This is a genomic window from Arthrobacter sp. 05N429, assembly GCF_056397045.1.
Window position 1 is genome coordinate 54,931 of sequence record NZ_JBFTMQ010000011.1, and the last position, 57,170, is coordinate 112,100.

46 protein-coding genes and 1 pseudogene (1 of these 47 running past the window's edge) are annotated in these 57,170 nt (G+C 66.2%); 15 read left to right on the forward strand and 32 right to left on the reverse strand.

Annotation, left to right across the window (positions count from 1 at the left end; genetic code table 11):
• Positions 1 to 242, forward strand: partial view of a LytR C-terminal domain-containing protein gene (locus AC1DF4_RS15890; RefSeq protein WP_476913780.1) — the 3' portion only. The gene continues 439 nt to the left of window position 1, outside the view; the window shows 242 of its 681 coding nt (coding positions 440–681); its start codon lies off the left edge, out of view; its stop codon occupies positions 240 to 242.
• Positions 243 to 276: 34 nt separating this feature from the next.
• Here the strand turns inward: AC1DF4_RS15890 and AC1DF4_RS15895 are convergent, their stop codons facing one another.
• From AC1DF4_RS15895 to AC1DF4_RS15940, 10 genes are all read right to left on the reverse strand, one after another.
• Complete coding sequence (locus AC1DF4_RS15895) at positions 277 to 915, reverse strand: TetR/AcrR family transcriptional regulator (protein WP_476913781.1); 639 nt, start codon at positions 913 to 915, stop codon at positions 277 to 279.
• 54 nt (positions 916 to 969) lie between these two features.
• The gene (locus AC1DF4_RS15900) at positions 970 to 1,701 is read right to left on the reverse strand and encodes a DsbA family oxidoreductase (RefSeq protein ID WP_476913782.1); all 732 of its coding nucleotides are present in this window, start codon (positions 1,699 to 1,701) and stop codon (positions 970 to 972) included.
• A 74-nt stretch (positions 1,702 to 1,775) separates the two neighbouring features.
• Positions 1,776 to 2,312, reverse strand: coding sequence for an N-acetyltransferase family protein (locus tag AC1DF4_RS15905; protein ID WP_476913783.1), 537 nt, complete (start codon positions 2,310 to 2,312; stop codon positions 1,776 to 1,778).
• Positions 2,309 to 3,175 carry a sugar phosphate isomerase/epimerase family protein gene (locus tag AC1DF4_RS15910; RefSeq protein ID WP_476913784.1) on the reverse strand — a complete coding sequence of 289 codons (867 nt, stop codon included), beginning with the start codon at positions 3,173 to 3,175 and terminating at the stop codon, positions 2,309 to 2,311. Before AC1DF4_RS15910 ends, AC1DF4_RS15905 begins: the two co-directional genes overlap by 4 nt.
• Before the next feature lie 85 nt (positions 3,176 to 3,260).
• Positions 3,261 to 4,484 (reverse strand): substrate-binding domain-containing protein, encoded by a 1,224-nt coding sequence (locus AC1DF4_RS15915; protein ID WP_476913785.1) that lies wholly within the window; start codon positions 4,482 to 4,484, stop codon positions 3,261 to 3,263.
• A complete protein-coding gene (locus AC1DF4_RS15920; protein WP_476913786.1) occupies positions 4,484 to 5,596 on the reverse strand; it encodes an ABC transporter permease in 1,113 nt (370 codons plus the stop codon). The genes AC1DF4_RS15915 and AC1DF4_RS15920 overlap by 1 nt, the downstream gene beginning before the upstream one ends.
• On the reverse strand, positions 5,593 to 6,630 hold the full coding sequence (locus AC1DF4_RS15925; RefSeq protein WP_476913787.1) for an ABC transporter permease: 1,038 nt from the start codon (positions 6,628 to 6,630) through the stop codon (positions 5,593 to 5,595). The genes AC1DF4_RS15920 and AC1DF4_RS15925 overlap by 4 nt, the downstream gene beginning before the upstream one ends.
• Positions 6,627 to 8,168 (reverse strand): sugar ABC transporter ATP-binding protein, encoded by a 1,542-nt coding sequence (locus tag AC1DF4_RS15930; protein ID WP_476913788.1) that lies wholly within the window; start codon positions 8,166 to 8,168, stop codon positions 6,627 to 6,629. Before AC1DF4_RS15930 ends, AC1DF4_RS15925 begins: the two co-directional genes overlap by 4 nt.
• A gap of 68 nt (positions 8,169 to 8,236) precedes the next feature.
• Positions 8,237 to 9,256, reverse strand: a complete 1,020-nt coding sequence (locus tag AC1DF4_RS15935; protein WP_476913789.1) for a sugar phosphate isomerase/epimerase family protein — start codon at positions 9,254 to 9,256, stop codon at positions 8,237 to 8,239.
• 1 nt (position 9,257) lies between these two features.
• Positions 9,258 to 10,472 (reverse strand): Gfo/Idh/MocA family protein, encoded by a 1,215-nt coding sequence (locus tag AC1DF4_RS15940; protein ID WP_476913790.1) that lies wholly within the window; start codon positions 10,470 to 10,472, stop codon positions 9,258 to 9,260.
• 250 nt (positions 10,473 to 10,722) lie between these two features.
• Here AC1DF4_RS15940 and AC1DF4_RS15945 point away from each other — a divergent pair, with 250 nt between their 5' ends.
• Both AC1DF4_RS15945 and AC1DF4_RS15950 read left to right on the forward strand, forming a co-directional pair.
• Positions 10,723 to 11,934 carry an ROK family transcriptional regulator gene (locus AC1DF4_RS15945; RefSeq protein ID WP_476913791.1) on the forward strand — a complete coding sequence of 404 codons (1,212 nt, stop codon included), beginning with the start codon at positions 10,723 to 10,725 and terminating at the stop codon, positions 11,932 to 11,934.
• A gap of 110 nt (positions 11,935 to 12,044) precedes the next feature.
• On the forward strand, positions 12,045 to 13,238 hold the full coding sequence (locus tag AC1DF4_RS15950) for an MFS transporter (RefSeq protein WP_476913792.1): 1,194 nt from the start codon (positions 12,045 to 12,047) through the stop codon (positions 13,236 to 13,238).
• A 6-nt stretch (positions 13,239 to 13,244) separates the two neighbouring features.
• Here AC1DF4_RS15950 and AC1DF4_RS15955 read toward each other — a convergent pair whose 3' ends face one another.
• The 5 genes from AC1DF4_RS15955 to aceA form a co-directional block, all read right to left on the reverse strand.
• The gene (locus AC1DF4_RS15955) at positions 13,245 to 13,877 is read right to left on the reverse strand and encodes a hypothetical protein (protein WP_476913793.1); all 633 of its coding nucleotides are present in this window, start codon (positions 13,875 to 13,877) and stop codon (positions 13,245 to 13,247) included.
• Positions 13,878 to 13,954: 77 nt separating this feature from the next.
• Positions 13,955 to 15,280: an O-antigen ligase family protein gene (locus AC1DF4_RS15960; protein WP_476913827.1), complete on the reverse strand. Its 1,326-nt coding sequence runs from the start codon at positions 15,278 to 15,280 to the stop codon at positions 13,955 to 13,957.
• A gap of 11 nt (positions 15,281 to 15,291) precedes the next feature.
• Positions 15,292 to 16,098, reverse strand: coding sequence for a hypothetical protein (locus AC1DF4_RS15965; protein WP_476913794.1), 807 nt, complete (start codon positions 16,096 to 16,098; stop codon positions 15,292 to 15,294).
• Between the two features lie 432 nt (positions 16,099 to 16,530).
• A complete protein-coding gene (aceB, locus tag AC1DF4_RS15970) occupies positions 16,531 to 18,195 on the reverse strand; it encodes a malate synthase A (RefSeq protein ID WP_476913795.1) in 1,665 nt (554 codons plus the stop codon).
• 158 nt (positions 18,196 to 18,353) lie between these two features.
• Positions 18,354 to 19,670, reverse strand: a complete 1,317-nt coding sequence (gene aceA / locus AC1DF4_RS15975; RefSeq protein ID WP_476913796.1) for an isocitrate lyase — start codon at positions 19,668 to 19,670, stop codon at positions 18,354 to 18,356.
• A 140-nt stretch (positions 19,671 to 19,810) separates the two neighbouring features.
• Here aceA and AC1DF4_RS15980 point away from each other — a divergent pair, with 140 nt between their 5' ends.
• From AC1DF4_RS15980 to AC1DF4_RS15990, 3 genes are all read left to right on the forward strand, one after another.
• Positions 19,811 to 21,319: a helix-turn-helix domain-containing protein gene (locus tag AC1DF4_RS15980; protein ID WP_476913797.1), complete on the forward strand. Its 1,509-nt coding sequence runs from the start codon at positions 19,811 to 19,813 to the stop codon at positions 21,317 to 21,319.
• 242 nt (positions 21,320 to 21,561) lie between these two features.
• On the forward strand, positions 21,562 to 23,310 hold the full coding sequence (locus tag AC1DF4_RS15985; RefSeq protein WP_476913798.1) for a pyruvate dehydrogenase: 1,749 nt from the start codon (positions 21,562 to 21,564) through the stop codon (positions 23,308 to 23,310).
• Between the two features lie 217 nt (positions 23,311 to 23,527).
• Positions 23,528 to 24,802, forward strand: a complete 1,275-nt coding sequence (locus tag AC1DF4_RS15990; RefSeq protein WP_476913799.1) for a serpin family protein — start codon at positions 23,528 to 23,530, stop codon at positions 24,800 to 24,802.
• A gap of 139 nt (positions 24,803 to 24,941) precedes the next feature.
• Here the strand turns inward: AC1DF4_RS15990 and AC1DF4_RS15995 are convergent, their stop codons facing one another.
• Positions 24,942 to 25,823 carry a hydroxymethylpyrimidine/phosphomethylpyrimidine kinase gene (locus AC1DF4_RS15995; RefSeq protein ID WP_476913800.1) on the reverse strand — a complete coding sequence of 294 codons (882 nt, stop codon included), beginning with the start codon at positions 25,821 to 25,823 and terminating at the stop codon, positions 24,942 to 24,944.
• Positions 25,824 to 25,965: 142 nt separating this feature from the next.
• On the opposite strand from AC1DF4_RS15995, the gene AC1DF4_RS16000 reads away from it, so the two are divergent.
• A complete protein-coding gene (locus tag AC1DF4_RS16000) occupies positions 25,966 to 27,378 on the forward strand; it encodes an MFS transporter (RefSeq protein ID WP_476913801.1) in 1,413 nt (470 codons plus the stop codon).
• Between the two features lie 164 nt (positions 27,379 to 27,542).
• On the opposite strand, the gene AC1DF4_RS16005 is transcribed toward AC1DF4_RS16000, so the two are convergent.
• Both AC1DF4_RS16005 and AC1DF4_RS16010 read right to left on the reverse strand, forming a co-directional pair.
• A complete protein-coding gene (locus AC1DF4_RS16005; RefSeq protein WP_476913802.1) occupies positions 27,543 to 28,325 on the reverse strand; it encodes an ABC transporter permease in 783 nt (260 codons plus the stop codon).
• A complete protein-coding gene (locus AC1DF4_RS16010) occupies positions 28,325 to 29,128 on the reverse strand; it encodes an ABC transporter ATP-binding protein (protein ID WP_476913803.1) in 804 nt (267 codons plus the stop codon). Before AC1DF4_RS16010 ends, AC1DF4_RS16005 begins: the two co-directional genes overlap by 1 nt.
• A 233-nt stretch (positions 29,129 to 29,361) precedes the next feature.
• Here AC1DF4_RS16010 and AC1DF4_RS16015 point away from each other — a divergent pair, with 233 nt between their 5' ends.
• Positions 29,362 to 30,057, forward strand: coding sequence for a queuosine precursor transporter (locus AC1DF4_RS16015; RefSeq protein ID WP_476913804.1), 696 nt, complete (start codon positions 29,362 to 29,364; stop codon positions 30,055 to 30,057).
• A 59-nt stretch (positions 30,058 to 30,116) separates the two neighbouring features.
• Here AC1DF4_RS16015 and AC1DF4_RS16020 read toward each other — a convergent pair whose 3' ends face one another.
• The 9 genes from AC1DF4_RS16020 to AC1DF4_RS16060 all read right to left on the reverse strand — a co-directional run bounded on the left by AC1DF4_RS16020 (position 30,117) and on the right by AC1DF4_RS16060 (position 38,814).
• Positions 30,117 to 31,079: a type IV toxin-antitoxin system AbiEi family antitoxin domain-containing protein gene (locus AC1DF4_RS16020; RefSeq protein WP_476913805.1), complete on the reverse strand. Its 963-nt coding sequence runs from the start codon at positions 31,077 to 31,079 to the stop codon at positions 30,117 to 30,119.
• A 157-nt stretch (positions 31,080 to 31,236) separates the two neighbouring features.
• Positions 31,237 to 32,535, reverse strand: a complete 1,299-nt coding sequence (gene tgt / locus AC1DF4_RS16025; protein WP_476913806.1) for a tRNA guanosine(34) transglycosylase Tgt — start codon at positions 32,533 to 32,535, stop codon at positions 31,237 to 31,239.
• Positions 32,536 to 32,568: 33 nt separating this feature from the next.
• Positions 32,569 to 33,294, reverse strand: a complete 726-nt coding sequence (locus AC1DF4_RS16030; protein ID WP_476913807.1) for an SRPBCC family protein — start codon at positions 33,292 to 33,294, stop codon at positions 32,569 to 32,571.
• A 48-nt stretch (positions 33,295 to 33,342) separates the two neighbouring features.
• Entirely contained in the window at positions 33,343 to 34,374 is a 1,032-nt protein-coding gene (locus tag AC1DF4_RS16035; protein ID WP_476913808.1) for a DUF6707 family protein, read from the reverse strand.
• A 96-nt stretch (positions 34,375 to 34,470) separates the two neighbouring features.
• The gene (locus AC1DF4_RS16040; protein ID WP_476913809.1) at positions 34,471 to 35,010 is read right to left on the reverse strand and encodes an NUDIX hydrolase family protein; all 540 of its coding nucleotides are present in this window, start codon (positions 35,008 to 35,010) and stop codon (positions 34,471 to 34,473) included.
• Between the two features lie 44 nt (positions 35,011 to 35,054).
• On the reverse strand, positions 35,055 to 35,708 hold the full coding sequence (locus AC1DF4_RS16045; protein ID WP_476913810.1) for an RraA family protein: 654 nt from the start codon (positions 35,706 to 35,708) through the stop codon (positions 35,055 to 35,057).
• Entirely contained in the window at positions 35,705 to 36,136 is a 432-nt protein-coding gene (locus tag AC1DF4_RS16050) for a RidA family protein (RefSeq protein WP_476913811.1), read from the reverse strand. The genes AC1DF4_RS16045 and AC1DF4_RS16050 overlap by 4 nt, the downstream gene beginning before the upstream one ends.
• Entirely contained in the window at positions 36,133 to 37,497 is a 1,365-nt protein-coding gene (locus AC1DF4_RS16055) for an MFS transporter (RefSeq protein WP_476913812.1), read from the reverse strand. The genes AC1DF4_RS16050 and AC1DF4_RS16055 overlap by 4 nt, the downstream gene beginning before the upstream one ends.
• Positions 37,498 to 37,629: 132 nt before the next feature.
• Positions 37,630 to 38,814 (reverse strand): PucR family transcriptional regulator, encoded by a 1,185-nt coding sequence (locus AC1DF4_RS16060; protein WP_476913813.1) that lies wholly within the window; start codon positions 38,812 to 38,814, stop codon positions 37,630 to 37,632.
• Between the two features lie 205 nt (positions 38,815 to 39,019).
• Here AC1DF4_RS16060 and AC1DF4_RS16065 point away from each other — a divergent pair, with 205 nt between their 5' ends.
• From AC1DF4_RS16065 to AC1DF4_RS16085, 5 genes are read left to right on the forward strand one after another with little or no spacing between them, the layout of a single operon-like run.
• Positions 39,020 to 40,357, forward strand: coding sequence for an MFS transporter (locus AC1DF4_RS16065; protein ID WP_476913814.1), 1,338 nt, complete (start codon positions 39,020 to 39,022; stop codon positions 40,355 to 40,357).
• Complete coding sequence (locus AC1DF4_RS16070) at positions 40,354 to 41,979, forward strand: thiamine pyrophosphate-dependent enzyme (RefSeq protein ID WP_476913815.1); 1,626 nt, start codon at positions 40,354 to 40,356, stop codon at positions 41,977 to 41,979. The genes AC1DF4_RS16065 and AC1DF4_RS16070 overlap by 4 nt, the downstream gene beginning before the upstream one ends.
• 12 nt (positions 41,980 to 41,991) lie before the next feature.
• Positions 41,992 to 43,434: a gamma-aminobutyraldehyde dehydrogenase gene (locus AC1DF4_RS16075; RefSeq protein WP_476913816.1), complete on the forward strand. Its 1,443-nt coding sequence runs from the start codon at positions 41,992 to 41,994 to the stop codon at positions 43,432 to 43,434.
• A 19-nt stretch (positions 43,435 to 43,453) separates the two neighbouring features.
• Complete coding sequence (locus tag AC1DF4_RS16080) at positions 43,454 to 45,199, forward strand: amidohydrolase (RefSeq protein WP_476913817.1); 1,746 nt, start codon at positions 43,454 to 43,456, stop codon at positions 45,197 to 45,199.
• Between the two features lie 9 nt (positions 45,200 to 45,208).
• Positions 45,209 to 46,471, forward strand: a complete 1,263-nt coding sequence (locus tag AC1DF4_RS16085) for a M20 family metallo-hydrolase (protein ID WP_476913818.1) — start codon at positions 45,209 to 45,211, stop codon at positions 46,469 to 46,471.
• Between the two features lie 27 nt (positions 46,472 to 46,498).
• Here the strand turns inward: AC1DF4_RS16085 and AC1DF4_RS16090 are convergent, their stop codons facing one another.
• Positions 46,499 to 47,275 (reverse strand): VOC family protein, encoded by a 777-nt coding sequence (locus AC1DF4_RS16090; protein WP_476913819.1) that lies wholly within the window; start codon positions 47,273 to 47,275, stop codon positions 46,499 to 46,501.
• Between the two features lie 93 nt (positions 47,276 to 47,368).
• Here AC1DF4_RS16090 and AC1DF4_RS16095 point away from each other — a divergent pair, with 93 nt between their 5' ends.
• The gene (locus AC1DF4_RS16095) at positions 47,369 to 47,968 is read left to right on the forward strand and encodes a YdeI/OmpD-associated family protein (RefSeq protein WP_476913820.1); all 600 of its coding nucleotides are present in this window, start codon (positions 47,369 to 47,371) and stop codon (positions 47,966 to 47,968) included.
• A gap of 33 nt (positions 47,969 to 48,001) precedes the next feature.
• Here AC1DF4_RS16095 and AC1DF4_RS16100 read toward each other — a convergent pair whose 3' ends face one another.
• The 3 genes and pseudogenes from AC1DF4_RS16100 to AC1DF4_RS16110 form a co-directional block, all read right to left on the reverse strand.
• Positions 48,002 to 49,909, reverse strand: coding sequence for a glycogen debranching N-terminal domain-containing protein (locus AC1DF4_RS16100; RefSeq protein WP_476913821.1), 1,908 nt, complete (start codon positions 49,907 to 49,909; stop codon positions 48,002 to 48,004).
• 206 nt (positions 49,910 to 50,115) lie between these two features.
• Positions 50,116 to 50,298: pseudogene (locus AC1DF4_RS16105) on the reverse strand (recombinase family protein); the annotation flags it as partial.
• A gap of 294 nt (positions 50,299 to 50,592) precedes the next feature.
• Positions 50,593 to 51,897, reverse strand: a complete 1,305-nt coding sequence (locus tag AC1DF4_RS16110; protein ID WP_476913822.1) for an ApeA N-terminal domain 1-containing protein — start codon at positions 51,895 to 51,897, stop codon at positions 50,593 to 50,595.
• Between the two features lie 171 nt (positions 51,898 to 52,068).
• Here AC1DF4_RS16110 and AC1DF4_RS16115 point away from each other — a divergent pair, with 171 nt between their 5' ends.
• Positions 52,069 to 52,782: a hypothetical protein gene (locus AC1DF4_RS16115; RefSeq protein ID WP_476913823.1), complete on the forward strand. Its 714-nt coding sequence runs from the start codon at positions 52,069 to 52,071 to the stop codon at positions 52,780 to 52,782.
• A gap of 1,503 nt (positions 52,783 to 54,285) precedes the next feature.
• Here the strand turns inward: AC1DF4_RS16115 and AC1DF4_RS16120 are convergent.
• Positions 54,286 to 56,523, reverse strand: coding sequence for an Ig-like domain-containing protein (locus AC1DF4_RS16120; protein WP_476913824.1), 2,238 nt, complete (start codon positions 56,521 to 56,523; stop codon positions 54,286 to 54,288).
• Positions 56,524 to 57,170 lie beyond the last annotated feature (647 nt).

Consider the following 57,170-nt stretch of genomic DNA (forward strand, 5'->3'; position numbering starts at 1 on the left):
CCGCAGGCCAGTCTGCGGCGTTCAGTGTCCAGCGCAACCTGCCCGGCTCGGACTACTTCCAGGACGCCCGGACGGACCCGAGCGTGGACGTCATTCTCACGGGAGACTTCAAGGAATTGGCCAAACCGGAACTGGTCGACCAGACGCCGGGCCAACTCACCTGCCCGCGCGAGGACCGGCGGATTGTGGACGAATCGGAGTGGCCCGTTCTGCCGACGGCGACGCCGGCTCCCGGCAGCTAGCTTTGTCCGCCCGGCACTCCGGGCCCACGCGGCGTCAGGAGTGCAGGCGGAGGGGACGGCCGTCGTCGTCGAACCGGGCGCCGGCGCCGAGCTGGACGAACTGCACGGTGCGGGCCAGCCGGGCTTCCGCCTCCGCGTCCTGGCCCGCACCGTCACCACGGGCGGCGCTGGAGGACAGGGTTCCGTGGATGAGCTGCGCGAGCTGGGTAATGTCCGCCTTCGGCAGGAAACCCTGGGCGACGCCGTCCCGCAGGATGCCCTGCAGGAGCACACTGAGTTCCCCGACGTGGTCGGCCAGCTTCGCGAACGACGCCGGGGACAGCACGGCGCCCATCGCGGGTCCTGGCGGCAGGTGGCGCCGGCTGAGGTCCTCGACCTGGGCCCTTACGTACAGGGCCAGGCGGTCCACCGGGTTCTCCAGCGAGTCCAGGGATTCGCGCAGGTCAACCAGGAACCGCTCGGTCTCGTCCAGCGCATAGGCGATCAGGAGCTCTTCGATGTCCGCGTAGTAGTTGTAGACCGCGGTGCGGCCGATCCGGGCGTGACGGGCGACGTCGGTCATGGTCAGCCCCGGCAGCCCATGGGTGAAGAGGAGCTCTCCGAATGCCGTCAGGATGCGGTGCTGGGTCTCGGCGCGTTGGGCGGCGTTGCTCGCGGCCGAAATCCTGGGCATACAGACACTTTAGCGCGATCTGTCAGCAAATCCGGTTGCGACGTCGGCGGGGCCTCAGACGGCGCAGCCGTCCGGACCGCAGGCTTCGCCGGTGGCGGCAGGTGCGGTACCGGCTTCGCCGCTGCCGGCCGCCCCCACCATCACCAGCGGCTGGCCTTCCTGCCACGCCTGCTCGAGGGCTGCGGTGAACGTCTCGGCCGGCTGGGCGCCGGAGAGCCCGAACTTCCGGTCGATCACGAAGAACGGGACACCGTTGATGCCAAGGGCCCGGCCCTCCTCGAAGTCCAGCCGGACGTCGTCGGCGTACTTGTCGGTGGTGAACAGTTCGTCCAGTTCGACGGCGTCGATCCCGAGGTCCAGGCCAAGCGAGGTGAGGTACTCCCGGCTGCCGATGTCCTTACCGTTCTCAAAGTGGTCGCTGAGCAGGCGTTCCTTCGCGGCGTCCTGTTTCCCGTGGGCCGCGGCCAGATGGATCAACCGGTGGGCGGTGAAGCTGTTGGCCACGACGACGTCGTCGAAGCGGTAGTTGAGCCCCTCGCCCCTGGCCTGCTCCGCCACGTGCGCGAACATTCCGGCGACCTGGGCCGGGGCCATGCCCTTGCGGGTGCTCAGGTAGTCCAGTTCGGTGCCGTCGTAGTGCTCCGGCAGCGACGGATCCAGCTGGTAGCTGCGCCACTGGACCTCGACGGAATCCCGGTGCGGGAAGGCAGCGAGGGCGGTTTCAAAGCGGCGCTTGCCGATGTAGCACCAGGGGCAGGCCACGTCGGACCAGATCTCAATCTTCATGCTGGTGTCAACCCCGCCGGGTGCGGCCCCATTCCCGGGCGGCCTGTCGGCTTGGTCACGGCGCGGCGGCTTGGTCACGGCGTAGCCGGGCGCTCCAGCACGAAGTCGTGTTCCACGGTGCTGCCGAGCCTGAACGATTTGGTGCCGACCTTGCGGAAGCCGGATTTTTCGTAGAAGCGGATGGCGCGGGCGTTAAGCTCGTTCACGCCGAGCCAGAGACCGCGGGCACCCGCCCCCGCGGCTTCGACGATGCTGGCGTGCATCAGCTCGGCAGCGGCGCCCAGCCCGTGGTGGTCCGGGTGGACGTAGCACTTGCTCAGCTCGGTTGACGGCAGGATGGTCAGGGCGGCGGCCACGTCCGGGTCCCCGGCGGGCCGGGCGGCGAGGAGGCTGTAGCCGCGGAGCCCGCCTTCGGCGTCGATCACGAGGATGGTGATGTCCGGATCGGCCAGGTAGGCGCGGAAGTTGTCCTCGCTGAGGGTGGCTGCGAGGTGCGCGGCGATGTCCGCCGCCGTCGAGCTGGGCGGGCAGGCCAGCGGGAAGGTGACGGCGGCGAGCCGGGCCAGCCTGCCGGCGTCGTCGGCTGTTGCTCTCCGGATTACGTGGGTCATACTCCATTGTCGCGGTACAGGCCGCGGAGGAAGGCCAATCCATTTTCGGCCAGCTGATCCTGGCTCGGGGCCAGCGGGCGCCAGATCGACGCCGCGACGGCAATGGCGGCATTTTCGACGGTGAAACTCTCGATGTTGAGTGGTCCCGCGTAGCCCACCTCATCGAGGACCTGCAGGAAGCCTTCCCAATCCGTCTGGTCCCCGCCGGGGGCGCCGCGGTCGTTTCCGCAGACCTGCACGTGCACCAGATGTTCCCCGGCGGCCCGGACGGCCGCAGCCACCGAGCGCTCCTCGATGTGAAGGTGGTAGGTGTCCAGCGCGAGGCCGACGCCGTTCCCGAGCAGGGGCTCCAGCGCCTCAAGCGCCTGCTCCACTGTGTTGATCAGCGACGTTTCGTACCTGTTCAGGGGTTCGATGCCCAGCACCACCCCCGAGTCCTGGGCGCGGGCCGCGACCGGCTGGAGGTTTCGGCGCAGCTCGGCGTAGGCGTCCCGCCGCTGGTCCCGCGACATCCGCCAGACCCTGCCGGTTTGGGCGTAGAAGGGTCCGCACACCGTCGGGGAACCGATGCTGCTGGCCATCGTGATGCAGTCGCCCAGGTAGGCCTGGGTCTTTTCCACGGAGGCTTGATCCGCGGCCACCAGGTCCCGCCCCGGCGCCATGGCTCCCACTACAAAAGGTTTCAGGCCGGTACCCGCAAGGGATTTGAGCACGGTGCCGGAAGAGAAGTCGCCCGCGTTTTCCAGCGGAAGTTCGACGGCGTCAAAACCCAGGCCCGCGATTTTCGCCAGCAGCCCGGGGAGGTTGGCGTCGGTCAAGGGGGATTCCCAGACCCACGTGCTGATTCCGGCCAGACGTGCCAAAATTGCCTTCTCCCATCTACTTGTCCTGCTGCCGATCCCAGGCTGTGGCGGTCCCGCGGAAACCCCGCGGGACCGCCAGTCCCGGTCAGGGCATCTGCCGCTGTTGCCAGACCTCGGGGTAGCCGTCCAGGTCCTCGCCGCCGAACTTGGCGTAGTGCCCGCTTGGCATGCCCTCGTTGCGCTGCAGCCAGTCGTCCAGTTCGTCTACCAGGATGGGCTTCTGCGGGAGGACCCATTCGGTCGGAACCTGCTCGCCCTTGAAGATCTTTTCCAGGGCCAGCAGCGGGGTCCGCCACTGGAAGTTGGAATAGACCGGGGCCATGGCGGTGATCCCGGTCTGCTTCCACTTGGTCAGGAAGCTCATCTCGTCCTCGCCGGTCATCACAGGCAGGGCCTTGCCGGCGTCCTCGAATGCCTCGAGGGCAGACACTGCACCGTCGCCGGCGTCCATCCAGACACCCTTGACGTCACCCGTGGCCAGTTCGTCGGAGATGATCTTTTTGATCTCCGTGGGATCCGCGCCGGTGAAATAGTCCTTGGCCTGAATTCCCTTTTCCTCGAAGATCTTCTTGGCCGCCGCCCAGCGGTGCTCTAGCACGTCCACGCCCGGGAGGATACGCAAGGCCACCACCTTGTCGCCCGATTTCAGCTTCTCGCTGAGAAAAGTGGCGGTGTCGATGCCCCACGCGAAGCCGCCGATCGGGTGGATGAACGTGGTGGCGCATTTGGTCTCCACGCCCCGGTCAAACACCACCACGGGTTTCCCTGTCTGGCAGGCACGTTCGACGGCTTGGGTGAGGGCCGCCGTGGAGTTGGGAGAAATGACGAACGCACCGCATTTGCCTTCGGCGATGAAGTAGTCGATGTCTGCGATCTGGGTGTTGTCATTGTCCTTGGCGTCACGGGTTTCCATTTCGGAAATGACGCCCGAGGCCTGGAGTTCCTTGAGTTGCTGATTCATGGTGATCCAGCCGGTTTGCCGCCAGGGGTTGGAGATGGAGGCGTTCGCAAAGCACACCTTCTGGGCTCCCTGTGCGGCGAACTTGGACGTGTCCGTCATCGCGCCTGCGATGTACTGCAGGTAAGGCTGCTCCGGGTCCCCTTCAAAGGTCGCGGAGCGCTGCTGGTTCTGGGTGTCGTAGAGCGTCTGGTCAAACCAATCTTTACTCGCCGGACTACTGGCTGCCGGAGAGCCGGTGCCGGCCCCCGTCGTTTGGGTGACGGACGGGTCGGTGGTGGTACACGCGGTCAGGGCAGCCAGCGGCAATGCTGCGGCAAGGGCGATCACGCGGACAGAGTTATTGCGCATCAGACTCTTTCTCCTCCTTGTTCGGTGCCCTCGTCGGGCGTGGGTGCTGCGGCCAATTGGTGCTGTTCGTCATGGGCAGCGGAACTGGCCCCCTTGCGCTTGCGCTGCCATGATCTGGATGCTGCGGCCACTGCGATGATGATGATGATTCCTTGGACCGTGTCTCGCCAGGTCGCCTGGACCCCCATGAAGTTCAGGAGGGTGAATAGCGACTCGAGGGCGAACGCCCCGGCCGCAGCGGACAGGACCCAGCCCCGCCCGCCGCCCAGCACGACGCCCCCAAGAACGACGGCGGTGATGGCCGTGAACTCGTAGCCGCGCCCCACCGACGGGTGGACGCCCGCGTAACCCACGAGCAGGATTCCGGCCACGGTTGCCGACAGCGACGACATGATGAAGGCCCGCGTCCGCACCCACCACACGCTTGAGCCGGCCAGCGCGGCCGCAACAGAATTGTCGCCCACCGCGATCAACATGCGGCCGAACGGGCGCCGCATCAGGACGGACGCCGCCACGGCCACGGCTGTGAGGATAATGACCGGGTAGGGAATGATGTCCAGGACCGGTACGCCCTGGATACCGCCGCGCCCGATCTGCCGGAAGCTGGCCGCAGGGTTGCCCTGGGCCGCTCCGCCGGTCCAATAGAGGACCAGCCCAAGCAACGCCAGCATCATCCCGAGCGTGACTATGAAACTCGGGACTTGCAGCAAAGTGGTGATGAGTCCGTTGACCAGCCCGATGAAGGCGCCCAGCACAATCATCAGGACCAGCACGGGGATCACCTTGGAATCGTCCTGCCCGATCAGGTTGCCGGCAACGATGACCTGCATGGTCACGACCGAGCCCATCGACAGGTCGAATTCCCCGCCGACAATGACGAAGTACTGGCCGATGGCGGCGATGGCAATGGGGGCAGTCCTGCCGACGAACCGGATGAAGGAGCTCGGCTCGCCGAAAGACGGATTGAGCACAATGATGGCCGCAAGGAGGCCGATCAGCAGGACGAAGACGGCGCCGCCCGGTGTGCGCACGGCGCGCAGGAGCCGCTCGGAACGGCTCGCACGGTTCTGCTTGAGAACAGCGCCACGCTCGGAGTTCAGTGCCGTACTCATGGCCCCTCCACGGACACAGGCTGGGCAGCGGGCGTTTCCGCGGGACCTTTCGAGGCGAATCGTTCCGGTCTGCTCACGATCCGGCGCCCGGCATAGACGGCGACGGCCGCGACGATGACGACGCCCCTGACCACGTCCTTCAGGAACGGGTTGACCTGCATGACGGACATGATGTTGTCCAGCATGGCAAAGATCAGGACGCCCCCGAGGGTGCCGGCGATGGTCCCTTTGCCACCGGAGAGCAGCGTGCCGCCGAGCACGACTGCGGCGATGGAGAGCAGATCGTAGCCGCCCTGCGAACCCACAGTGGGGCTGCCCACGCCAAGCCTGCTGGCAAGCAGCAGCCCTGCCATGGCTGCCAGCACCGAGCAGATGACGTGCGCAGTAATGACCGGCACATCAACGCGGATTCCCGATGTACGAGCCACGGCGATGTCGCCGCCGACAGCGTACAGATGGTGCCCGACGCGTGTGCGGTGCAGGAGCAGCCCGGCCAGTCCCGCGCAGGCCAGCATGATGATCGTCGAGATCGGAACCGGGCCGAGCCCGGTGGCCCCCACTAAGCGGAATGCCAGCGGTGTCTGGCCAAAGCTGCCCTTGAAGTTGGTGGCGAGGAAGCCGCTGATTATCAGGCCCACACCGAGCGTGGCGATAAACCCGTGCACGTGGAGGCGGGCGACGATCAGTCCGTTCGCCAGGCCAATGACGGCTGCCGCCCCCAGCGTCAGCAGGACTGCGGACAGGACGTTGTTGGGGTTGTTGGCCATCATCCCGGCGGCGATAAGGCTGGCCAGGCTGGTGACATAGGGAACCGACAGATCCAGGCTGCCGGCCAGGATGACCAACGTCTGACCGATCGCGATGAAGCCCAGGACGCTGGTTCCGGTCAGGATGCTGGAGATATTTCCTGCGCTGAAAAAACTCCGGCCGACGGAGTTCACCAGCACTGCGCCCAGGATGAGGGTCACCAGCGCAACGACGTACACGATCTGGGTGGAGGACAGTTTCTGGAAGAATCCCACTCGCTGTGTCATGCCTCTCCTTCGGGTGCTGTCCTGGCGCCGGTTCCCATCTGCAGGATGGCTTCTTCTGACGTTCCGGCGGGAAGTTCACCGGCCAGCCGGCCATCGCGCATGACAAGAATCCGGTCAGACATGCCGATGACTTCCGGGAGCTCGCTGGACACCATCAGGATGGCCTTCCCCTCCGCCGCCAGCTGCCGCATCAGCCGGTACACGGCAACTTTCGCCCCGACGTCGATGCCGCGGGTGGGTTCATCCAGCAGGACGAGCCGGGGCCGGATCGCCAGCCACTTGGCGAGGACCACTTTTTGCTGGTTGCCGCCCGACAGGTACTGCACCTCCTGGTCGAGGTCACGGGCGATCACCTCGAGGGAGGAAAACACGCCTGGGATTTCCGTCCTGACGGACCCGGTGCGGCGCGGAAATACGGACCGGATCACGCTGAGGGCGTTGTCCAGGATGGACTGGTTCAGGCTCAGGCCCTCAGCCTTGCGGTCCTCGGTGATCAGGGCCATCCGTGCCCGCACGCCTTGGCGCGGCGACTTGGGCAGCACGTCCCGGCCCGCCAATTTCATCGTTCCCCGCGTGAAGGGTGCTGCGCCAAAGATGCCGTGAAGCAATTCCGTACGGCCGGACCCTTGGAGCCCGGCCAGACCGACAATTTCGCCGGGCCGGATGCTGAGGTTTATCCCGTCCAGCTGGCCGTTGCCAACGCCCTCCAACTCGAGGATCGGCTCCTCCTCCGCGACACCGTCGGCTTCGACTTGCTCCCGAGGCAGCTTGTCCGGGAAGAAGGCCGAGATTGGCCGGCCCACCATCAACCGGACCAGCCGGGCGTCGTCCAGTTCGGCCGCGGGCTGGGTGCTCACCACCTTGCCGTCCTTCAGGACGGTGATGACGTCGCAGAGGTCGAACACTTCCCTAAGGCGGTGGGAGACGTAGAGGATGGCCGTTCCACGTTCACGCAGACGAGCCACGATTCCGTAGAGAAGTTCAACCTCGGCGCCGGCCAGGGCGGCTGTGGGCTCATCCATGGAGATGATCCGGGCGTCATAGCTGACCGCTTTCGCGATCTCCACAACCTGCTGCTCGGCCACAGTCAGGCTCCTGACTTGCGTGGTGGGCCGGATCTCGGTGATGCCCAAGGACTCCAGGAGCTCCGCCGTTTTCGAATTCATCAGGGCCTTGTTTACCAGCAGTCCCCTGCGCGGCTCCCGGCCGAGGTAGATATTCTCGGCCACTGTCCGGTCAGGCAGGAGGTTGAATTCCTGGAACACCGACGACAGTCCGGCTTCGTGGGCTTTGGTGGGGTGGCTGAAGCTGACTTCCTGGCCCTCCAGGAGAACGGTTCCGGCGTCGGGCTGGTACACGCCGGCCAGAACTTTCATCAGCGTGGACTTCCCGGCCCCGTTTTCCCCCATGAGGCCGTGCACCTGGCCACGGTAAAGACTGAGATGGGCGTCTTCCAGCACGGGAATGCCGAAAAAACTCTTGGTCAGTCCACGGACCTCCAGGATCGGCGGTGGTGCAGGGGAGTTGTGGTTCTCCATCGATGCGTCCTCCGGGCTAACTGTGACAAGGGCTGATTGTGCTCCGTTCAGTGATACGTGAGCGCCCCCTATTGCGGCCGTTCGGCCGGGTCCGCGGTGCTGAACGCAGCGTCGAAGGAGCTGCTCGACGCCGGAAAGTCGAATCTTTTGAGGGCGGCCAGGGCTTCTGGAGCCCCGTGGAGGCGGTCCATGCCGGCGTCCTCCCACTCGACGGAGATGGGGCCGTCGTAGCCGATCGCGGTCAGGGCGCGGAAGGACGATTCCCAGGGCACGTCGCCGCGGCCGGCGGAGACGAAGTCCCAGCCGCGGCGCGGGTCGCCCCAGGGCAAGTGGGAGCCCAGAACGGTGTTCCGGCCGGTGGGCCGCAACTTCGTGTCCTTGCAGTCCACGTGGTAGATCCGGTCCTTGAAGTCCCAGATGAAGGACACCGGGTCGATGCCCTGCCACATGAAATGGGACGGGTCCCAGTTAAGCCCGAAGGCTTCGCGGTGGCCGATCGCTTCAAAGGTGCGCACGGTGGTCCAGTAGTCGTAGGCGATCTCGGAGGGGTGGACTTCGTGGGCGAAACGGACGCCACACTCGTCGAAGACGTCAAGGATGGGGTTCCAGCGGTCCGCGAAGTCCTGGTAGCCCGCGTCGATCACAGACGCAGGGACGGGCGGGAACATCGCGACGTACTGCCAGATGGACGAACCGGTGAACCCGACGACGGTATCCACGCCCAGGGCCCTGGCGAGCCGGGCGGTGTGCTGCATTTCCTCCGCGGCGCGCTGTCTGACGCCTTCGGGGTCGCCGTCGCCCCAGACCCTGGGGCCGACGATTGCCTGGTGGCGGAAGTCGATGGGGTCGTCGCAAACGGCCTGGCCCTTGAGGTGGTTGGAAATGGCCCAGACTTTGAGGTTGTACTTTTCCAGGACGGCGAGTTTGGCCTTGACGTAGCCCGGCTCGTCCCAGCGCCAAGCGTCAAGGTGGTCGCCGGCGACGGCGATCTCCAGGCCGTCATAGCCCCAGCCGGAGGCCAGCCGTGCGACTTCCTCGAACGGCAGGTCGGCCCACTGGCCGGTGAAGAGTGTGTACGGGCGGGCCATGTCAGGCTCCTTTGCTGGGGACGGGGACGGCAATTGCCCCGGAGTCAGCGAACTGAACCGTGGAGCTCCCGGCCCCGGCACTTTCCTCGACCGCGGCCAGGATGCGCTGGACTGCCAGTCCGTCCTGGAACGACGGTGAGGGCACTGCTCCGGAGTCAATCGCCACCAGGAAGTCGCGGATTTCGTGTGTGAAGGTGTGTTCCCAGCCGATGATGTGGCCCTGCGGCCACCACGCGGGCAGGTACGGATGCTCGGGTTCGCTGACCAGGATGCGCCGGAAGCCTTGCTCGCGGGCAGGGTCAGTGGCGTCCAGGAAGTGGAGTTCGTTCAGGTTCTCGAGGTCGAACAGGAGGGAGCCTTTGTCGCCATAGACTTCGAGTTTGAGGGAGTTCTTCTTTCCGATGGCCACGCGTGAGACTTCAATCGAGGCGACAGCGCCGGAGGCAAGGGTCAGCGTCGCCCACGCGGCGTCGTCGACCGTCACTTCCTCCGGCCCGCGGGCGCCAGGCCGGTGCAAGGTGAAGGTCTGCAGCCGGCCTGAAACGCCGGTCACCTGGTCCGCGAGCAGGAACAGCACCTGGTCGATGGCGTGTGAGGCGATGTCGCCCAGCGCGCCGGAACCCGCGGTGTCCTTCTGCAGCCGCCACGTCATGGGCGTTTCCGGGTCTACCAGCCAGTCCTGCAGATAAGCCGCCCGGACTTGTCGGACCGCCCCCAGCCGGCCCTCGCTGATCAGCTCGCGGGCGAGGGCAAGGGCGGGAACCCGGCGGTAGTTGAAGCCGACCATTGACTGGACTCCGCGGGACTGCGCTTCCAGGGCAGCGGCCGCCATGGCTTCGGCCTCGGCCAGCGTGTTCGCCAGCGGCTTTTCCACGAGGACGTGCTTGCCTGCGGCGAGGGCCGCGAGGGCGATCTCCGCGTGCAGAAAGCCAGGGGCGCAGATATCCACCACGTGGATGTCGTCGCGGGCGACGACCGCCCGCCAATCCGTGGCGGATTCCGCCCAGCCGTACCGCTGCGCGGCCTCGGCTACTCCTTCCGGATCCCGCCCGACGAGGACCCGCTGCTCGAAGGCAGGGACGTGGAAGAAGCTGGCCACGTTGCGCCACGCGTTCGAGTGGGCCTTACCCATGAATGCGTACCCGATCATGGCTACGCCGAGCGGGTGCCGGCCGGGCGTGGATTCCTGGAGGCGCATGGATTCCTCGGGAGGCATAGCCGGCCCTAAAGGGTGGACGCCATGGGATCCCAGTCCTCCGGGAGGGCTGCGGATGCGGGAGCGGATCTTTCGACGTCGACCGCGTAGAGCGGGATCGGGAATGACACTGTCTCTCCTCGTCGTTGGGGTATGAGCTGCCTCACACCCAAGCTAGGACTACTTTTGTCGATCGTCAAGCAAAAGTTGGAAACTAGGTTCCGGATTTCTATAACGTGACACGCAGAAGTGCCCGTGCTATCACTGACTCATGACTTCGCCTACCGGCACCGACGCCGCCGCCCCCGAGGCAGCGGGCAGCATGTCCCGTGCTGGGGACCTGTTCCAACTGCTGCGCGATGGCAAGGCCCGCACCCGCGCCGAACTGGCCCTGACCACCGGCCTGGCGCGTTCCACAGTCGCGTCCCGCATTGACGCACTGATGCAGTCCGGACTCGTAGGGCCGGCAGGCGAGGCCAGTTCCAGCGGCGGCCGGCCGCCGTCGCGCTTTGCCTTCAACCCCGCCGCCCGCGTGGTGCTGGCGGTCGACGTCGGCGCCACCCACGTGAACATTGCCGTCACGGACCTGAACGGGACTGTGCTGGCGGAGCGCCGGCTGAGCCAGGACGTAGCCGACGGCCCGGATGCCGTGCTGGACCGGGTGGTGTCGGAAGGGACCAAGTTGCTCCGACGGGCGGGCCGCGGCACGGAGGACCTCGCCGGCATCGGCATCGGCCTGCCCGGCCCCGTGGAGCACGCCACCGGGATGCCGGTGAAGCCGCCGATCATGCCCGGCTGGGACGGGTTCGACGTCGTCCGGCACGTCCAGCGCTCGCTGCCGGTCCCCGTGCTGGTGGACAACGACGTCAACATCATGGCCCTCGGCGAGCAGGCCTCCTACTGGCCGGAAGACGGCAACTTCCTGTTTATCAAGGTCGCCACCGGAATCGGCGCCGGCATCATCAGCAGCGGCCAGCTCCAGCGCGGCGCCGACGGCACGGCGGGGGACCTCGGCCACGTCCGGGTGCCCCGCGGCGACAATGTGCTCTGCCGCTGCGGCAACTACGGCTGCCTTGAGGCGCTCGCCTCCGGCCCCGCCGTCGCGCAGTCCCTGACGCTCCAAGGAGTGACTGCGGACGACGGCGGCGACGTGCTGCGGCTCGTGGCCGAGGGGAACCTGCAGGCCATCCAGGCCCTGCGCCAGGCCGGGCGGGACCTGGGTGACGTGCTGGCCACCGTGGTGAACCTGCTCAATCCGTCCGTCATTGTGATCGGCGGAAGCCTGGGTCAGGCCGGTGAACACCTCATGGCGGGCGTCCGTGAAGTGGTCTACCGGCGGTCGCTGCCCCTTGCGACCACCCACCTGCGGATTGGTCTTTCCATGGCGGGGGACCAGGCCGCCATCCTGGGCGCCAGCCAGATGGTCACGCAGTTTGTGCTTTCGCCCGCTGTGATCGAGGCGACCCTTCAGTCCGCGGGCTGACGCCGTCGCGGACCCCGGGGGAGTCACAATCGGCCGGTCCGGCGCGGGCACGTGATAGCAATGGGACTGATGAAATCATATTTCTGCCTCTCGGCCGAGCCGCGGCACCCATGAGCGCCGGCGTCCTGGCGAAGGTGCCGCGCAGCTGGATCCTGCTGGCCGCCATCGGGCTCATTGCACTGAACATGCGCGGACCGTTCGTGGCCGTGGCCCCGGTGGTCGGACTGATGCAGCAGGAGCTGGGCCTCTCCCCGGTGGAACTTGGCTTCCTGACCGGCATCCCGGTGCTGTGCTTCGCCCTGGCCTCGCCGCTGGCCTCCCTGACCGGCCGTAAACTCGGCGCGGAAGTCGCCATCACCCTCACGCTCCTGGGTGTGCTGCTCGGCGTGATTGTGCGTTCGGCGGGTGACAGCGCCGTCGTGATGCTGGGTACGGTGATTCTCGGCGTCGCCATCACGATCGGCAATATTGCCGTTCCGCTCATCATCCGGAGGGACTTCGCCCCGGCCCGGCAGGGCACCGCGATGGGCATTTACACCGCCGCCCTGAACATCGGCTCGTTCATCACGGCCATGGTGATGGCTCCGCTGGCAGAGCTGTTCGGCTGGAGGCTGGCCCTTGCTGCCTGCGGCCTCTTCGCCATTGCGGCGCTGGCTGCGTGGGTGCTCGCCGTCGGTGGCCGGGCGTTCCGACCCGAACCGGTTCCCGGCCCGGGTCCGCCGCGCGCCGGGGCCAAGCCGGCGTCGCGCTGGATCACGGTCGGACTGACCGTGGGCTTCGCAGGGCAGGCGTTCTCCTACTACGGGGTGACCGCGTGGCTGCCCAGCATCCTCGCCGACGAACTGGGCATGACGGCCGCGGGCGCCGGAGCCGGATCCTCGCTGTTCCAGATTCTTGCCATCGTGGGCGGGCTGGGCGTTCCGCTCGCGGCCCGCTTCGCCAGTACGACGGCGGTCGGACTCACCCTCGGGCTGTTCTGGGTGACCGTTCCGCTGGGCCTGCTGCTGGCGCCGGAGCTGTGGTGGCTGTGGTCCTCGTTCGGCGGGATCGCCCAGGGCGGCGGCATCACGCTGATCTTCATTGCCATCATCCGGCTGGCCCGGGACCAGGCCTCGGCCGGACGGATGTCAGCCGTGGTGCAGGGTGTGGGCTACTCCTTCGGCGCCCTGGCCCCGACCCTGCTGGGCTATGCGAACGGCGTCACCGGATCCTGGACCGGCCCGCTGCTGATGGTGCTTTGCTCGGTGGCGCTGTTCATCCTCGGCACCGGACTGTCGCTCCGGCACGTCCCCAAGGTGCACTGAGCTACGTCACTGGGGCGCCATCACACGGTGAGCGCCGGCGGTCTTGGTCCGCGAGCGAGCCACTTTTTGCAGGCGGACGATGATCGGGTCCGCCGCGAGAGGTATTCCCACGACCAAGCCGACTGTTAGAAAAATGAGCGCCATTTCGGCTCTACCGTTCCGTACCCCGACATACGTGACCAATGCGGTGGTTTGGTCCAGCTCTGTGGTTATCCGGAGCGGCGGACCGATGCCGCGTTCCTGCTGCGTCGCCTCAGCAAGCGCCGAAATTCGATCCACGATCCGGTCGCGCTCAGCGGCCACGTCCTCGGCGGACTCGCCGACAACCTCGACAGTTATCGCAGCGCGGCTGTAGCTCACCTGCCACTGACTTCCAGAATTGGGCAGGTACACGAGGTGGCCCTTACGGACGCCCGAACCGTGGAGCGGGGCCGAAGCGCTCCGCGGAGTTTCGTCACGGTCATGTGCATTGAATTGATGGAGCACGATCGACGCAAAGGGGACAACTTGGAGTGGATCCGCCTGAAAAACGTTGCCTTGAATTGGCAATGGCGGCAGAAAGCGCACATCCGTCTTGGAGTAGTAGACGCCCGTTCCCTCGTGGGCAGCGACCAATACCGGCAACATAAGCAGTGCCATGCCCAAGGCCAAGTACCAACGCCGCATAATCTTCGTTCGGCCACGGGCCACACGGTGTCGAAGATGATCGCGAAGTCTCATGGTTGCCCGTCCGTCGCCGCGGCAGCATTTCGCCGGATATTTGCGTGGGCCCCGCACATGCCGGCGACCAGGAAGAGCGTGCCGCAAGCCTGCGGAAAGCTGAATGCGTCGAAGAAGGCGAAACTCAAGCTACCCGCCACCATTGAGGCGACCAGGGTCAGTCCCATGGCATGCATCGGCTGTCCTTTGCCATGACGACGGGCCGAAACGGCCACAGTCACGGCTGACACGATGATGGCCAACAAACTGACGAGGCCGACGAGTCCGATTTCAATGCTGCTCGCCAAATACTGATTGTCCAGGATCCGATAGGTGGGCAGGAACGTCCCGAACCCACGCCCGAACCAAGGACTGACCAGCAGGAAGGATATTGCGTCGTCATAGCTGTCGGTACGGGAGGCGACGCTCGAGTCACTGGAAGAGAACATTCCGACAACAGTGCCGGCCATCCCGGGTACGGCCACATACACTGCGACGGCACCCACTGCTATCACGAAGCCGGCAGCCCGCCGTACTGCAGGCGTCCACGACGGAATCAGGATCAAAAGAACGGCGGCCAGGGAAATGAAAGCTGACCTGCTGACCGACAACACCGCGGAGAGGGATATTGCGGCGACCGGAAACCAGCGCAGGATGGCAGACTGGGTTCGATCATAGATGGCGGCGGTCAGGCAAAACGGCAGCATCATCGACAGCACGACAGCGTATTCCAAGGGGTGGGTGGCTGTCGCAGCCGCTCGCACGAACCCGCCTCTGTCTCCAATTCCGCCGTTCCCGGTCGCCGACAGGCCGGGAATCTGCCACGTGTCCACAAAGTTCAAGCCAGTAAAGAACTGTGCAAGGCCTAACCCGGCGTAGAGGCCGGCGAACAGGGTGAGTCTTCTCACGAGGACCATGAAGCGGTCCTCGCGCGTGATCCCGTCATGTGCGATGAGCAAGATGCCAACCAGAGCTCCGACCTTGATGAGTCCCATGTCAGCGATGCTGATCTCCGACGACGGCAAGGCCACCAGGGCAGATTTCGAGTAACTTGCCACGCACGCGCCGACGAAAATGAAGGCCGCGGAGCGAACCCACTGAATGCTTTGTGGCCCGGCCAGGGTGGGCCGCTGGATACGGTGCCAGGCCCACCATAATAGGGCCACAATTGCCAGGAGAAATGCCGGCGAACCCGCACTCCCAAGCGCTTGGATTCCCCGGTCGGTGGGAACCACGAACAGCAAGATGGCAAACCATGTGATGACGCTGACCGCATCCGGGCCGTTGCGGTTCCGGAATTTGGCTACGACCAACTCATGACGCCCCCGCGTTGGCGTGGCCATGGCAGCCACGTCTATTTGTTCGATGCCATGGTCGGGAATTCTTCTTTCTTTTCAACCTGCGGGAGTGGGGGCGGACCTTCGGATGCCCTATGCCCGGCCAGTACTGGCCGCCCGATTCGGAACCCGGACCGGGAGCTCCCGTCCTGTTCCGCCGTCGGGGGAGTGTCCTCAAGGGGCTGATCTTGCACGCCGGTGTGCTGGCGTCGCCTCCGCTTGGTCCCTTTCCGGGAAGTGATGAGGCGGTCGAGCAGCCCGGTCACCAAAACGGTGATGCAACCACCGACTGCTACGGCGGCCAACACGGCCCGGAGCTGGCTCTTCCGGTCAATGAGGGCCTCGTTCTCCCGGACAATCGTCATTGCGGTGATGCGGGATGAGGCTGGAACATTCAATTGGTCCTGCATGATGACAAGGTTCTGCGGTACTACTTTCAGCACGTCGTCGAGCATCTGAAGGCTGCTTTCCGGGCTCTCGCTTTCCGATGTGATGAGCATGATTGGCCCGGAGGACGCCAGGTCCTTCTCGGCAACGTAGCCAGTTCCGGCGTGACCTTTCACGATCTCTTCCTGAACGGAACCTGAGCCTAGCCTCACGCTGAGCACGCTGAGTGCTTGATCCAGACCGCCCAAGAACAGGTATGGATTTCCTCCCGGGGTGACCAGGGACGCCGGTGGCAGCAGCACGACTCGCGCGGTGCCTTTGTAAGTTGGCGGTACAACAGAGGACAACAGCAGCGCCGCACAGGCTGTCAGCAAGACACCGACGACGACAAAGTACCAGCGTCGCAGCAAACCTGTGCCCAGATCACGCAACAGCATGGTCGCCTCTTGCTCCGGGCGGGGTGCAGGCTCGAACTCGTCTTTTCGCCAGTGGGCCGGACCTGAATTCCATTGCTTGCCTCCGTTGAGGTGCCGAGAGCCTGACGAGCTGGCTGGTGCATTCACGTTGTCACATCGTAACCGTGGGCACCTTAGCGCGACAGTAATCACAGGGAAGTCAAGTAGTCCGCGCAAAGTGGCAGGTATTGCCACCAAGAAGGACCACTTCACCGGCAGGTCGCGGCCAGGCCCACGGGCCGCCGAGGTCAGAGTTAAGGCCCATGTTCACGGGGAACATGGGCCTTAACTGTCACCTCGACGTCGTTGTCGGGACTGGGGGTCTTCCGTCGCTGGGCCGCCGCCCCGGATCTCGGGGTGCCTGTTGCGAAGGGCATGGCAGCCCAGCAAACGGAAATCTGTGCCGCCCTGCCGTTAGGCGGGGACGAGCGCCGGGTCCTCGCTGGGGACTTCTGCGCCGTCGCGGGCTTCATGCAGGAACCGGTCGTAGGCGGGAAGCGTGAGGAAGGCGGGGAACGACGGGGTGAGCGTGACTTCCTCGAAGATGTCCCTCGCATCTGCGAAGCGGTCGCCCTCGAAACGCTCCAGCCTGGCGAACTCCTCGTCCAGCATGTCCTCGACCCATTCGCGGGTGATGACGTCGCCGTGGTCCGTGATGGCGCGGGAGAAGATCCACTGCCACAGCTGCGAGCGGGAGATCTCCGCGGTGGCGGCGTCCTCCATCAAATTGTGGATGGCGACGGCGCCGTTGCCGCGGAGCCAGGACTCGATGTAGCGGATGCCAACCTCGATGTTGTTCCGGATGCCCTGCTCGGTGATGGTGCCCGTGGTGGAGGCGATATCGAGCAGTGCGCGGTCGTCCGGGGTGACGTCCTCGCGGAGGCGGTCCAGCTGGTTCGGGCGGTCGGCGAGGACGCCGTCGAACACTTCACGGCAGACCGGAACCAGGTCGGGGTGTGCCACCCAGGAGCCGTCGAAGCCGTCGCCGGCCTCACGGGTCTTGTCAGCACGGACCTTCTCGATGGCGATCGCGTTGGCGTCCGCATCCTTGCGGTTGGGGACGGCCGCGGCCATGCCGCCAATGGCCATGGCGCCGCGCTTGTGGCAGGCCCGGACGAGCTGCTCGGTGTAGGCGCGCATGAACGGCTGGGTCATGGTCACCTGGCTGCGGTCCGGCAGGACAAAGCGCGGGCCGCGGGTGCGGAAGTTCTTGATCAGGGAGAAGATGTAGTCCCAGCGGCCGGCGTTCAGGCCCGCGGCGTGGTCGCGCAGTTCGTAGAGGATCTCCTCCATCTCGAACGCGGCCGTGATGGTTTCGATCAGCACGGTGGCGCGGATAGTGCCCTGCGGGATGCCCAGCAGGTCCTGGGCGAGGACGAAGATGTCGTTCCACAGCCGGGCTTCGAGGTGGTTCTCGATTTTCGGCAGGTAGAAGTACGGACCTTTGCCCTGGGCGATCAGGCGGCGGGCGTTGTGGAAGAAGTACAGGCCGAAGTCGACGATTCCGCCGGCAATCGGGGTGCCGTCAATGAGCATGTGCTTTTCCGGCAGGTGCCAGCCGCGGGGCCGGACCACGATCGTGGGCAGCTCGTCGGCGTCACGGAGCTTGTACTCCTTGCCCTCGGGCGACGTGAAGTCGATTCGGCGCTCCAGCGCGTCCGTGAGGTTGAGCTGGCCCTGGATGACGTTGCGCCACGACGGCGTGGAGGAGTCCTCCATGTCCGCGAGCCACACCTTGGCGCCGGAGTTCAGCGCGTTGATAGTCATCTTCTTGTCCACCGGGCCGGTGATCTCGACGCGGCGGTCCGTCAGGCCCGGAGCCGGAGGAGCGACGCGCCAGTTCGGATCGTTGCGGACAGACTCGGTCTCCCGCAGGAACCGCGGGTCCTGGCCTTTGCCGATCTGCTGGCGGCGGTCACGGCGTGCCTGTAGCAGCTCCAGCCGCCGTCCCGCCGTCGCCTTGTGCAGCTTGGCAACGAACGCCAGCGCGTCCGGAGTAAGGACCTCGCCCTGCCGGCAAATCGGCTGGGCAGTCAGCGTGATCCCGTTGATGGTGAAGTTGTCAGTGAAGCTGTTCATGGGAGTTGCTCCTTGAAAGTCCGCCGTTGCCCTATCACTTTTGGTCCCTAAAGGCGGTCAATGAGGACCAAAAGTGATAGAGCAACGGGCGGGAAAGGTGGGGGGCCACGGCCGCCGGGTTCCCTCGCGAGCTTGCGAGCGGAGGGGGCGGCTGGGGATTAGTGGAACTGGCCCTCTTCGGTCGATCCGACCAATGCGAGGGTGGATGCGTTCGGGTTGAGCGCAGTGGCGATGTCGTCGAAGTAGCCGGTGCCGACTTCGCGCTGGTGCTTTGTCGCGGTGTAGCCGCGGGATTCGGAGGCGAATTCCTTCTCCTGCAGCTCGACGTAGGCGCTCATGCCTTCACGGGCGTAACCGTGGGCGAGGTCAAACATCGAGTAGTTCAGGGCGTGGAAGCCGGCCAGGGTGATGAACTGGAAGGTGAAGCCCATGGCGCCGAGTTCGCGCTGGAACTTGGCGATGGTGGCGTCGTCGAGGTGCTTCTTCCAGTTAAACGACGGGGAGCAGTTGTAGGACAGCATCTGGTCCGGGAAGTCGGCCTTGACGGATTCGGCGAACTTGCGGGCCAGTTCCAGGTCCGGGGTGCCCGTCTCCATCCAGATGAGGTCGGAGTAGGGGGCGTAGGCCTTGGCGCGGGCGATGCAGGGTTCGATCCCGTTGCGGACCTTGTAGAAGCCCTCCGCAGTGCGCTCGCCGGTGATGAATTCCTGGTCCCGCTCGTCGACGTCGGAGGTGATCAGGGTGGCTGCCTCAGCGTCGGTGCGGGCGATGATCACAGACGGGGTGCCGGCGACGTCGGCTGCCAGGCGGGCGGCGTTCAAGGTGCGGACGTGCTGCTGGCTGGGGATCAGGACCTTGCCGCCGAGGTGGCCGCACTTCTTCTCCGAGGCGAGCTGGTCTTCCCAGTGCACGCCCGAGGCGCCGGCCTGGATCATGGACTTCATCAGCTCGTAGGCGTTGAGCGGGCCGCCGAAGCCGGCCTCGGCGTCGGCGACGATCGGGACCATCCAGTCCTCGACCGTCTGGACGCCCTCGGAGAACTCGATCTGGTCCGCGCGGAGCAGGGCGTTGTTGATGCGGCGGACCACGGTGGGAACCGAGTTGGCCGGGTACAGGGACTGGTCCGGGTAGGTGTGGCCGGAGTTGTTGGCGTCCGCGGCGACCTGCCAGCCGGAGAGGTAGATGGCGCGGAGGCCGGCCTTGACCTGCTGCACGGCCTGGTTGCCGGTCAGGGCGCCGAGGGCGTTGGTGTACTTGCCGGTGCTGTGTTCCTCGGTGAGCTGCTTCCACAGCTTCTCGGAGCCGCGGCGGGCCAGGGTGTGCTCTTCGGAGACGCGGCCGCGGAGGCGGACGACGTCGGAAGCCTTGTAGTCCCGAGTGACACCTTCCCAGCGCGGGTTGGCGGCCCACTCGAGCTCCAGGGCGGCGGCCTGCTGTTCGGGCGTCTGCTGGGTGGGCTCAAATGCTGCAGTCATCGTTGTCTCCTTGGTGGGGTCCGGGGCCGGTTTGGCTGCTTCCTCGCAGTTCAAGCGGCTGATCCGGATGCTGAATCTTTCCGTAAGATCTACTTTTCTGTACTTTCAAGGGGCTTTCTAGACCAAAACTCTGGAAAGAAATGCACTTCTTCGCGTATTCTCAAGAAATGCATCCCGCCAGCTGGAACCGCCCCGTCTCGTCGCCCTCGACCGCAGTGCCCGAAGTGGATGTGATCAGCATGGGCCGCCGCGTCCGCCACCTCCGCAAGGCCGCCGGGCTGACGCTCGATGACCTCAGCGCCACGGTGGGAACCGCTCCCAGCCAGCTGAGCCTGATCGAGAACGGCAAACGCGAGCCGAAACTCGGCCTGCTCCAGCAGCTCGCGGCGGCCCTCGGCGTGAGCATCGACGAGCTGCTCGGCGCGGAGCCGCCCAACCGCCGCGCCGCACTGGAGATCGAGCTGGAACGCTACCAGCGCAGCCCCATCTACGAGTCCCTGAACCTGCCCAAGATCCGCATCAGCTCGCGGCTTCCGATGGACGTGCTGGAGTCCATGGTGGGGCTGCAGCACGAGCTGGAACGCCGGCTCAACGAGCAGGTCGCGACGCCGGAAGAGGCCCGCCGCGCGAACGGGGAGCTGCGCGCCATGATGCGCGAGCGGAACAACTACTTCCCGGAGTACGAGGCGGAGGCGCAGAAAGTCCTCGCCTCCGTGGGGCACACGAGCGGCCCGCTGTCGCATCACGTCATTGCGGATATCGCGGGGCACCTCGGGTTCAGCCTGCACCATGTGGGCGACCTTCCGCACTCCACTCGCTCGGTGACCGACCTGAAGAACCGCCGGATTTACCTCACGCAGAACGGGCGCAGCGACCACGACCCCCGTTCGGTGCTGCTGCAGGCGCTGGGGCACTACGTCTTGGGGCACCAGACGCCCACCAACTACGGCGACTTCCTGATGCAGCGCGTGGCCACGAACTACTTCGCCGCCGCGCTCCTGCTGCCCGAGCAGGCCACCGTGGAATTCCTGCAGAAGGCAAAGCAGGCCAAGGAGATCGCGGTGGAGGACATCCGGGACGCCTTCGCCGTGTCCTACGAGACCGCGGCGCACCGGTTCACCAACCTCGCCACCCAGCACCTGGACATCCGCACCCACTTCCAGAAGACGCACAAGAGCGGGATCATCTACAAGGCCTATGAGAACGACGGCGTGACGTTCCCGCAGGACCACACCGGCGCCATCGAGGGCCAGCCGTCGTGCAAGAACTGGACGTCCCGGGTGGTCTTTGACGTGCCGGACAAGTTCAGCGCCTACAACCAATACACGGACACCCCGGCGGGTACCTACTGGTGCACCGCCCGGACCGAGCGATCTGCCAACGGGGAGTTCTCGCTCTCCGTGGGGGTTCCCTATGCGCAGGTCAAGTGGTTCCGCGGCCGCGACACCACGGAGCGGTCCAAGTCGACCTGCCCGGACGAGAGTTGCTGCCGCAGGCCCCCGGCCGCACTGACCTCCGAGTGGGCGGGCAACGCGTGGCCCTCGGCACGGGCACATTCGCACCTGCTCGCCGCGATGCCGCCGGGAGCCTTCCCCGGCGTGGACGAGACCGAGGTCTATTCCTTCCTGCAGGCACATTCCGGCAGCTGACGTCCGGACGCTCCCGCCCTTCCTTCAGTTCTTGGCGGGACGCTCCCTCATGTTCCGCAGGGGTGGGCAGGACGGTCCCTCAGTCCGTGCCGTTCCGGCGCGACCCTCCCGCACATCAGGGGAGGGGGCGTCCGGCGATTGATTGCCGGATGTGAGGGAGCGTCCCGCTGGGCGTGGCTGAAAGCTCAGCGGACTATATTGGCCCTGTCAGTTAATGGATTCGACTGCGGGAGCGTGCACCCATGGCCAAGGAACTTGCCACCCAGCTCATCGAACAACTCCAAGCCGCCGGCGTGCAGCGCATTTACGGCATTGTCGGCGACAGCCTCAACCCGATTGTCGACGCCGTTCGCAAGACTGGCGGCGCCGCGAAGGGCGGGATCGACTGGATTCACGTCCGGCACGAGGAGGCCGCCGCGTTTGCCGCCGCGGCCGAAGCCCAGCTGACCGGCCGCCTGGCGGTCTGCGCAGGCTCCTGCGGGCCGGGAAACCTGCATCTGATCAACGGTCTGTATGACGCCAACCGCTCCGGAGCTCCGGTGCTGGCGATCGCCTCGCATATCCCGAGCAAGCAGATCGGCAGCACCTTCTTCCAGGAAACCCACCCTGACCGACTGTTCAACGAATGCTCGGTGTACTCCGAGCTGATCAGCACGGCGGAACAGGCGCCGCGAGTGATGCACAGTGCCATCCAGCACGCCGTCGCCCTCCGGGGCGTCGCCGTCGTCACCCTTCCCGGGGATATCGCCGGGCTGGAAGCGGCCGCCGAAACGCCGGCCCCCGCGGCCTTCCGGCCCGCCACGCTGGTGCCGGACCCGGCCAGCGTCCGGGAACTGGCCGAGGCCATCAACGCTGCGGACAAGGTCGCGATCTTCGCCGGCGCCGGCGTCGAGGGCGCCCACGACGAGGTCATCGCCCTCGCGGAAGCCGTGAACGCTCCAATCGGGCATTCGCTCCGCGGCAAGGACTTTATGCAGTACGACAATCCCTACGACATCGGCATGACGGGGCTGCTGGGCTACGGCGCCGCGGCCGAAGGGATCGAGGACGCGGACCTGCTGATCCTGCTTGGCACGGACTTCCCCTATGACCAGTTCCTGCCCGGAACCCGCACGGCGCAGGTGGACCAGGCGGCGCAGAACCTGGGCCGGCGGACCGACGTCGACATCGCAGTGCACGGTGACGTGCTCCCCACCCTGGCGGCTCTGATGCCGTTGCTGAAGCCGAAGAAGAGCAGGCGCTTCCTCGACGCGATGCTCAAGAAGCACGACCGCCTGATGAACAAGGCCGTCGGCGCCTACACGCGCAAGGTGGAAACCAAACAGCCGATCCACCCGGAATACGCGGCATCGGTGCTGGACCAAGTGGCGGCGCGGGACGCGATCTTCACCGCCGATACGGGCATGTGCAACGTCTGGACCGCCCGCTATATCAATCCGCTGGGAACGCGCCGCCTGATCGGCTCGTATCTGCACGGGTCCATGGCGAACGCACTTCCCCATGCGATCGGCGCCCAGCTGGCCTACCCCGGCCGGCAGGTGGTGTCGGTCTCGGGCGACGGCGGCCTGTCGATGCTGCTGGGGGAGTTGATCACCGTTGCCGCCCACCGGCTCCCGGTCAATGTGGTGGTGTTCAACAACTCCACCCTGGGCATGGTCAAGCTGGAGATGCTGGTGGACGGGCTCCCCGACTTCGGCGTGGACGTGCCCGATGCGAACTACGCCGCGGTGGCCCGCGCCCTGGGGTTCCACGCCGTCCGCGTCACGGACCCGTCCCGCATCGCGGCCGCGTACCGGGAAGCCTTCGCCCACCCCGGCCCGTCGCTCGTGGAGCTCATCACCGACCCCAAGGCCCTGTCCCTTCCTCCGAAGATCAAGGGCGCCCAGGTTCTGGGCTTCGCCACGGCCATGTCCAAGGTGGTCCTCAACCGGGGCGCCGGAGAGGCCGTCAGCATGGCGCGGAGCAACCTGAGAAACATACCGCGGGGCTGACAGCGCCGTCGCCGGTTACCTTTCCGGCGACCGGGTGGCCGATCGCGTGGCGCGGACCCGCGTGGCGTGGACCGGGCGGCGCCAGTGCTGCTCGGTCGGCAGAAAGCGGCGTCAAATCGTGACCCGGGCGCGGTCGCTCTATTCCGGGCCCGATGGTTGACTGGCCGTAGGCGGAGACCTCCGCTTTTGTACCTCGTGTGCGGGCCTTGGGGGCGCGATGAAACAGAAGACCACAGCGCGGCTTGTTGCCGCGGGGGCTGCCATGGCGCTGGCCTTGACGGCCTGTTCCGCCTCGCCTCCGGCGCTGGTGAAGGCCGACGGCGTCGAACGCGTTTCGGCGGAAGGGTCCGCCTATCCGGCCGAGCTGGCTCAGCTCCGGGCGTCGGCGCGGAAGCTGGGCGCCGCCCTGCTGGCAGACGGCGGGAACGCCGGAAGCGGAAACGTAGTCTCGTCCCCGGGCAGCCTGCTTATTGCCCTGGCAATGCTGCGGGTGGGTGCATCCGGCGCAACCGCTGCCGAGATGGACAGCGTGCTGGGCCTCCCCGCGGAGCATCGCGACGATGCCCTGAACGCGCTGCTGGCTTCCTTGGAAGCCTTCGACGGCGACCCCGGCTCGGTGGACGAAAAGGATCCTCCCCGCCGGCCGGTCCTGCACACGGCAAACGGCTTGTTCGTGGACAAGGGCTTGCCCACCGGGGAGGGCTATCTGCAGTCCCTGGCCCGGCATTACGGGACCGGTGTATACCCGGTGGACTTCCAGGATGAGGCCGCCACCAAGCCGGCAATCGACGCCTGGGTGAACCAGACCACCGGCGGACGGATCAAGAAGGCGCCCGCGAAGTATGACCGTAGAAACACGTTCAGCGTGCTCAACGCCGTGTACTTCGCCTCGGCGTGGAAAGTGCCCTTCGACCCTGCGGATACTTCTGAGCTGCCGTTTACGACGCCCGACGGCGGCCAGGTTTCCGTCCCCACCATGTCAGGCGTCCAGGACCTTGCCTACGCCCGGGGTGCAGGCTGGCAGGCCGTCGAACTGCCTTATGCCGAGGGATTTGTGATGCGGCTCGTACTGCCGGATTCCGGGACTTCCGGGCCCGGACCACAGCACGCCGCCGACGCGGCCCTGGCCCTTGAAGCCGCCTCCCCGGCGCCCGTGCAGATCTCCTTGCCAAAGTGGGAGCAGGAGAGCAGCTTTGAGCTGCGCCAGGTCTTCACGGACCTGGGGCTGCAGAAAATGCTCCAAACCGGGACCGACTTCGACTCAATCCAGCATGGCCTCAAGATCACGCAGGCCGCACAGTCCGCCAGCATCACCGTGGCCGAGAAGGGCACCGTTGCCGCCGCCGTGACCCAGATCAACGCCCGGGCGGTCAGCGGCGTGGCTGCGATGGAGGTGATCCGTTTCGACCGGCCGTTCCAGTTTGAGATCGTCCACATCGAGACCGGGCTGCCCCTCTTTATGGGCAGGGTGTCCGATCCCCGCTCATCTTGAGACGCTCCTTCGGGTCCTGCAGGCAAGAACCAGACGCTCCCTCAACGGGTGAGGGAGCGTCCTGACGGTAGCTGCCGGACGTGAGGGAGGGCCCGGACAGAATCCGCGATAGGTGAGGGAGCGTCGAGATGAGGCGCCGCTAGCGCGGTCCGCCCTGCCAGAGCGCATCGAACGGGGCTCCCGAGGCCACCCGGTTGCGGATTCCCGCGGTCACGAACGCCTTGGCCGTCCGCGCAGCCTCGAGCGGGGTCGCGCCCTTGGCCAGCTCGGCCGTCACGGCGGCGGCCAGCGAGCAGCCGGCGCCCGACACCGCCACTTCGCCCACCTTCGGGGCGGACAGGACCTCCAGCGTGTCGCCGTCGTAGTAGACGTCGACGGCGTCCGGCCCGGCCAGGCGCACGCCGCCCTTGGCGAGCACCGCGGCGCCGCTGAGCTCGTGGATCCGGACCGCGGCGGCCTTGAGCGATTCGAGGTCGGTGATGGCCAGTCCGGAGAGGGACTCGGCCTCGAAGTGGTTCGGCGTCACGAACGTGGCGAGGGGCAGGATCTGAGCTTTGAGGGCCTGGTCCGTGTCCAGCGCGTGGCCCGGCTCCTGGCCCTTGCAGATCAGCACCGGATCCAGCACGACGTTGGTGAAACCGCCCGCGGCCAGTGCCGAGGCCACGGTCGAAATTGTCGCCGGGCTGCCCAGCATGCCGATCTTCACGGTGTCCAGAGTCGAGGGCGCGCCGGATGCGGCACCGTAGGCCGCCGTCGTCGCCTCCAGCTGGTGGGCGATGACCTCCTGGTCGACCGGGACGAAGCGGTGGTTCCAGTTGTCCTGCGGATCGAAGGACACGATGCAGGTCAGGTTGGCGATGCCGAAGACGCCCAGTTCCTGGAAGGTCTTGAGGTCGGCCTGTGCGCCGGCGCCGCCGGTCGCTTCGGAGCCGGCGATGGTCAGGGCCACGGCGGGACTCGCCGGGGCGTCGTCGTGGGCGGTGGCCGCCAGGGCGGCGGAGTCAAAGGCGGTGGAAGTCATGGTCCCATCCTGCCATTCCCGGAAAACCGCCCGCATTGTGCGCATGACCAATATGAACAAAACGCACGTGTTCCGGATCACGGCTAATAAGGTGGCGGACGGTGTTGCTTCCTTGCGGCGCCGGATCCAGGAAGGTTCATTGATGAGCACCCAAGTGTCCGAAGCGGCCCAGACCCGAAAAGCCGTCGGCAACATCCTCAAAGGCTCGGCAGGCAACCTCGTCGAGTGGTTCGATGTCTATATCTACACGGCATTCTCCGCCTACTTTGCCGTCCACTTTTTCAGCTCCAAGGACCCGCTGCAGAGCAACCTTGAAGCGATGGCCGTCTTCGCGGTGACGTTCCTTATGCGCCCGATCGGCGCCTGGTTCTTCGGCCGCTACGCGGACCGCAACGGCCGGAAAGCCGCGCTGACCCTTAGCGTGACGATGATGTCCGCGGGCTCCTTCGCCATCGCGCTGCTGCCCACCAAAGAGGTCATCGGCATCTGGGCGCTGGTCCTCCTGGTCCTTATCCGGCTGCTGCAGGGCTTCTCCGTAGGCGGCGAGTACGGCACCAGCGCCACGTACATGTCCGAGGCCGCCACCGCCAAGCGGCGCGGATTCTTCTCCAGCTTCCAGTACGTCACCCTCATCGGCGGGCAGATGCTGGCCCTCCTGGTGCTCGTCATCCTGGAACGGACCCTCGGCAAGGAGATGCTGGGCGAGTGGGGCTGGCGGATACCGTTTGCGATCGGCGGCGTTGCTGCGCTCGTCGTTCTCTGGATGCGCCGGTCCATGGAGGAGACCATCTCGGCGGAGCAGGCTGCCGCCGCCAAGGCCGGAACAGCCGGCGGGGAAGCCCAGCCGGGCACCATGAAGCTGCTGTTCACCAAGCATTGGAAGGCCCTGCTGATCTGCATCGGCGTCACTCTGGGCGGGACTATGGCGTTCTACACCTACACCAACTTCACGCTGTCCTTTATGCAGAACACCAGCGGCATCGCCAAGGAAACCACGTCCGTCATCAGCTTCTGGGCACTGTTCATCTTTATGCTGCTGCAGCCGGTCTACGGCATCATTTCGGACCGCGTGGGCCGCCGCCCGCTGCTGCTCTGGTTCGGGATCACCGGTGTGCTGCTGACCTGGCCGCTGCTGTCCGCGCTGGCCGGCACGAAGGATCCGTTCACCGCGTTCCTGCTCATGATGGGCGGCCTGCTCATTGTCGGCGGCTACACCTCGATCAACGCCCTCGTGAAGGCCGAGCTGTTCCCGGCCTCCATCCGCGCCCTCGGCGTGGGCCTGGGCTACGCAATCGCCAACTCGCTCTTCGGCGGCACCACGCCGCTGGTGGGCGCCGCGTTCCAGAAGGCCGGCCAGGTGGAAATCTTCTTCACCTACATCACCGTGGGCATCGGCATTTCGCTGCTGGTCTACATCTTCGCGCTGAAGAACAAGAAGTCCACCCACCTGGACCACGAGCAGGGCCACGCCTGGGAGCCCGTTGCGGGCCCGACCGGGTCCGGCGACGGCCGCTTGGACGACGACAAGGACCTCGTCGACGCCTCGCGCCGCTAGGTTCGCGGGCCGCCCGCGAACGGGCGGCGCGTGCGACGGCGGGCCGCCGGCTACTGGACTTCGGTCCCGGCAGCCGGCGGCCCGCCGTCGTCGTTAAGACGGGCGCTGCTGACGCGGGCTGCCGAGGCGACGCTACTGCTGGGGCTGCGGCCGTTCAGCCGGGCCTACTGGGCGTTGTCTGCGAACCGCAGCTGCAGGATCGTCGCGATGGTGCCTGCCGTGAACGTCCCCGCCAGCACCACGTAGCTGCCGGCCGTGAGCGTGTCGACCGGGTCCGCAACCATTCCGATCAGCAGCGGGACGATCGAGTACGGGAACCACTCCGCCCAGCCGGTTCTGCCAAACAGGTTTCCCAGGGCGAGCATCACGAGGGCGAAGGCGATGGGGGCCACTTCACCGCGGCTCAACACGGCGATCCAGGCAACCACGGGAGCGAGCAGGAAGGATATCGACGCAGCGAGCAGCACGTTGGCCAGGCCGGTAGCGGCCAGCTCCGCAGAGAACCCCGGCAGCCCCATCGCAAATCCGATCGCCATCGCCTCGAGGAGGACGAGGACGATGAGTGCCATCCACCACGCAGCCGCGACCGCCAGCTTGGCGACGGCGAACCAGTGACGGGCCACGGGCAGCGCGAGCATGTTCTTGGCGGTGGCATCACCGTACTCCCGGCCGAACAAGTAGGCGACGATGAACGCCAGCAGGAGCATCCCACCAATGCCAAAGACCAACGTGAGCATGTAGAAGTATTCGGGCCACGTCGCCTCGAGGCCGGCGAGGCTCGCCTTTGTGCCCGCAAGCCCCAGCTGGGCCGCCCGCCCCGGTTCGCGCACGATCCACATGAACAGCGCTATGCCGAGCGGCATCATCGCGAGCACCGCCAGGGTGGCCCAGGTCGCCTTGGCGCGGTGAAGCTTCGTGAACTCGGTGGCGAGAACCTGACCGAACATCAGGCCACGGAGCCCTTGGCTGCAGCGCCAGTGCGCGCGAGGAAGTACCGCTCCAGGTCCAGCGTCAGCAGCGCCTGCTCGCGTTCTTCCGGGGTGTAGGCGTCGGCCGCGAAGGAGCGTGCCTTCGCGGCGAGGTCGTCGCGCGACGACTCCTCGATGAGGCGGCCGTTGTGGATGATGCCGATACGGTCGGCAAGATGGGCGACCTCGGCAAGGATGTGGCTCGACATGAAGACGGTGACACCGCGCTCGTCGGCGAGTGAGCGGAGGAGTTCGCGGATCTCGACGATGCCGGCCGGGTCGAGGCCGTTGGCGGGCTCGTCGAGCACCAGCAGTTCGGGGGAGTGCAGCAGCGCGCGGGCGAGCGAGAGGCGCTGCTTGTTGCCGAGCGAGAGCTGCCCGGCGCGCCGCCCGGCGTACGGGCCGAGGCGGAGCAGCGTGATTGAGTCCTCGACCGACCCCGGCGGTGAGCCGGTGAGGCGGCGCTGTATGTCGAGGTTTTCGCGCACGGTGAGGTTGGGGTAGGCAGCCGCCGTCTCGACAAGGAATCCGACGCGCGAGAACACGCTCGTCTCACCGGGGATGATGCGCCGGCCGAGTACGGTTACTTCCCCGCCGCTCGGTCGGATCAGGCCGAGCAGCATGCGGATTGTGGTCGTCTTTCCCGCCCCGTTCCTGCCAAGGAATCCGTAAATTTCGCCGCGGCGGACGTCGAGGTTGAGGGAGTCGACGGCGGTGACGTCGCGGTACCGCTTGACGAGGGCGCGCGTGGAAACTGCAGTGGCAGGATGGGTCTCCTCCATGGCCCCATCCTGCCACCACGTCCGGAGCGTTCACAGTGCGGGTATTCACAGCTGGCCCCGGACGGGCTCCGGTTCTCGCGGTAGCCGGTTCGTATGCCGGCGCGGGGTGAGAGAATGGAAGGCGGTTCCCGCGGCCAGCCCGCCCGGAGCCATCCAGTGCTAATACAGCCGGCTGCCGCGTTGTCCTCCATGAGGATCCGGGCACCAGGCGAACCACTATGAATGGACCACCCATGACTTCCGCCAAGACTTTTCCGGCCGCCGCGCCGCCGAAGTTCGCCTCTATCGGTTCCCCCCATTTCGGCATCCTGCTGGCCGTCATGGCAGTGGTGCTGATCCTTTCCAACATCGGGGCATCGAAGGGTGTGGCGATCGGCCCGATCATTACCGACGGCGGCTTCTTCCTCTTCCCGCTGGCTTACATCCTGGGCGATGTCATCAGCGAGGTTTACGGCTTCAGGGTGGCGCGCAAGGCCATCATCACCACCTTCGCCCTGTCGGTCTTCGCGTCGCTGTGCTACTGGATCGTCATTGCGCTCCCGGGGTTCGACGACGAATTCGGCTCCGCCAAGCAGGCCGCGCTCGAAGGCGCTTTGGGACCGGTTCCGCAGATCGTGCTCGCCTCGCTGCTGGCCTTCCTGGCCGGGCAGACCATCAACGCCTGGATCCTCGTGAAGATGAAGGCCCGCACGGGGGAGAAGTCCCTGTGGGCGCGCATCATGGGCTCCTCGGTTGCCGGGGAGTTCGTGGACACCCTGATCTTCTGCAGCATCGCCGCCTCCGTGATCGGGATTACCGACGTCGGCACGTTCGTGAACTACGTCGCCGTGGGTTTCCTCTACAAGACCCTCGTGGAGTTCCTCTTCGTCCCGGTCACCGCGGCCGCGATCGGCTGGATCAAGAAGCGCGAACCGAGCTACGGGGCGTAAGGGCTCCTCATTCCTCCGCCGTTTCGACGGTTCCCTGCCCACTCGACGCCGCGCACCGTCTAGCCGCTGCGGAACCGTCGAAACGGCGGGCTGTCGGCCCCCGTGCCGTGGCTCAACGCCCGTAACACCCGGTACTTGAACTCCACTTCGTTGAACAAATCCCTCCACTCGATCCGGATGAAGGTCCAGCCCTGTTCCATCAGGGCTTTCTCGCGGCGCCGCTCGGCGAACAGTACGTCGCCGGTGGGACGGTAGTCGAAGTACTTGGTCCTCCCGTCGAACTCAAGGGCAACTTTTCGCTCCGGCCAGGCAAAGTCCAGCCGGTGCTCCCCGAGCGGAGTCCGGACCACGTACTGCACCTCGGGCGGCGTGATCCTGAGCCTGTGCAGCAGTTCCCTTGTCAGGCTTTCGCCAGCAGACTCGGAGCGGGGGTCAGCCAGTTCGAGGGCCCGCCGCAAGGCGACCACTCCGTTGCGGCCGGCGAGGTCGGTGCACCGGGCCCGGACGAGGCCAAGGTCGGCGCCCATCCGGGCAGCGTGATCCATCAGAATTACGGCTTGCGGCACGGTGAACATCAGGCAGCAATCCACCACGGTGCGTTCCAGCGAGGTGCAGGGAAGCCCGTCCACGAAGCACACCTCGCGGCTGCCCAAAGGCCGGGTGTGCGCCACGACGTCGCGCCCGTGCGAGATCCCGGAGGGGCATGTTTCCTGGGTCAGGTGCACGCGGTCATCGACTTTCCACAGCTGCAGGTCATGCAGGCTGGCGCCCGAGACGTGGCTGTAGACAAAACGCCCCGGCGACGTCCTTAGCGTCCCGAGCGCATGGGCGAAGACCAGCTGCCGCCGTCGGACGGTGGAGTTCAGCCCCTGCCACCATTCTGCGCGGGCGTAAGTGCCGCGGCGCAACCGGACGAGCTCCGCCCCTTGCACCAGCTGTGCGATGGCCCGGGAGTCTAGTCCGGATGCCAGGAGCTGGTCCGTGCGCCAGAGGTCCGCGGCTGTGGGGAGTTCGAAGGTCATGAAACCAGCGTCACGCGCGCGCACTGCTGCGCCCAGAGACCTGGGCGGCTATGTGGAAAGCCCCCGATTCGACGGGTGCCCGCCTGCTCGACGTTTCCCGACGTCGTGGGCGCAGGGAACCGTCGAATCGGCGGCGACCTCGACGGCGGGGCGGAACCTAGGAGTAGTACTGCCCCAGGGTCTCGGCCTTGAACTCGAAGAAGTTGCCGGCCTCGATGGCGAGCCGGGCGTCGTCGACCATTTTCACGACGAAGCGCTCGTTGTGGATCGAGATCAGCGTGGCGGAGACCATTTCCTTGGCCTTGAACAGGTGGTGGATGTAGGCCCGCGAATAGTTCAGGCAGGCGTAGCAGTCGCAGCCTTCCTGCAGCGGACCGAAGTCGCGCTTGTACATGGCGCCGGAGAGGTTGTACCGGCCGGTGGGGTGGTAGAACGCCGAGTTGCGGGCCACCCGGGTGGGGGAGACGCAGTCGAAGGTGTCCGCGCCGTTCTCGATCGCGGTGAAGATGTCGTCCGGTTCGGAGATGCCGAGGAGGTGCCGGGGCTTGTTCTCCGGCAGCTCCTCGTTGCACCAGCGCACGATCGTGCCCAGGTTCTCCTTCTCCAGCGCCCCGCCGATGCCGAAGCCGTCGAAGTTCATCGCGCCGAGATCGCGGCAGGCCTTCCGGCGCAGGTCCTCGTACTGTGCGCCCTGGATGACCCCGAACAGGGCCTGGTAGGGCTTGCCGACGCGCTCGGCGGTGAGCCGGAAGTGCTCGGTGATGCACCGTTCGGCCCAGCGCCGGGTCCGTTCCAGGGATTCCTCCTGGTAGCCGCGGGAGTTCTGCAGCGTGGTGAGCTCGTCGAAGGCGAACATGATGTCCGCACCGATCTGGTGCTGGACGTTCATGGAAATTTCGGGGCTGAAGCGGTGCCGGTCGCCGTTGAGGTGGCTCTTGAACCACACGCCTTCCTCGTCCACGTGGGCCAGGCGTTCTTTGCCGGGGGCGACGGCGTCGTCGGGTCCGGAATTGTCCACCGACTTCATGTCGATGACCTTTTTGAACCCCGAGCCCAGGCTCATCACCTGGAACCCGCCGGAGTCGGTGAAGGTGGGGCCGCGCCAGTTCATGAAGGCGCCCAGGCCTCCGGCCTCATCCAGGATGTCCGCGCCGGGCTGCAGGTACAGGTGGTAGGCGTTGGCCAGCACGGCCTGCGCGCCGAGTGCGGCGACCGACTCCGGGAGCACCGACTTGACCGTGGCCTTGGTGCCGACAGCGATGAACGCCGGGGTCTGGATCTCGCCGTGGGGTGTGGTGATGGTGCCGGTGCGGCCCAGGAACTCCCCACCGTTAGCGGCAACCTGATCGGCCGACGGCGAGCAGCTTTCACTCAGGCGTTTGCCCACGCGGAAGGAGAACTCGGACTGTCGGGCGGGCGCGGGGGGCAAGGACGCAAAGTCAGGATTGGCTGGCACCGTTCAAGTGTGCCAGCTAACAGCCTTCAACCCTTAGTGCAGCGGATCGGATGTGGGGTAGTTCTCAGCCCGCCACTTGTCCCAGTAGCCGCGGATGGACTCCAGCTGGTGCGCCCCGAGGTCGTAGGTGGAGACGATGACCAGGGAGCCGCCCTCGGGCCTGATGTCCTTGATGGCCGGCTGGTCCGCCACGATGACCAGGCCCTCGCCGTGTTCGGCGTAGTGGTGGACCGTGAGTCCCACCTGGTGGTTGCTGCGGAACCAGACCTTGCCGGAGACTTCCTCGCCCGTGGCCAGGGTGAGCGAGTACGGTTCGCCGGGCTTGGGAACCTCCGACAATCCCAGTTTTTCGATCGCCGACCCCTCGTTCCCGGGGACGGAGAAGAAGAAGGTCCGGCGTTTGCCGTGCGGGTGCCGCTCGAGGGCAAACCGGAGCTGCTGGATGAAGGTCAGCCAGCCCTGGGTGATGTCCTCGTCCCAGGCTGCCCACTCGGAATTGTGGTCCACCGCGGCCCGCGTGACGCTGAGTTCCGTGCCGGCCGGGACGGGCTTCAGGGTGAACACGTCCCCGCCATCGACCACGAGGGAGGTGTGGTCGGCGCCTTCGACCACATTGGGGCTGAAGTAGATCTCATTGATCTCGGCCGCCTGGTCATCGGCTTCCCAGCCGTGCCACTGGGAAACCTTGGCGGGCTCGCGCAGCATTGTCCAAACCTGCTGCGCGTCGGAGTTGATCACAACGCTCAGATTGTTCGTCATGGGGTGAATCTACAACGCCCTGCCCTGAGGGGATAGGGGGCAAACGCCTCAGGAGCGGACGGACTCGAGCTCGTTGCCGATGCGGCGGTCCAGCTCCGGGGCGCCGATGGTTTCCGATCCGCCGTGGGCGCGCAGGAACAGCAAAGCCTCGAGCCGCAGGAGCCGCCATTCACGTTCCGCATCCGGATTCGAGTTGTCCATCGAACGGAAAATTTCCTTGTCGTACAGGTTTGGTTCGTTGAGGGAGCGCTGGCGCACCTTGGCGTTGATGCGGGCCTTGAACGGGTCCGTCTCCATGGCGTCGGGTGCACGGAGGAACTTCTCGTAGACGGCGGCCCGGTCCGCCTGGCCGAGCTGGCGGCAGATGTAGCTGGACAGGGCCAGGGAAGCCTCCACCGACGACCAGCGGCCGCGGTTGCCGTCGAAGGGCAGCACATTGAGCAGATCGGCAACGGCGAGGGCGCTCTTGGCGTCCTTGAGGATGATGAACAGTTCCTGCGCCAGGTCGTTGAGGTCCTTGAGGCAGCTGCCGGACTTCGTGTTGATGCCCTTGGCCAGCCGTTCGCTGAGCAGCAGCACTCCCACGGACTTCGGGTGGGCCGCAGCCGCCGCCTCCACCACGGACTCGGGCGTGCCGTCCAGGGCAGGGATCAGCGCCAGGTCCTCTTCGCTGGGGCCGCTCACCACGGGCGGAACGGGCGGCAGGGGCGGAACGACGACGGCGGCAGTTGCGGCGCCGCCGTCGGGCTCCTGGCTACTGTCCGGTTCGGCCCGGGCGCCGTCTTCATCCGTGGCCGGTTCGACCAGCTGCAGCGGCGAGCCGGCGTCCTCGGCCGGAGTCGCGTCAGCCTCGGCGGCCGCCTCCTGGATCAGGACGGTGGAGGCCGCCGCGATCCGGAGCCCGCCGCCGCCGGTGAGGGTCGCCAGCACCATGGCGGGTGTTCCGAAATCGTCGGTTTCGACGTCCACCCGCTGGATTTCGGCGGAACGGTGGCCGTCGGGCAGAAGCAGATGATCCCCGCTCTGCAGAGATCCAGCCTGCTGTTCGATGTAGTTCGGGGCGGCCGGGGGGTGGGTCATCTGGAGTCCTTAAATTCTTTTGCGGTCCGCCCAACAGTCTACAAAGGCGCGCGGGGGCAGCCAGTCACGGGGGTCAGTTCCCGCAGCCGGCGGCGGTCAGTTCCCGACGCCGGCGAAGGCCAGGGCCTGCCGGATCAGGGCGCCGCGGCCGCCGCTGAATTCAAGCTGGACATCCGAGCTCATGACTTCCTGCGGCGTCATCCACGTCAGCTCCAGTGCGTCCTGGCGGGGCGTGCATTCGCCGGTGACCGGGATGATGTACGCCAGCGCCACGGCGTGCTGGCGGTCGTCGGTGAAACCCGTGTGGGACGGGGACGGGAAGTACTCGGCCACCGTGAACGGAACCGGGCTGATCGGCAGCTGCGGAAACGCGAGCGGGCCCAGGTCTTTCTCCATGTGGCGCAGCAGGGCGGCTCGGATGGTCTCCCGGTACAGCACCCGGCCGGATACCAGCGAGCGGATCATGTTGCCGTCCTCGTCGGCCTGCAGGAGCGTGCCGACCTCGTTCACAAACCCGAGCGGGTCCAGCCGGACCGGGACGGCCTCGACGTAGACCATGGGCAGCCGGCCGCGCGCCTCGAACAAATCGTCGTCGGAGAGCCAGCCGGGGTTCGGGTCAGGAGTGCGAACATTCATGGTTAAGTTCTACCCCATCACTGACCCGTTCCCCGCGCCGTCGGTCAGATCGCCAGCACCGATTCCAGCGGCTCGCCGGAGGCGATCCGTGCCAGCAGGGCCGGTTCGGCGGCGTCGGATGCCAACGCCTGACCCAGGACATCGCCCGCAGCCTCCGGGGACAGGACGATCACTCCGTTGTCGTCCCCCAGCACCCAGTCGCCCGGATGGACCGGAACTCCGCCGCACAATACGGGGACGTTCACGGCGGAACCGCCGCTGTGGATCCGTTTGGTGGTCAGGCACGAAGTCCCCCGGGCGAAGACCGGCAGGCCTGTGGCGCGGAGCTCCAGGACGTCGGTTGCTACTCCGTCGACGACGACGCCGGCGGCTCCTCGCGCGGTGGCGGCAGCGGCGGTGACGGCGCCAACCGGCGCGTGCCGGTGGTCACCGGACATGTCCACGACGAGCACTGCGCCCGGGTACAGCTCCAGCAAGGCACGGTTCATGGCATAGGCGTCATGGTCCACAATGCGCACCGTGACCGCCGGGCCGGCTATCTTGACGCCGTCGAGCAGGGACCGGATGGCCGGATCCACGAATCCGTCCTCCAGGAAGTGCCCGATGGTGGGGTAGCTGACCGCGGCGAGCCGCTCGCGGAGCTCCTCACGGAGTTTCCCGCCAGGACCGGCGCCGATCCGGACGCCCGCGGCGCTCACCGGGCCGCCGGGGGAGTCGGGCCGGCAACCACGGCTACGCAGTCGATTTCCAGCGCCACGCCCCACAGGCTCGCGCAGACCGTGGTCCGTGCAGGCTTGGCCGTTCCGAAGAACTCCGAGTAGACGCGGTTGAAGTCTTCGAGCCGGCCGGGATCGGTGAGGTAGGCGTTCACCTTGACCACGTGCTGCAGGCCCGACCCGGCGGCCTCGAGCACGGACTGGAGGTTGAGGATGGTCTGGCGGACCTGGTCCTCGAACGTGTCCGGCTGGTCATCCAGCCCGCTGATCGCGGGAATCTGGCCCGCGGTGAACACGAAGCCGTTGGCAACCACCGCCTGGGAGAACGGGCCCACGGCATCCGCCCCGCCCGGGATCTGCGCGATCCGGCGGACCGTGCCGGCTCCGGAAAGAACGGCGGGGGCGGTCATCTGGCAGCCTCCGCTTCGACGCTGGCTTCTGCGGGAGCCATGTCGACGGCGTCGATGTTGCCGTGCCGTGTTTCCGTCAGGACGAACAAGGCGCCGAGCGAGACGAGGGAGGCCCCCATGATGTACCACGCGATGGAGGAACTCTGGTGGGTCACGCCCAGCAGCCACGTCGTGATGAACGGTGTTGCGGCGCTGCCGAGGAGCCCGGACAGCATGTAGGCGACGGACAGCCCGGAGTAGCGGACCTTGGAGCCGAAGAGCTCGGCAAGGAAGGTGGCGATCGGGCCGTAGTTGGCGGCGAAGGCCGTCATCATGGCCAGGTAGGCGACGAAGAGCAGCGGCACGGACTTGGTGTCCATCAGCCAGAACATCGGGAAGGCGAACAAGGCTTCGGCGGCAACACCGGCGTAGATGATCGGTTTGCGGCCGTACTTGTCAGAAAGCTGGCCGAAGAAGGGGATCAGGACGAAGCACAGGGCGCAGGCGGCCAGCACCACCCACAGCATGAGGGCCTCGGAGTGGCCCAGTTCCTTCTTGCCGTAGGACACACCCGAGGCGACCAGCAGCGTGAAGGTGCTGCCGGTGGACAGCGTGGCGACACCGCCGAGGATGACCTGCTTCCAGTACTTGGCCATGAGCGCCGCGAAGGGCAGCTTGGCTTTGGCGCCGGCTTCTTTGACTGCCTGGAAGGACGGGGTTTCCTCGATGTGCAGCCGGATGTAGATGCCCACCGCCACGAGCAGCGCTGAGGCCAGGAACGGGATGCGCCAGCCCCAGCTAAGGAGGGCTTCGGTGCTGACGGTCGAGGCGACAATCAGGAACGCGACATTGGCGATCAGGGTGCCGGCGGGCACGCCCACCTGGACCAGCGAGCCATAGAACCCGCGCCGGGACGCGGGAGCATGCTCCACGGTCATTAGGACGGCGCCGCCCCATTCGCCGCCCAGGGCGAGGCCCTGGATGACGCGCAGGAAGAGCAACAGCAGCGGGGCCATGATGCCGATGCTGTTGTAGTCCGGCAGCAGGCCGATGGCGAAGGTGGCGGCGCCCATGGTCAGGAGGGAGATAAGGAGCATGGACTTCCGGCCCAGCCGGTCTCCGAAGTGGCCGAAGATGATTGCGCCCACCATGCGGGCCACATAGGCGGAGGCGAACGTGCCGAAGGCGAGCATGGTGCCGACGATGGGGTCGAAGCTGGGGAAGAAGATCTTGTTGAACACGAGCGCGGAGGCTGTGCCGAATACAAAGAGGTCGTACCACTCGACGGTGGTGCCGATGACGCTGGCGAGGGCGATTTTGCGCATTTTGGCCAGGTCTAGCCGGGCAGAGGCGTGGGAGGTGGTTTCTACCAATTGAGCCATCAGTATCTCCAGATGGGGTGCGGGGACGAGTGTCCAGTGCAAGGTAGTAGCCAACTATTCTGTGTTGGGGATCACAGCTCAATGGCGGAAACCCCACCAATAAGGGCCCCAAAGTGTGTGTTCACACAACCGCTAGGCCCAGGCCACCACCAGCCGGGCCGCCTGGGCAGGCACCGTAAGGTCGATTCCCGTCAATTCCTCGAAGCGGTTGAGCCGGTTGAGGATGGTGTTCCGGTGGCAGAACAGCTGTTCGGCCGTGGCCGTGATGTTCCCGGTAGACAGATAGTGCCGCACCGTCTCGGTGAGGCGTTCGCGTTCCCCGCCGCGGCAGTCCTCCAACGCCTCATCCAGTTGGGCGGCGAGGTCGAGTCCTGCGTCCTGGAGGTTCTGCTGCGCGAGCCGCGTCCACGCGGCATCTGCGGAGAGGGGCCCTGAATCGGCCGGGCGCAGGAGGGCGGCGAGACTCTCTGCCGTCCGGGCAGCGGCGGGAAGGCCGCGCAGCCCGGACACCTCCGGGACATACCCGCAGGGAATGTCCGCCAGGGCCGCCGGCAACTGCAGCACCATGCCCTGCACCGCCCTGGCCGGGCGCGGGGGCAGCGGCCAAAACAGGTAGGTGTTTCCGCCTGACTCATGGAGGAAGATCTTTTGGCGGCGCTGGGCGGAGCCGAACTGTGTTGCCACGGCGCGGAGGCGTGCCCCGGCTTCGCCGCTGGCGGCCACGAGCCCGCACCGCGCATCCGGCCCGATGCCCAGGGCTGAGCCGACTTGTGCGGAGGTTTCGGCCGAGGGCGTGCTTTGGTTGAACAGCCGCGCGATGAATTCGCGTTGGATGCTGGACTCTTCCTGGGCCATGCGCACCTGCTCGGTCAGATAGCTCATGTGTGTCCGCGTGGCGAATTCGTCGACCACCCGCCAGACCTGATCCACGCGGGAAGCGAGCAGGCCGGCGTCCTCCGGTGCGGCGATCTCCAGGAGGTCCGCCCACAGGATGCTGAAGTCCAGCCGCACGGCAGATGTCAGGGACTCTGGCGGTATCCCCGCCCGGGCACGCTTGGACCCGAGGTCCGAGGCAAATGCAAGCAGTCCGTCCCGCGCCGCGTCCTCCGGGCCGCCCCGCAGCCCGTGGATGAGCCGGCGGAACGTTTCCCGCGCCGTGTCCCGGATTTCCGGGACGGTCACCTGGCTGTCTCCATACTCCGGGATTTGCCGCACTCTTGCGGTGAAAGCCTGCGCAAGGATGTCCAGCCGGCCCTCCAGCTGGTCCACCAGCTCGCTCCAGCGGAACTCGGCGCCCGGAGACTCAAAATTGTGCATTCTCACATTCTATGGCCCAGGATGCGTGGCGCACTGCTAGTTATTTTGGAAAAAGCTACTGGCAGAATGGAACGAAGCATAAGAGTGAGCCCAATCACACCCGCCGGAAGCATCGAGCCTGCGCGTCACCGGCCCTGGCACGACACCGCCCGGGGCCCACCGCGCCGGCCGCAGCAAAGACCAGTCACATTTCTTTGGAGTAATCATGGCAAACAGCGCAAGCAACGCCACCACCATCGACGGCCCGCAGACGCCGGGGCCCGTCGATGAGAGCGTGGCCAAGAAGGTAGCCCTCGCGGCCCTCGTCGGAACAGCCCTGGAGTGGTACGACTTCTTCCTGTTCACCACCGCCGCGGCGCTGGTGTTCAACGCGCAGTACTTCGTGTCGCAGGATCCCTTCGTTTCGGCGATGAGCTCCTTCGCCACCCTGGCCGTGGGCTTCGTCGCCCGCCCGATCGGCGGCTTCATCTTCGGGGCCCTCGGTGACAAGGTGGGGCGCAAGAAGATCCTGATGGTCACGATCGTGGGCATCGGCGTCGTGACCGGCCTCATCGGCCTCCTGCCGAACTACGCGACCATCGGCGTCGCGGCCCCCATCATCCTGGTGGCCCTGCGCATCCTGCAGGGACTCGCGGTCGGCGGCGAGTGGAGCGGCGCGGTGATTATCGCCGTCGAAAACGCCCCCGTTGCCAAGCGCGCACGCTACGCCGCCTTGCCGCAGATCGGTTCGCCGATCGGCACCATCCTCTCCTCCGGCGGCTTCTTCGGCATGCTCTATCTGGTGGGCCAGACCAACTTCGACGCCTGGGGCTGGCGCATCCCGTTCATTGCGGCCATCCCGCTGCTGGCCATCTCGATGTGGATCCGCAGCAAGCTCAGCGAGTCCCCGGAATTCGAGGCACTCATGGAGTCCGGCGAGACCGAGCACGCCCCCATCCGCGGCGTCCTGACGAAGAGCTGGCGCCAGATCCTGGTCGGCATGTGCTCGGCGCTGCTGGGCATCGGCGGCTTCTACCTCATCACCAGCTTCGTGGTCTTCTATGGCACCAAGGTGCTCAAGATGCCCTATGAAACCCTGCTGCTGGGCTCGCTCCTCGCCGCGGTATTCGAGATCTTCGTCCTGATCTGGGCCGGCCGCATGGGCGAGAAGTATGGTGCCAGCAAGGTGATCCTTTGGGGTGGCGTGGCGTCCGCGCTCGTCGCCGTCCCGGTGTTCCTGGCCATCGACACCGCCATCCCGGCCCTGGTCATCCTGGCCATGATCGTCGGCGTGTGCACCCTGTCCATCCCGTACGCGGTGTCCGGTACGGCGCTGACCGCGCTCTTCGCCACGAAGGTCCGCTACACCGGCGTCGCCATCACCTCCAACAGCGCCGGCGTCATCTCCGGTTTTGTGCCGCTGATCGCCACGGCCCTCGTCGCGGCCAACGGCAACTCCTTCTGGCCCGGCGCCATCATCCTGCTGGTCGTCTCGGTGATGACCGCGCTGTCCGGCATTTTCCTCCCCGCACTGAGCATCGAAGAAAAGGGAATGAAGCATTGAGCACCGCAACCACCGCCGGGCACCTGATCGTCGCCCAGCTCGAACGGGCCGGCATCCAGCGCGTCTACGGCGTCCCCGGAGAAAGCTTCCTGGACGTCCTCGACGGCCTCCACGGATCCTCTATCGAAACCGTGGTGACCCGCCACGAAGGCGGCGCCGGGTTCATGGCCCTCGCCGAAGGCCGGCTCACGGAGCTTCCCGGCGTGGCCATGGTTACCCGCGGCCCCGGCGCCGCCAACGCCTTCATCGCCATCCACACCGCGCACCAGGACGCCACCCCGATGATCCTGTTCGTGGGCCTCATCCCGGTCGCGGACCGCGGCCGGGAGTCGTTCCAGGAATTCGACATCAACGCCTGGTTCGGCAGCACCGCCAAGAAGGTCGTGACGCTCGACGACGCCGCCTCCGCCGCCCGCGTGGTGGACGACGCCATCTTCACGGCGCTCAGCGGACGTCCCGGCCCCGTGGTGATCGGCCTCCCCGAAGACGTGCTGGTCCACGCCATCGAATCTGGCACCGTGGAACCCCGCACCGTCGCCCGCACCGAACCTGCCGCGGTGGACCTCGCCGGCCTCGAAGCGAAGCTGGCCGCGGCCAGGAAGCCGCTGATCGTGGTGGGCGGCGAGGGCTGGGATCAGACGTCATCCGACGCGCTGGCCGGCTGGGCCGCGCGCCACGGCGTCCCCGTGCTCGCGGATTTCCGCGCCTACGACGCCGTCCCGCACTCCAGCGATGCCTATGCCGGCTACCTCGGCTACGCCCGCAGCGACGCCAACGCCCGCCGCCTCGACGAGGCCGACCTGCTGCTCTTCGTCGGCTGCGTCCGCGCCGACGTCCTCTCCGACGGCTACAAGCGCGGACTGGAAGCCGTCACCGTCGTCGTCCACCCCGGCGCCGACCTGCTGGGCCACTTCGGCCGGCTGGACCAGCACATTCCGGCCCATGTCGCATCCTTTGCCAACGCCCTGGCCGCCACGGAATCCGCTGTGGAACCCGTGGCCGGCTGGCTGGCCGGTGCCCGGGCGGACTACGAAAAGTTCTCCACCGCGCAGCCTGACGGTGGAACTGGCGTGGACCTCGCCGTCGTGATGGAAATCCTCAAGCAGGAAATGGACGACGACGCCGTCATCACCTACGGCGCCGGGAACCACTCGCTGTGGCCGGCCCGCTACCTCAAGCACAACGCGGCGAACTCGCTCGCCGCGCCCCGCAACGGTGCCATGGGCATGGGGATCCCGGCGGCGGTGGCCGCCTCCCTGGCCTACCCGGGGCGCCAGGTGATCTCCGTGGCCGGCGACGGCTGCTTCATGATGAACGGCCAGGAAATGGCCACGGCCATGGGCCACGGCGGGAAGTTCATCGCCCTGGTGGTGGACAACGGCATCTTTGCCACGATCCGTGAGCACCAGGAAGGCCACTACCCGGGCCGCCCCTCGGGCACGCACATGACCAACCCGGACTTCGCCGCGCTGGCCCGGTCCTACGGCGGCTACGGCGAACGCGTGGAGAAGGCCGAGGACTTCGGTGCCGCCTTCCGCCGCGCCGTCGAATCCGGGCTGCCGGCGGTCCTGCACCTCCCGCAGGACCCCACCACCCGCTCACCCAAGACCGCCAGCAACTGACCGGAGCCTGTCATGATCACCCTGCACAACATCATCAACGGTGAGATCGTCCCAGGCACTGCCGCCGACGGAACAGCCGCGGACGGAACAGCTGCGCCCACCCTGCCGTTCTTCGACCCCGCCACCGGAGTCCAGCTCGGCACCGCCCCGGACAGCGACGCCGCCACCGTGGACCGCGCGTTCCAGGCCGCCCACACCGCCTTCCAGAGCTACAAGCGGACCACCCCGGCCGAGCGCCAGGCCATGATGCTCAAGCTCGCCGACCTCATCGAAGCCAACGTTGACAGGCTCCTGGACGCCGAGGTGGCCTGCACCGGCAAACCCCGCCCGGTCACCCGCGAGATCGAGATCCTGCGCGGCGCAGACCAGCTGCGTTTCTTCGCCGGCGCCTGCCGCGTGGTGTCCGGAACCGCGCAGACCGAATACGTCCGCGGATTCTCCTCCACCGTCCGCCGGGAACCCCTCGGCGTGGTCGCCCAGATCACCCCATGGAACTACCCGTTCATGATGGCCATCTGGAAAATCGGCCCGGCGCTCGCCGCCGGCAACACCCTGGTCCTGAAGCCGGCGGACACCACACCCTGGTCCACGCTGGTCCTGGGCGAGCTGGCACAGGAGGCCTACCCGGCCGGCGTCGTCAACGTCATCTGCGGCGGCCGGGGGACCGGTGCCGCCATGGTGGATCACGAGATCCCGGAAATGGTGTCCATCACCGGCTCCACCCGGGCCGGAGCGCAGGTGATGTCCGCGGCGTCGAAGACCCTCAAGGACGTCCACCTGGAACTCGGCGGCAAGGCACCCGCGATCGTCTTCGCCGACACCGACATTGACCTGGCGGCCAAGGAGATCGCGCTCGGCGCTTTCTTCAACGCCGGGCAGGACTGCACCGCCGTGACCCGGGTGCTGGTCGAGGAATCGATCCACGCCGAGTTCGGTGCCGCGCTCGCCTCGGCAGCCGCAGCACTCCAGGTCGGGGGCGATGCCGCGGACCTGGGCCCCCTGAACAGCGCCGCGCAGCTGGACCGCGTAGAGGGCTTTATGTCCCGGCTGCCCGCCAACGCGAAGGTCCTCTCCGGGGGCAAACGGACCGGCGAAGGGTTCCACTTCGAACCGACCGTGATCGACGGTGTGTTCCAGGCCGACGAGGTGGTGTGCGAGGAAATCTTCGGCCCCGTCGTCACCATCCAGCCGTTCGCCACGGAAGAGGAGGCCATCGAGCTCGCCAACGGGACGAAGTACGCACTCGCCTCCAGCGTCTGGTCGAACAACCACGGGGTCGTCACCCGGGTCTCCAACGAGCTGGACTTCGGCGCCGTCTGGATCAACTGCCACCAGGTGATCCCCGCCGAGGCGCCGCATGGCGGCTTCAAGCACTCCGGCACCGGAAAGGACCTTTCCGTCTTTGGCCTGGAGGACTACACCCGCATCAAGTCAGTCACCACCTCCCACCGCTGAGAACGACGCTAGGTATCCCATGAAACTCGATCTGCTGCTGCGAAACGCGGACATCATCACCATGGATGAGCGACGCCCGCATGCCACCTCGCTGGGGGTCTGGCAGGGCCGGATCGTGGGCCTGGATGAGGACCTGGACGGGTTGGAGGCCGCCGAGGTCCTGGACCTGGCCGGGGCCACCGTGACCCCGGGCTTCATCGACGCCCACTGCCACACCACCTGGTTCGGGCTTGGCCTCGGCGAAGTGGACGTCTCCGCGGCCCGGGGGCTGAACGAGCTCTATGCGCTTCTGGAGGCGGACATGGCGGCGGCTGGCGGGTTGGCAACGGCGGAGCCGGGGGAGTTGACGCCGGACTGGCTGTTGGCCACTGGCTTCAGCCAGACCCAGCACGCCGGCGAGTTCCCGGACATCGCCGTCCTGGACCGGATCACGGGGGACCGGCCGCTGTTCATGAGGCACAACTCCGGCCACATGGCTGTGGTCAATTCGGCCGCGCTGCGGCTGGCTGACGCGGAACCGGCGTCGTTTCCGGATCCCGACGGCGGCGTGATTGTCCGCGACGGCGCCGGCCGCCCCACGGGGTTGGTACAGGAAACAGCTCAGCAGCTGATCCAGCAGCTGATCCTGCCGTACTCGTCCGAGGCCATCGAGGAGGCCCTGGACCGGGCCACCCGCTACTACGCCGCGGAAGGCATCACCAGCTTCACCGAGGCGGGGATCGGCGGCGGCTGGATCGGCCACAGCCCCGTGGAACTGGCCGCCTACCAGCGCGCAGCCGCATCAGGCAGGCTGCACGCCCGTGCGCAAGTGATGCCCGTCCTTGATGTGCTCCACCCGCTCGACAGCCCTGGTTTGAAGGGCGGTGCTTCCGCAGGCCTGGACCTGGGCATGTACAGCGGATTTGGGAGCGAATTCCTGTCCCTGGGCCCGGCGAAGGTGTTTCTGGACGGCTCCCTGATGGGCGAAACGGCGGCGGTCAGCCAGGACTACTGCAGCCACGGCCACACGGACAACACCGGCAACACCGGGTACTTCCAAGCCGAGCCGGACGTACTCCGGGCCAAAATCGAAGCCGCCTATGCCGCGGGCTGGTCGATCGCCGCCCACGCCATCGGCGACCGTGCGGTTGACCTGGCCATCGACATCATCGAAGACTGTGCCCGGAGGTACGGGCCCCGGGCCGTGCCGAACAGAATCGAACACGCCTCGATGACCAGGCCGGAACAGCTGCAGCGGCTGGCCGACGCCGGCATCGCCGTCACACCGCAGGCCAGCTTCTTCTTCGACGGCGGGGACGGCATGACCGCCTCGCTCGGGCCGGAACGGCTCGGCTGGGCCTACCGCGCATCGTCGTTCCTGTCCGCGGGCGTGACCCTCGCGGGCAGCTCCGACCGCCCCGTGGCGGACGGCAACGTGCTCCGCGGGATGCAGGCCTTCGTGGACCGGCGCACCGCCTCGGGTGCCGTCTTCGGGAACCCGGACGAGCGGCTGAGCCCGCTCCAGGCCCTGGCGGCGTACACCACGGGAGCCGCCGCAGCCACCGGCATGTCCGGCGCCAAAGGCTCTCTGAGTCCCGGGAAGCTGGCCGATTTCACCGTCCTGTCCGGGTCCCCGCTCACCGCGGGCAGCATCGCCGGGCTTGAGGTCCTGGCCACCGCCGTCGGGGGGACGTTTACCTTCCGGAAGCCCGGCCTGCAGTACCGGCCGGCGGACGCGCCCGCTGCACCCACTCCAATCTTCAGCACAGCTACCAACCGTTCATAGGGGAACACCGTGACTACTCAGACAACTTTCACCACCCGCGACGCCGCGTTTGTGCGGGACTTCCACGTCATGAGCGAATTCGGCGCGACCGAGAACGGCGGCGTGGAACGCCAGGCCGCCAGTGCGCCGGACGGCCAGCAGCGGCAATGGCTCACGGGCCTGCTGGAGGCCAGGGGTTTCGCCGTCAGGTTTGACCGGGCCGGCAACCAGTGGGGGTTGTACGAGGCCGTGCCCGGTGCTCCGTTCGTGGTGGTGGGATCCCACATGGATTCCCAGCCGACGGCGGGACGCTACGACGGCGCGTACGGGGTGCTCGCCGCAGCCCACGCGGCGTTCCGGCTCGTGGAGCAGTGGGCCGCGGCCGGACCCGCCGGACAGCCCCGCTTCAACGTCGCTGTGGTCAACTGGTTCAACGAGGAGGGCTCCCGCTTCAAGCCGTCCATGATGGGCTCCTCGGTCTACACCGGCAAACTCGAACTCGAGACCGCCCTGGACACCAAGGACGCGGCAGGAATCTCGGTCCGCGAGGCCCTGGACGCGATCGGCTGCCGGGGCGACTACGAGGGCCCCGAAGCCGCGTACTGCGCCGAAATCCACATTGAGCAGGGCCGCAGCATGGAGCGCGAAGGCATCACCATCGGCCTGGTGAACTCCAACTGGGCTGCCAACAAATACGAGTTCGTGGTCCACGGCGAGCAGGCCCACACCGGCTCCACCGTGATCGCCGACCGGAAGGACGCGCTGCTGGGGGCGTCCATGATGGTGGTGGCGGCCCGGGAACTGGCCGATACCTTTCCCGGCGTGCTCCACACCTCTGTGGGCCAGCTGAACGTCTACCCGAACTCACCCGTCGTGGTGCCGTCCCGGGTGAGCCTGCTGCTCGACCTGCGCAGCGCCGATGAAGCTGTCCTCGCCGAAGCGGACACGCTGCTGCACCAGCGGATCTCCGAGATCGGGCGGCTGGCGAACGTCACGGTGGAGCGCAACCACGCCCACTCCTGGCCCGTCACCCCGTACCAGCCTGAAGGCGTTGAACTCGCAGCCAAGGTGGCGGCCGACCTGGGCCTGGCCAACAAGCAGGTCATGACCCTTGCGGGGCACGATTCGACCAACATGAAGGATCTTGTTCCGACGGTGATGCTGTTCGTGCCCAGCGTGGACGGGATCTCCCACAATGAGCACGAATACACCACGGACGAGGACATCGTGGCCGGGCTGACGATGCTGACCGAGGTCGTCAACCGCCTCTGCAACGGCGTGCTGGAGGACTGACCCTCGCAGCCGGTGCCTCAGCGGGCCTCAACTGGCAGCCGGTGCCGCGGAGATCCAGAGCGGCGGGTGGGCGGTGGTCGCGTCCGTATCGGGATTGGCCACGTGCAGGGTGGGGATCAAGGCTTCCTCGAGGACCGCCGCCTCGTGTCCGGCCTCCTCGAGGCGCTGACGCAGGGCGTCAAGGTCGCCGGCGTATTCGAAGCCCAGGCCCGCGCTGCCGGCCCCGGTGCCGGCGCCGACCATCAGGATCCCGCCGTTTTTCGCCGCGAACGCTTCCGACTCGGCCGTATCGGAGTCTATGCCGGCGGCGCCCGGGACCGGGCGGGGCCGGGCGCCGATGTTGCGCAGGGTCTGGGCCGCCGCGACGGCATCTTCGGCGAACCAGACGCCGACGACGGCGAGGCCCGGGTCCGCATCCGGCGACCCGCCCCAGCTCCCGTCTCCGGCGCGCGTGGCCGGGTCGGCCAGGAAACTGAAACCGTCAGCTGCGGTGATACGGCAGGACGGGCCGTGGTCCGCCTCGATGAGTTCCGCGGTGGTGCCGCCGGCAGTGGTGCTCTCAGCCGCACCGGCTTCCTTAGTCCGCCGGGCAAATTCCTTCAGGTCACCTACCTCGACGCCCAGGGAGGTGGTGCCGTCCCCGGCCGAGCCCTGCTCGGCGAAGTGGAGGGCGAGGCGGCCGGAGCCGGCGTCGAACTCCCGCCAGGTGGGCTCGTCCACGGTCTTGACCATGCCCAGGCCGGTGAGCAACCGCTCCCATTCGTCCATGCGGGAGGTGAAGTGGATCGGGCGGACTCGCAGCATCGTTGCTCCTAAAGGTTGGAAAGGATTCCGGTTCTCAGGGATATCGTCCCACCAAAGCGGACGCATGTGGGCTGAGCGGAGCACAATGATGCCATGGCTGATGAACTCGTGGAACTGCTCGTGAAGGACGCCGCCCAGTGGCGCGCCTGGCTGGAACAACACCACGCGGAGAGCCCCGGCGTGTGGCTGGTGCTGCATAAGAAGGGGGGCTCCGTGACGGAGCTGGACTACGAGTCCGCCCTGCAGGAAGCACTGTGTTTCGGCTGGATCGACGGCCAGGGACGTCGCCGCGACGCAGAGAGCTCCTTCCAGCGGATGACCCGCCGGGGACCAAAAAGCGTGTGGTCCGCCCGGAACGTGGAGCGGATCGGGCGCCTGGAAGCCGAGGGCAGGATGGTTCCCGCCGGACGCGCCGCCGTCGACAGTGCCAAAGCGGACGGCCGCTGGGAAGTTGCCTACTCCGGCCCGGCGACGGCGGAAGTTCCCGGGGACCTGGCAGCGGCCATCGCGGCCGAGCCGCGGGCACAGGCGATGTTCGACGTCCTGACCTCGGTGAACAGGTTCGCCCTGATCTACCGGACCAACGGAGTCAAACAGGCCGCAACCCGGGAGAGGAAGATCGCAGGATTCGTGGAGATGCTCGCCCGGCACGAAACGCCGTACCCGCAGAAAAGGCGTCCGCCCGCGCCCTGACCGCCTGCGCCCTGGCTGCCGGGCCGGCGGACGCTAGAAGCCGACGCCCATGGCCTGGGAGATCACCACGGCCGACGCCGAGGACCACGCCTGCGGATGGCACGACGCCGGATACGGCACCGCGTGGCCCGCCTCCTCCGCGCTGATGCCGGCGAACAGTTCCGGCAGGCGGTGGCCGAAGGAGCCGGACGCGGCCAGCAGGCCCTCGGCGATGGTCCGGGCCTCGGTGAGGAAGCCCTCGGCGAGCAGCCCCCGGACCGCGATCGCGGTGTCGTGGCTCCAGACCGAGCCGCAGTGGTAGCTGAACGGCCAGAAGCCGGCAGCCCGCCGGGAAATCGTATGGACGCCGTAGCCGGAGAACAGCTCGGGGCTCAGCAGCCGGTCCGCCACGAGCCGGGCCTCCGAGGCATCCAGGATTCCGGTGCCGAGCAGGTGTCCCATGTTGGAGCCCGGGATGTCCAGCGGATCGCCGTGCCCGTCGAGGGCCATGGCAGGGAACGGCCCGCCGTCGTCCTCGACCCAGAAGCGCTCGCGGAAATTCTGCTGCAGCGCCTCGGCGAAGTCCCGCAGCGCCTGGCCGCCGGGTTCGCCATAGGCGTCGAAGAGATCGGCGGTGTCGACGGCGGCCTGGTAGGCGTAGCCCTGGACCTCGGACAGGGCGATCGGCCCGTCAGCCTGGCGGCCGTCGCGGAACTGCATGGCGTCCCGGGAGTCCTTCCAGCCCTGGTTGCTGAGACCGTGGCCGGTAGCGTCCTGGTAGCTTAGGAATCCGCTGTTCGGGCTTCCGGGGGCGCCCCGGGCGGCCAGCAGCCATTCCACTGCCCGTGCCGCGTTGGGCAGCAGCGAGCGGACCGCCGCGTCGTCCAGCCCGGACTCGCCAAGTTCGGCCAGCAGGCACAGCCACAGCGGGGTGGAATCTACCGCGCCGTAATACACCGGCGGCAGGCGCAGGCCCTGGCTTTCCAGCACCAGCTCCTTGGACCGGAGCTCATGGAGGATCTTGCCGGGTTCCTCGGCCGCGGCCGGGTCGTCCCGGGTGCCCTGGAACGCGGCCAGGGAGCGCAACGTTCCGGCGGCGAGCCCGGCGTCGAGCGGCAGGAGCAGCCGCGCGGCCCAGAGCGAGTCACGTCCGAACAGCGTGAAGTACCAGGGCGCCCCCGCGGCGAGGAACGGCGCGTCCGGCAGCTTCCGCGTGGCCAGGCGGAGGCCGGCGAGATCATCGAGCGCATTGTCCAGCAGCAGGCCCAGGGCGCCGGACGGCTCGGCACGGACCCGGCGCGAGGCGGGCGGCCGGGCCGCCACCACGGCGTCTTCGCTGTCGGCCAGCACTGCCTGCCATTCCGCTTCGAAGGGGCGTCCCCGCCCTGCCGTACCGCGCCAGAGGAGCCTTTCGCCGGCAGCTACGCTGCCGGGGGCCCCAACGGTCAGGGTCCGTCCGCCGTCGCGCCAGCGCAGCGTGGAATCGTCCGCCGCGAACGGCTCGGAGGGATCCCGGAAGCGGCTGAGACGGATGGCTGCCATGTCGGTGAAGTCCGCGGCGAGCTGGATTTCGATTTCCACATCGAGCGACTCGAGGGAGGTAGCCAGGTGCAGGGAGTGCCGCACGACGCCGGGGGTGACGGTCCAGATCTGCAGCAGTTCGACGGCGGGGTCCTCCGTGGGCCCCAGGATGCCGCGGACCAGTCCCCGCACCCGCAGCACACCGCCGGCCTCCGCCTCGACCGTGGCGGGTTCCGGCTCCATGCCGTTCACCCGGACCTCTGCCCGGCACAACATCCGAGTGTCCCCGTGCAGGAGTCCCGTAAACCAGCCACCGCCGGCCGCACCTGAGGGGCTGGAAGCGCCGGCGGCGCCGGCCAGCCGTCCTTCGGCGTCGAGCCACAACTGGGTGGGGGCGGCAACGGAGCAGTGCTGGCGGTGGAGCGCTGGCTGAACAGTCATGCGCCCCACCCTATGCCGGGAGCCGGACCGGCTCAACGGGCCCCGCGGGGGTGCCGCCAGACAAAAGAACAGCACCATCGTCAAGCGCGGCGCGGGTTCCGGCGGCCCGAGGTCGCCGGTTGACGGGTTGGTCAGGTTCGACGCGGTCTTTCCAAGGCCGGGGGATCGGAAGCGGGGACGAAGTCGCGCTCTGCGCTATGCCGGGAGGTTGTCATGACGAGGGTGTCGCCATCCAATAGCGTGTGGAGGGCCCGATCGAAGTGCGGGCGCGAAGCTCGGGCCCCGGAGGCACCGTGAGCAATCTAGAGGTCGTCGCGTCTCACCCCGGCGGCCAGAAGATCTGCCTGCTGCCGTGTTGAAACGCGGGCCTGGCCGATCAGTCGCGTCACAGCCTGCCCTCGATGTGTCTCATAACTAACGGTGAGTATTCCGATTCGACCAAAAAGGTTATGAAACATAGTTACGAGAGTCCCCGGCCGCGGACGGACCTGCCGATCCCACGAAAGTTTGGGGGTCTGCCTTTTTGTCAGTCATTTCGATCAGTGAGACGTCTCGTATCTCATGGGTTATGAGACGTGTCCGGGCACTTGTTAATAGGAGTACCGGCCAGCCAGTGGTCACAAGAAGTCTGGGCCCACGTCAGAACTCGGCGACACATCTCACAACGGCTAGGGTCCGACTATTCAGGCCCTAGGGACATATGGCTTCGTCTGCGGGTCGCGCTCCAGTCGGCTGCGGATGGCTTCTGCCTTCACGCCTAGTTCCCGGGCCACCCAAATACGCACCACGAGTATGGATTCTCGCCACCGGTTGAGTAGTTCGAGTTCCGTGGGGAGGTCTCGATTTGCGTGCTTGATCCCGTTGTAGGCCTCTGTCATTCCGGCTGCCCAGGCGCTGCCGTCAAAGGGCACGACATCCTCTATCTCGCGAAGGATCCGGTCCAACCGTGCACGAAGAGGTTTCCTATTGGCTTCGGAGGCATTCATCCCATCTTTTGTCTGCATAATCAGAAACCCCAGCGCTTCCAGGCCCGGTCCGACCTGAGCCATGTGCGTCACGGGACCCACGCCGCTGATAAACCTGTCGGAGATGACCGGATCGAGTGCTCTCTGGAACTGGTCACGCAAAGCGAGCCAGAGAGCAATCCCCTCAGGGCCGAGGTCTGCATACTGCACCAGATGCGTGAGCCGTTCCCTCGGTCGTGACGGCGATGGATCCGACTGAGGTTCGATCACCGTTCGCCACTGTTCACCATGCTCGGCTCCATCCAGCGTTTTGAGAGGGTCGGCGTCGTGCTGGGCCTGAAGTATTGTGCACGTTTCCGCGACCCATCGGGAAAGAACAAGCAGATCTCGCATACCCCGATGTGTCCCCATCAAGTCTTCCCAGGAAGAAGGGTCACTGCTCCTCGACTCACAGAACACAATGTTCTTGATCGTTGTGGATTCATGTCCGTCGCGGGTGATATCCCAGCTAGGTCGGAAACTCAGGAGTGAATTTACTTGGATCGGTTCGCCGGACGCTGCCGTGATTGTGAGGACCCCGGTTTTGAAGTCGAAGTCTTCTTCGAAAGACTCAACGCCCAACCATTCCCGTAGCCCAGTCACCTCTGATCGGACGCCATTAACGATGGAGTAGTCGATGTCGTCATTGACACCAGCTACCGCATATCGCGCCCAAACTCGCCCGGCTCCGGTCGAAAAGTTGGTGTGATATCCCCGCGCCCAGCAATCGACTAGGAGTACAGAACCGTGGGAGTCCCAGAACAGAAGGTTCTTCGGCATGGGCGGCCAGACCGCCAACTCTGGACGCCTCGTGTGTTCGCCCATGAACCACGATGAGTAGTAGTCGTCTCTTCCGCGCCACGGAACAGTTACACTGATGCCCTTCTCGTCGCGCTCCAGGGTGACGGAAACTGACGGGGTGTCTGCGTTGAAATCGACGAGATTTCCTACGCGTCGAGTTCCTTTCGGTAGATCGCTATTCATGCCAAGGAGCTTAGACGGCTAGATAGGCAATAGCGTGACGCCTCCGCCCTAGTTCAGCGCGTTGTTCAAGAGGTCGCCTGTTCAGCGAGGATCCTTGGTGCCCGTTGTTTCGCCCGTGCTGGTGTCGGAGGCAACTGCTAGTGTCCGTCCAAAGCCGAGCAGGGAGTATCTATGTCGTCACGTGAATACCCGTTTCCAGTAGCAGTTTCCCAACTGGGCGCTCAGGACTCCCGTGAAGCGCAGGATGCTCGCGCGGTCGCGTGGATCTCGCAACAACCCGGTGGCCCGATCGCCGTTGTAACGCCGCAGCGTCGGTTCGAGGGCGAAACCCTCAAACGGTTAGTGGGACGACCCGGTACGGTGCACCTCACTTGGCGCGGTTTCTCGGCCGGGTCCCTTACCCAACGACGCGTCGTCTACGCCTGGCCCGATCGGCAACATCTGAACGATCTGTGGGGCGCCCACGCTGACGCCGTTGTCGTCATCGAGTGGGGAACTGCCGAGACAGCTACCTGGTTGGAAGTCGCTCAGCCGGTACGACTCCTTCCCGGACAGACTCCTCAGCCTGCGTCAGGACCACAAGCCGTACTGGTGGCCGTCGACGAACCCTTGCCGGAAGACGTGAGCGGGATCCTCGAAAGCCTTGCACACTGGGCCGCCGGATATGACTCCGGCCTCAAATGGAATGAAGAAGACAAGCTCAAGGCAGACATGATGAACCGCCCCGAGCGGTGGGCCTCTGTCAAAGTTGAGCAGGTTAGAGGCAAATGCGGTGATCTCAAGATGCGGCCAAATGACATAGAGACGATCGTCGGCTTCCTGGAACGCAGGAAGCAGGGACGCCGGTTCAACGTGAGGAGCAGCTACCGCGGTTTCACGTTCTGATCATGCCTCCATGCCCGTTGTCTGGTGGCCCAACGGGTCAGCCTGCCATCGGAAAGAGGTGTCGACGGTCGCGGTAGCGAAATAGGTCGCTGCCTGTTGTTGACTCGGGCCCGTTCGGATGGGGCGCCAACGTGGCTTGGGGCAGCGGTCGCCATGAGTTCGGACCTTCGACGGCGGCAACGTCCCTTACCGTACGGCTGGATCCCCTGTGTCTCATAACCTCAGTGCCTCGAATCCCTAGGGTTGTGAGACATCAAGGCCGTCAAGTTGGGCTGCAAGAAATTTGCCATTCTGAACTTCCTGCCATACCGGGGCAGTGGTCTGGGCGGCGCACTGAGGCATACGGGCAGGGTGGTGGTTGCGTCTTGATTTATCCGTTGATTCCGCCGCTGCAGGTCTCGCCGGGTTCGGGTGTTGCGGGCCTTGCTGGAAGGCCTTGATGAATTCGGTTAGGCGGGGGCCTGCCGGTTCGGTGACGGCCAGTTGTTTTTGTCCAGGTCGTTGCTTCGATGCGGGAGCCGTGGCCTCAGTTGCTCCTTATAGACGAGGGCTGAAGCCGGGCATGCGGGCAGTCCCCGGTGCGCGGCCGACCCCATCCGGCTGCACGGTCCAGGGAACAGAGAAGCCGGCCCGGCATGTGGCCGGCCCGGCTTGCTCTTTCCGGGAGCCCGAGGGCTTAGTCCCTTCGGTTCCAGAGGCTCTGGGTGGGCGAACAGCAAATGTTGATCACCGGCGAAAAAGCGGGTGGCTCAGCAAAGTTCTCACCGGGGCACGTGAATCCTTAATCCTTGGCTGGAAGCTGGAATCCAGATTCGTAGCCGGTGGCTTCTTGATGAGGAGTGCAAAGCGTCCACGGGCTGCGCGTACCTTGGGATGTTGCGGGAGAGCGCTGGTCCACATATCAGGCTCGCGTTCGCTGGCCTTCCTCCTACGCGGTGGCGTTGGCGAACTAGGGAACGGTTTGGCTGTCGGGCCTGCGGCTCTGGATGATCTGCTTGCACAGGGCGGTTTCCATGGCGTCGATCTCGCCGAGTTTGGCCAGTACCTCGGTAAGCCGGGCGGGGGGATGACGGCGATGCCGTCGCTGTCCCCGACGATGGCGTCGCCGGGGTGCAGACGAGGTTCCCGCAGGCGACCTGTTCCCCGACCGTGCCCGGGGCAATTTTCGACCAAGGCCCGGTGGATAGCCAGGTTGTCGCCTTCCCTGGTGTTGATCGGCAGGATGGACCCGTGGCAGGCTGCGTCGGTCCAGACGCCGTGGATTGTTGCAATGACCGCCTGAATCCGCCGGTACGGGGAGGCCGCGGAAGCGTCACAGGCGGCCGCCGTTGTACCCTCCCTGGCGGCCCTGCTGCCCCTGATCCTTAACAACAGCCGTCGGTCAGCCGTCAATTAGAGCAACACCGTCGCAACAGTTACCTGGTCGGTGTGAGGTCTGGTATCCCAAGGATTTGAGGCGCAACGGTCACGCGACACCGAACGGACAACGCAAGAGTCCAGTCCTTACAACCAAGAGATGTAGGACCCGCTTGGGCTCCAATGGATGACGCCGCCCTGATAGTTCTGAGCCACGTTTCCGTTGCCTGTGGCGTATTCGTCACTTGTGGGATAGCCGAGGCGACCTGATTCGAACCCTGTGGACGCCCAGATTGAGCGGATGCCGCCGACGGACATGTGGGCCCCTGTTGCCGGGGACCACATGATCGCGCCGCCTTGATACATCTGGTACGCTCCGCCATCCCTGAGCCCGGCCACTTCGTCGGTCACCGGGTATCCGAGGCGGCCGTTTTCAAACCCTGTAGCCGCCCACAGGCCACGGATCGCCCCCACGGAGATGTGGGCGCCTGTTGCCGGGGACCACATGATCGCGCCGCCTTGATACATCTGGTACATCCCGCCATCCCTGAGCCCGGCCACTTCGTCGGTCAGCGGGTATCCGAGGCGGCCGTTTTCAAACCCTGTAGCCGCCCACAGGCCACGGATCGCCCCCGTGGAGATGTGTGCCCCTGTTGCCGGCGAGTAGAGGATACATCCACGTTGAAAACACTGGTACCCGCCGTTGCCCATGAGGCCGTACACCTCTGCCGTGGTGGCTGCGCCAAGAACACCATTCAGCGAAGCCGCCTTGGCTGCAATGGGACTTTGCTCGGGCGAAGGCCCGGCCGTGGTGAAGGTCCACGTCTTGTCCGCGATCAGGGCGTTACCGGCAACATCCCTCACGCCGCCGGTACCGCCCTGGATCGTGGCAGTGTATTTAGTACCCGCCGCCAGGTTCTCGGTGGGGTTCAACGTTGTAACGTTGTTTGTGCTGTTGTACGACACCGCGGCCGGCACCGGCGTCGTCCCGGTCGTCAGCGTGAACGTGGCCGAAGTGACCGTCGACGGATTCATCGCCTCCGAGAAGTTCCCCGTCACATTCGCCGATACCGCAGCACCGGTGGCGTTAACCGCCGGAGAAGTAGCGGTCACGGTCGGGGCGGTCGTATCCCCGCCCCCACCACCGGGGCCAGGCTCGTAGAACTGCCAGTACCGGCTTGTGGCGTTCACGTCGGCGAGCATCAGCAGGCCGCTGTTCGCCGTGCCCCGCGCCGAACTGTTGACGTTCTGCTTCGTCGACGTCACGTTGTGGACATACTGGTCGGCGTCCACGATACGGGGCGTCTTCGTGGTGGTGAAGTTGATGTTGTCCAGCGGCGTGGACTTCTCGTAGATCGCACCGCCTGAGGCGGTGCAGACGCCAGCGTCAATGGTGCCAGCGGGCTTTGGATAGGTAGCGAAGGTACGCAACCTTTGCGTGCTCTCATCAATCATGACGAGCACCCGGTTCGGGCATTCCGACACCGTCGCGATTGTGTGCGCGGACCAGGTCGTACCGTTCAATACCAAGAGCTGGATCAGCGGCTCGGACGCCGACGTGAACGACGTCTTAATGGCGGCGAAGGCCCGGCCTCCCGAGGAATCCAGCCACTTCAAGTTCATGTGGTCATCACCGCTGCGCAGCCCCTTCACCGCCGCCACAGGAGTGGTCCAGGCGGTGTTGGACGCACCATCGACGTGGTAGCTCCAGTACATGCCGTCGTTGGCGTCACCGAACTGCCTGCTCCACATCACACCGATCTTCCCGTCGAACGCGATGAGAGCCGAAATGTCGTCCAGGGACACGTTGCTCAACGATGCAGGGTGCGCAAAGGGCGTCCCCCACTCCTCGCCGGACGTGTCAGTAACGTTCAGATAGATCCGGTTTCCCTGCTGCCATGTGGCCCACAGCCGACCAGTCGAGTCTTTGTCGATAGTCAGGGTCTCAACCCGCTGGTTGTTGATCTGTGAAGAACCCAGCAATGTGTACGTCTTGTTGCTCGGGTTGTAGCTGTAACGGCGCATCGTGGTCGGGAAGTTCGGCTCAGCCGGCAGACCGTCGTTGACGAACCGGTAGCTCGCCACATACAACGTTGTACCGTCCCACAGCGCGTCATGATGGGTGTTTGCCCGTGTGTCCGTCGCCACACCCGTATCGACCCACGAACCCGTCGCGGTGTTGAACCGGAAGATATGAAAATCCGAGCTGGCAGTGTCCCACAGGTTCCCCCACCAGGAGCCGTCGTTGAACCACAAGGCGCTCGTGGCCCGCTTTGCACTCGTTGGCGTCCCCGTCCCCGCATGCGACGGACCCTCAACCCCAACATCACCCGGAGCAGCCGACGCCGCAACCGGCACCACCAGAACACCCAGCGTAACCAGCATCGCTGTCAAGAGTCCCAGGAGCCGCAGATTCGGCCACCGGCGCGGGCGAGGAGCAGCCCGGCGATCAACGCCTGGCACTAAGAACAGCAAGGAAGTCCTGGCACTATTACCACGCCCGCCCCCGTGGAAAAACCTGTAATTGCTCAATGTTGCCCCCCGGACTTGAATGCCACCGCCAATTCCCAGTACGGTCATTGTCATTGCCCAGGGCTTCCGAAACAACCCCCGCACTCCGCCTAATCGATGCCACTACACCCCAATACGGAAAAGACCGGACTTTTTCAGGCTTTTGCCTTGGTTCCACATTGTGATTGCAGAAATACGCGTTTCATGGTGTCGTCGGGTGGCGGCGCAGCACGCAGGTCGGCTTCAGAAGCCTCTCAAAACCCTAGACTTAGATAACAGCGAAACCGCCAAATTGAGCTGTGAAAAACCGCCATTCTGAGCTAACAGTCACAGCCGATGCAGTTCAGCGGTTTTGTGCGACCGGTGGAGGACCGATGCTCCTATGGATCGTCAAGAGAATTTGATAGGTCCTTCTGCTATGTGGGCAGGTTGTAGAGCGGCGTAGATTTCGCGCGCGACGTAGCGTTTGAGGCAACGGATGATCTCGGGTTTGGACAGGCCTTGCTGGGTGCGCCGGTCAG

Bases quoted from the DNA above. Each gene is read 5' to 3' on its own strand.
- AC1DF4_RS15895 (WP_476913781.1), bottom strand. From the start codon at position 915: ATGCCCAGGATTTCGGCCGCGAGCAACGCCGCCCAACGCGCCGAGACC.
- AC1DF4_RS15900 (WP_476913782.1), bottom strand. From the start codon at position 1,701: ATGAAGATTGAGATCTGGTCCGACGTGGCCTGCCCCTGGTGCTACATC.
- AC1DF4_RS15905 (WP_476913783.1), bottom strand. From the start codon at position 2,312: ATGACCCACGTAATCCGGAGAGCAACAGCCGACGACGCCGGCAGGCTG.
- AC1DF4_RS15915 (WP_476913785.1), bottom strand. From the start codon at position 4,484: ATGCGCAATAACTCTGTCCGCGTGATCGCCCTTGCCGCAGCATTGCCG.
- AC1DF4_RS15920 (WP_476913786.1), bottom strand. From the start codon at position 5,596: ATGAGTACGGCACTGAACTCCGAGCGTGGCGCTGTTCTCAAGCAGAAC.
- AC1DF4_RS15925 (WP_476913787.1), bottom strand. From the start codon at position 6,630: ATGACACAGCGAGTGGGATTCTTCCAGAAACTGTCCTCCACCCAGATC.
- AC1DF4_RS15930 (WP_476913788.1), bottom strand. From the start codon at position 8,168: ATGGAGAACCACAACTCCCCTGCACCACCGCCGATCCTGGAGGTCCGT.
- AC1DF4_RS15935 (WP_476913789.1), bottom strand. From the start codon at position 9,256: ATGGCCCGCCCGTACACACTCTTCACCGGCCAGTGGGCCGACCTGCCG.
- AC1DF4_RS15940 (WP_476913790.1), bottom strand. From the start codon at position 10,472: ATGCCTCCCGAGGAATCCATGCGCCTCCAGGAATCCACGCCCGGCCGG.
- AC1DF4_RS15945 (WP_476913791.1), top strand. From the start codon at position 10,723: ATGACTTCGCCTACCGGCACCGACGCCGCCGCCCCCGAGGCAGCGGGC.
- AC1DF4_RS15950 (WP_476913792.1), top strand. From the start codon at position 12,045: ATGAGCGCCGGCGTCCTGGCGAAGGTGCCGCGCAGCTGGATCCTGCTG.
- AC1DF4_RS15955 (WP_476913793.1), bottom strand. From the start codon at position 13,877: ATGGCACTGCTTATGTTGCCGGTATTGGTCGCTGCCCACGAGGGAACG.
- AC1DF4_RS15960 (WP_476913827.1), bottom strand. From the start codon at position 15,280: ATGGCCACGCCAACGCGGGGGCGTCATGAGTTGGTCGTAGCCAAATTC.
- AC1DF4_RS15965 (WP_476913794.1), bottom strand. From the start codon at position 16,098: ATGCTGTTGCGTGATCTGGGCACAGGTTTGCTGCGACGCTGGTACTTT.
- aceB (WP_476913795.1), bottom strand. From the start codon at position 18,195: ATGAACAGCTTCACTGACAACTTCACCATCAACGGGATCACGCTGACT.
- aceA (WP_476913796.1), bottom strand. From the start codon at position 19,670: ATGACTGCAGCATTTGAGCCCACCCAGCAGACGCCCGAACAGCAGGCC.
- AC1DF4_RS15980 (WP_476913797.1), top strand. From the start codon at position 19,811: ATGCACTTCTTCGCGTATTCTCAAGAAATGCATCCCGCCAGCTGGAAC.
- AC1DF4_RS15985 (WP_476913798.1), top strand. From the start codon at position 21,562: ATGGCCAAGGAACTTGCCACCCAGCTCATCGAACAACTCCAAGCCGCC.
- AC1DF4_RS15990 (WP_476913799.1), top strand. From the start codon at position 23,528: ATGAAACAGAAGACCACAGCGCGGCTTGTTGCCGCGGGGGCTGCCATG.
- AC1DF4_RS15995 (WP_476913800.1), bottom strand. From the start codon at position 25,823: ATGACTTCCACCGCCTTTGACTCCGCCGCCCTGGCGGCCACCGCCCAC.
- AC1DF4_RS16000 (WP_476913801.1), top strand. From the start codon at position 25,966: ATGAGCACCCAAGTGTCCGAAGCGGCCCAGACCCGAAAAGCCGTCGGC.
- AC1DF4_RS16005 (WP_476913802.1), bottom strand. From the start codon at position 28,325: ATGTTCGGTCAGGTTCTCGCCACCGAGTTCACGAAGCTTCACCGCGCC.
- AC1DF4_RS16010 (WP_476913803.1), bottom strand. From the start codon at position 29,128: ATGGAGGAGACCCATCCTGCCACTGCAGTTTCCACGCGCGCCCTCGTC.
- AC1DF4_RS16015 (WP_476913804.1), top strand. From the start codon at position 29,362: ATGACTTCCGCCAAGACTTTTCCGGCCGCCGCGCCGCCGAAGTTCGCC.
- AC1DF4_RS16020 (WP_476913805.1), bottom strand. From the start codon at position 31,079: ATGACCTTCGAACTCCCCACAGCCGCGGACCTCTGGCGCACGGACCAG.
- AC1DF4_RS16030 (WP_476913807.1), bottom strand. From the start codon at position 33,294: ATGACGAACAATCTGAGCGTTGTGATCAACTCCGACGCGCAGCAGGTT.
- AC1DF4_RS16035 (WP_476913808.1), bottom strand. From the start codon at position 34,374: ATGACCCACCCCCCGGCCGCCCCGAACTACATCGAACAGCAGGCTGGA.
- AC1DF4_RS16040 (WP_476913809.1), bottom strand. From the start codon at position 35,010: ATGAATGTTCGCACTCCTGACCCGAACCCCGGCTGGCTCTCCGACGAC.
- AC1DF4_RS16050 (WP_476913811.1), bottom strand. From the start codon at position 36,136: ATGACCGCCCCCGCCGTTCTTTCCGGAGCCGGCACGGTCCGCCGGATC.
- AC1DF4_RS16055 (WP_476913812.1), bottom strand. From the start codon at position 37,497: ATGGCTCAATTGGTAGAAACCACCTCCCACGCCTCTGCCCGGCTAGAC.
- AC1DF4_RS16060 (WP_476913813.1), bottom strand. From the start codon at position 38,814: ATGCACAATTTTGAGTCTCCGGGCGCCGAGTTCCGCTGGAGCGAGCTG.
- AC1DF4_RS16065 (WP_476913814.1), top strand. From the start codon at position 39,020: ATGGCAAACAGCGCAAGCAACGCCACCACCATCGACGGCCCGCAGACG.
- AC1DF4_RS16075 (WP_476913816.1), top strand. From the start codon at position 41,992: ATGATCACCCTGCACAACATCATCAACGGTGAGATCGTCCCAGGCACT.
- AC1DF4_RS16080 (WP_476913817.1), top strand. From the start codon at position 43,454: ATGAAACTCGATCTGCTGCTGCGAAACGCGGACATCATCACCATGGAT.
- AC1DF4_RS16090 (WP_476913819.1), bottom strand. From the start codon at position 47,275: ATGCTGCGAGTCCGCCCGATCCACTTCACCTCCCGCATGGACGAATGG.
- AC1DF4_RS16095 (WP_476913820.1), top strand. From the start codon at position 47,369: ATGGCTGATGAACTCGTGGAACTGCTCGTGAAGGACGCCGCCCAGTGG.
- AC1DF4_RS16100 (WP_476913821.1), bottom strand. From the start codon at position 49,909: ATGACTGTTCAGCCAGCGCTCCACCGCCAGCACTGCTCCGTTGCCGCC.
- AC1DF4_RS16110 (WP_476913822.1), bottom strand. From the start codon at position 51,897: ATGAATAGCGATCTACCGAAAGGAACTCGACGCGTAGGAAATCTCGTC.
- AC1DF4_RS16115 (WP_476913823.1), top strand. From the start codon at position 52,069: ATGTCGTCACGTGAATACCCGTTTCCAGTAGCAGTTTCCCAACTGGGC.
- AC1DF4_RS16120 (WP_476913824.1), bottom strand. From the start codon at position 56,523: ATGCTGGTTACGCTGGGTGTTCTGGTGGTGCCGGTTGCGGCGTCGGCT.